This is a genomic window from Agrobacterium sp. Ap1, assembly GCF_017313375.1.
Taxonomy (GTDB): Bacteria; Pseudomonadota; Alphaproteobacteria; order Rhizobiales; family Rhizobiaceae; genus Neorhizobium; species Neorhizobium cellulosilyticum.
The window spans coordinates 54,591-111,279 of sequence record NZ_JAFLMY010000015.1 but is presented as its reverse complement, the minus strand read 5'-3'; the positions used below and the strand labels follow the sequence as shown (position 1 = coordinate 111,279).

At 58.1% G+C, this 56,689-nt stretch carries 53 protein-coding genes and 6 pseudogenes (1 of these 59 running past the window's edge); 27 read left to right on the top strand and 32 right to left on the bottom strand.

Annotated features, from left to right (window positions below; all coding sequences use genetic code 11):
- The first annotated feature begins 30 nt into the window (after positions 1-30).
- Complete coding sequence (locus tag JZX87_RS23345) at positions 31-1,074, top strand: HWE histidine kinase domain-containing protein (protein WP_206828286.1); 1,044 nt, start codon at positions 31-33, stop codon at positions 1,072-1,074.
- 22 nt (positions 1,075-1,096) lie between these two features.
- Here JZX87_RS23345 and JZX87_RS31870 read toward each other — a convergent pair.
- A pseudogene (locus tag JZX87_RS31870) lies at positions 1,097-1,282 on the bottom strand (hypothetical protein); the annotation flags it as partial.
- 201 nt (positions 1,283-1,483) lie between these two features.
- Here JZX87_RS31870 and JZX87_RS31865 point away from each other — a divergent pair.
- Positions 1,484-1,672 (top strand): annotated as a pseudogene (locus JZX87_RS31865) (tryptophan-rich sensory protein); the annotation flags it as partial.
- A 50-nt stretch (positions 1,673-1,722) separates the two neighbouring features.
- Here the strand turns inward: JZX87_RS31865 and otnC are convergent.
- From otnC to JZX87_RS23305, 7 genes are all read right to left on the bottom strand, one after another.
- Positions 1,723-2,358: a 3-oxo-tetronate 4-phosphate decarboxylase gene (gene otnC / locus JZX87_RS23335; protein ID WP_148147190.1), complete on the bottom strand. Its 636-nt coding sequence runs from the start codon at positions 2,356-2,358 to the stop codon at positions 1,723-1,725.
- Entirely contained in the window at positions 2,345-3,631 is a 1,287-nt protein-coding gene (gene otnK / locus JZX87_RS23330; RefSeq protein WP_206828284.1) for a 3-oxo-tetronate kinase, read from the bottom strand. Before otnK ends, otnC begins: the two co-directional genes overlap by 14 nt.
- A gap of 3 nt (positions 3,632-3,634) precedes the next feature.
- Positions 3,635-4,309 carry an aspartate/glutamate racemase family protein gene (locus tag JZX87_RS23325; RefSeq protein ID WP_183688240.1) on the bottom strand — a complete coding sequence of 225 codons (675 nt, stop codon included), beginning with the start codon at positions 4,307-4,309 and terminating at the stop codon, positions 3,635-3,637.
- Between the two features lie 7 nt (positions 4,310-4,316).
- On the bottom strand, positions 4,317-5,738 hold the full coding sequence (locus JZX87_RS23320; RefSeq protein ID WP_206828282.1) for an NAD(P)H-dependent oxidoreductase: 1,422 nt from the start codon (positions 5,736-5,738) through the stop codon (positions 4,317-4,319).
- A 169-nt stretch (positions 5,739-5,907) separates the two neighbouring features.
- A complete protein-coding gene (locus JZX87_RS23315; protein WP_206828280.1) occupies positions 5,908-7,434 on the bottom strand; it encodes a tripartite tricarboxylate transporter permease in 1,527 nt (508 codons plus the stop codon).
- Positions 7,435-7,456: 22 nt separating this feature from the next.
- Positions 7,457-7,903, bottom strand: a complete 447-nt coding sequence (locus tag JZX87_RS23310) for a tripartite tricarboxylate transporter TctB family protein (RefSeq protein ID WP_206828277.1) — start codon at positions 7,901-7,903, stop codon at positions 7,457-7,459.
- A 92-nt stretch (positions 7,904-7,995) separates the two neighbouring features.
- Positions 7,996-8,955: a Bug family tripartite tricarboxylate transporter substrate binding protein gene (locus JZX87_RS23305; RefSeq protein WP_148147196.1), complete on the bottom strand. Its 960-nt coding sequence runs from the start codon at positions 8,953-8,955 to the stop codon at positions 7,996-7,998.
- Positions 8,956-9,134: 179 nt separating this feature from the next.
- On the opposite strand from JZX87_RS23305, the gene JZX87_RS23300 reads away from it, so the two are divergent.
- Entirely contained in the window at positions 9,135-10,073 is a 939-nt protein-coding gene (locus JZX87_RS23300; protein ID WP_206828275.1) for a LysR family transcriptional regulator, read from the top strand.
- Between the two features lie 203 nt (positions 10,074-10,276).
- Here JZX87_RS23300 and JZX87_RS23295 read toward each other — a convergent pair.
- Positions 10,277-11,195: pseudogene (locus JZX87_RS23295) on the bottom strand (ABC transporter ATP-binding protein); the annotation flags it as partial.
- Positions 11,196-11,297: 102 nt separating this feature from the next.
- Here JZX87_RS23295 and JZX87_RS23290 point away from each other — a divergent pair.
- A complete protein-coding gene (locus tag JZX87_RS23290; protein ID WP_206828273.1) occupies positions 11,298-12,122 on the top strand; it encodes a DUF1206 domain-containing protein in 825 nt (274 codons plus the stop codon).
- A 39-nt stretch (positions 12,123-12,161) separates the two neighbouring features.
- Positions 12,162-12,410, top strand: coding sequence for a hypothetical protein (locus JZX87_RS23285; protein ID WP_148147199.1), 249 nt, complete (start codon positions 12,162-12,164; stop codon positions 12,408-12,410).
- A 72-nt stretch (positions 12,411-12,482) separates the two neighbouring features.
- On the opposite strand, the gene JZX87_RS23280 is transcribed toward JZX87_RS23285, so the two are convergent.
- From JZX87_RS23280 to JZX87_RS23265, 4 genes are read right to left on the bottom strand one after another with little or no spacing between them, the layout of a single operon-like run.
- Positions 12,483-12,923, bottom strand: coding sequence for an MgtC/SapB family protein (locus tag JZX87_RS23280; protein ID WP_206828320.1), 441 nt, complete (start codon positions 12,921-12,923; stop codon positions 12,483-12,485).
- Positions 12,924-12,940: 17 nt separating this feature from the next.
- Positions 12,941-13,543, bottom strand: coding sequence for a DedA family protein (locus JZX87_RS23275; RefSeq protein ID WP_148147200.1), 603 nt, complete (start codon positions 13,541-13,543; stop codon positions 12,941-12,943).
- Between the two features lie 7 nt (positions 13,544-13,550).
- Complete coding sequence (locus JZX87_RS23270; protein WP_206828271.1) at positions 13,551-14,186, bottom strand: glutathione S-transferase; 636 nt, start codon at positions 14,184-14,186, stop codon at positions 13,551-13,553.
- Positions 14,187-14,200: 14 nt separating this feature from the next.
- Positions 14,201-14,683: a pyridoxamine 5'-phosphate oxidase family protein gene (locus JZX87_RS23265; protein ID WP_148147202.1), complete on the bottom strand. Its 483-nt coding sequence runs from the start codon at positions 14,681-14,683 to the stop codon at positions 14,201-14,203.
- A 199-nt stretch (positions 14,684-14,882) separates the two neighbouring features.
- On the opposite strand from JZX87_RS23265, the pseudogene istA reads away from it, so the two are divergent.
- Positions 14,883-15,830, top strand: a pseudogene (gene istA / locus JZX87_RS23260) (IS21 family transposase); the annotation flags it as partial.
- 148 nt (positions 15,831-15,978) lie between these two features.
- Here the strand turns inward: istA and JZX87_RS23255 are convergent.
- The 6 genes from JZX87_RS23255 to JZX87_RS23230 form a co-directional block, all read right to left on the bottom strand.
- Complete coding sequence (locus tag JZX87_RS23255; protein WP_206828269.1) at positions 15,979-16,194, bottom strand: hypothetical protein; 216 nt, start codon at positions 16,192-16,194, stop codon at positions 15,979-15,981.
- A 91-nt stretch (positions 16,195-16,285) separates the two neighbouring features.
- Positions 16,286-16,975 (bottom strand): TfuA-like protein, encoded by a 690-nt coding sequence (locus JZX87_RS23250; RefSeq protein ID WP_206828268.1) that lies wholly within the window; start codon positions 16,973-16,975, stop codon positions 16,286-16,288.
- Entirely contained in the window at positions 16,972-18,123 is a 1,152-nt protein-coding gene (locus tag JZX87_RS23245) for a YcaO-like family protein (RefSeq protein WP_353654244.1), read from the bottom strand. Before JZX87_RS23245 ends, JZX87_RS23250 begins: the two co-directional genes overlap by 4 nt.
- 8 nt (positions 18,124-18,131) lie before the next feature.
- Positions 18,132-18,350: a hypothetical protein gene (locus tag JZX87_RS23240; protein ID WP_148148606.1), complete on the bottom strand. Its 219-nt coding sequence runs from the start codon at positions 18,348-18,350 to the stop codon at positions 18,132-18,134.
- A gap of 31 nt (positions 18,351-18,381) precedes the next feature.
- Positions 18,382-19,863 (bottom strand): hypothetical protein, encoded by a 1,482-nt coding sequence (locus JZX87_RS23235; RefSeq protein WP_206828264.1) that lies wholly within the window; start codon positions 19,861-19,863, stop codon positions 18,382-18,384.
- 354 nt (positions 19,864-20,217) lie between these two features.
- Positions 20,218-20,646, bottom strand: coding sequence for a helix-turn-helix domain-containing protein (locus tag JZX87_RS23230; RefSeq protein WP_206828262.1), 429 nt, complete (start codon positions 20,644-20,646; stop codon positions 20,218-20,220).
- Positions 20,647-21,004: 358 nt separating this feature from the next.
- Here JZX87_RS23230 and JZX87_RS23225 point away from each other — a divergent pair, with 358 nt between their 5' ends.
- The 7 genes from JZX87_RS23225 (at position 21,005) to JZX87_RS23195 (ending at position 28,821) form a co-directional block, all read left to right on the top strand.
- Positions 21,005-21,205 (top strand): hypothetical protein, encoded by a 201-nt coding sequence (locus JZX87_RS23225; protein WP_206828260.1) that lies wholly within the window; start codon positions 21,005-21,007, stop codon positions 21,203-21,205.
- Between the two features lie 990 nt (positions 21,206-22,195).
- Positions 22,196-23,866 carry a putative bifunctional diguanylate cyclase/phosphodiesterase gene (locus JZX87_RS23220; RefSeq protein WP_148148373.1) on the top strand — a complete coding sequence of 557 codons (1,671 nt, stop codon included), beginning with the start codon at positions 22,196-22,198 and terminating at the stop codon, positions 23,864-23,866.
- 45 nt (positions 23,867-23,911) lie between these two features.
- On the top strand, positions 23,912-24,388 hold the full coding sequence (locus JZX87_RS23215) for a hypothetical protein (protein ID WP_206828259.1): 477 nt from the start codon (positions 23,912-23,914) through the stop codon (positions 24,386-24,388).
- Between the two features lie 68 nt (positions 24,389-24,456).
- Positions 24,457-25,557, top strand: a complete 1,101-nt coding sequence (locus tag JZX87_RS23210) for a class I SAM-dependent methyltransferase (protein ID WP_404946263.1) — start codon at positions 24,457-24,459, stop codon at positions 25,555-25,557.
- Positions 25,557-27,911 (top strand): SpoIIE family protein phosphatase, encoded by a 2,355-nt coding sequence (locus JZX87_RS23205; protein WP_206828255.1) that lies wholly within the window; start codon positions 25,557-25,559, stop codon positions 27,909-27,911. The genes JZX87_RS23210 and JZX87_RS23205 overlap by 1 nt, the downstream gene beginning before the upstream one ends.
- A 3-nt stretch (positions 27,912-27,914) precedes the next feature.
- Positions 27,915-28,475: a slr1658 superfamily regulator gene (locus tag JZX87_RS23200; RefSeq protein WP_206828254.1), complete on the top strand. Its 561-nt coding sequence runs from the start codon at positions 27,915-27,917 to the stop codon at positions 28,473-28,475.
- 7 nt (positions 28,476-28,482) lie between these two features.
- A complete protein-coding gene (locus JZX87_RS23195; protein WP_206828253.1) occupies positions 28,483-28,821 on the top strand; it encodes a slr1659 superfamily regulator in 339 nt (112 codons plus the stop codon).
- A 115-nt stretch (positions 28,822-28,936) separates the two neighbouring features.
- Here the strand turns inward: JZX87_RS23195 and JZX87_RS31475 are convergent.
- Both JZX87_RS31475 and JZX87_RS23185 read right to left on the bottom strand, forming a co-directional pair.
- Positions 28,937-29,463 (bottom strand): annotated as a pseudogene (locus JZX87_RS31475) (DNA polymerase ligase N-terminal domain-containing protein); the annotation flags it as partial.
- A gap of 6 nt (positions 29,464-29,469) precedes the next feature.
- The gene (locus JZX87_RS23185; RefSeq protein WP_206828252.1) at positions 29,470-29,751 is read right to left on the bottom strand and encodes a hypothetical protein; all 282 of its coding nucleotides are present in this window, start codon (positions 29,749-29,751) and stop codon (positions 29,470-29,472) included.
- A gap of 249 nt (positions 29,752-30,000) precedes the next feature.
- Here JZX87_RS23185 and poxB point away from each other — a divergent pair, with 249 nt between their 5' ends.
- Positions 30,001-31,728 (top strand): ubiquinone-dependent pyruvate dehydrogenase, encoded by a 1,728-nt coding sequence (gene poxB / locus JZX87_RS23180; protein WP_148148366.1) that lies wholly within the window; start codon positions 30,001-30,003, stop codon positions 31,726-31,728.
- 60 nt (positions 31,729-31,788) lie between these two features.
- Positions 31,789-32,040, top strand: coding sequence for a YMGG-like glycine zipper-containing protein (locus tag JZX87_RS23175; protein ID WP_148148365.1), 252 nt, complete (start codon positions 31,789-31,791; stop codon positions 32,038-32,040).
- A 59-nt stretch (positions 32,041-32,099) separates the two neighbouring features.
- Here JZX87_RS23175 and JZX87_RS23170 read toward each other — a convergent pair whose 3' ends face one another.
- From JZX87_RS23170 to coxB, 5 genes are read right to left on the bottom strand one after another with little or no spacing between them, the layout of a single operon-like run.
- Positions 32,100-33,167: a c-type cytochrome gene (locus JZX87_RS23170; RefSeq protein WP_206828251.1), complete on the bottom strand. Its 1,068-nt coding sequence runs from the start codon at positions 33,165-33,167 to the stop codon at positions 32,100-32,102.
- Positions 33,167-33,808, bottom strand: a complete 642-nt coding sequence (locus tag JZX87_RS23165; protein WP_210349100.1) for a cytochrome c oxidase assembly protein — start codon at positions 33,806-33,808, stop codon at positions 33,167-33,169. Before JZX87_RS23165 ends, JZX87_RS23170 begins: the two co-directional genes overlap by 1 nt.
- Positions 33,805-34,188 (bottom strand): hypothetical protein, encoded by a 384-nt coding sequence (locus tag JZX87_RS23160; protein ID WP_148148362.1) that lies wholly within the window; start codon positions 34,186-34,188, stop codon positions 33,805-33,807. Before JZX87_RS23160 ends, JZX87_RS23165 begins: the two co-directional genes overlap by 4 nt.
- On the bottom strand, positions 34,185-36,698 hold the full coding sequence (gene ctaD, locus JZX87_RS23155) for a cytochrome c oxidase subunit I (protein ID WP_148148361.1): 2,514 nt from the start codon (positions 36,696-36,698) through the stop codon (positions 34,185-34,187). Before ctaD ends, JZX87_RS23160 begins: the two co-directional genes overlap by 4 nt.
- Positions 36,698-37,675, bottom strand: a complete 978-nt coding sequence (gene coxB / locus JZX87_RS23150) for a cytochrome c oxidase subunit II (RefSeq protein WP_286195014.1) — start codon at positions 37,673-37,675, stop codon at positions 36,698-36,700. Before coxB ends, ctaD begins: the two co-directional genes overlap by 1 nt.
- A gap of 258 nt (positions 37,676-37,933) precedes the next feature.
- Between coxB and JZX87_RS23145 the strand changes: the two genes are divergently transcribed.
- The 4 genes from JZX87_RS23145 to JZX87_RS23130 all read left to right on the top strand — a co-directional run bounded on the left by JZX87_RS23145 (position 37,934) and on the right by JZX87_RS23130 (position 41,147).
- Positions 37,934-38,374 (top strand): DUF2231 domain-containing protein, encoded by a 441-nt coding sequence (locus JZX87_RS23145; RefSeq protein WP_148148359.1) that lies wholly within the window; start codon positions 37,934-37,936, stop codon positions 38,372-38,374.
- A gap of 1 nt (position 38,375) precedes the next feature.
- Positions 38,376-39,926, top strand: coding sequence for a PQQ-dependent sugar dehydrogenase (locus JZX87_RS23140; RefSeq protein ID WP_183687086.1), 1,551 nt, complete (start codon positions 38,376-38,378; stop codon positions 39,924-39,926).
- A 596-nt stretch (positions 39,927-40,522) separates the two neighbouring features.
- The gene (locus JZX87_RS31860; protein ID WP_353654248.1) at positions 40,523-40,723 is read left to right on the top strand and encodes a DUF2934 domain-containing protein; all 201 of its coding nucleotides are present in this window, start codon (positions 40,523-40,525) and stop codon (positions 40,721-40,723) included.
- 127 nt (positions 40,724-40,850) lie between these two features.
- Positions 40,851-41,147: a PRC-barrel domain-containing protein gene (locus JZX87_RS23130; protein WP_206828246.1), complete on the top strand. Its 297-nt coding sequence runs from the start codon at positions 40,851-40,853 to the stop codon at positions 41,145-41,147.
- Between the two features lie 42 nt (positions 41,148-41,189).
- On the opposite strand, the pseudogene JZX87_RS31470 reads toward JZX87_RS23130, so the two are convergent.
- Together JZX87_RS31470 and JZX87_RS23125 are read right to left on the bottom strand one after the other, a co-directional pair.
- Positions 41,190-41,677: pseudogene (locus JZX87_RS31470) on the bottom strand (MgtC/SapB family protein).
- Positions 41,678-41,975: 298 nt separating this feature from the next.
- The gene (locus JZX87_RS23125; RefSeq protein ID WP_206828319.1) at positions 41,976-42,977 is read right to left on the bottom strand and encodes a LacI family DNA-binding transcriptional regulator; all 1,002 of its coding nucleotides are present in this window, start codon (positions 42,975-42,977) and stop codon (positions 41,976-41,978) included.
- 195 nt (positions 42,978-43,172) lie between these two features.
- Here JZX87_RS23125 and JZX87_RS23120 point away from each other — a divergent pair, with 195 nt between their 5' ends.
- The 8 genes from JZX87_RS23120 to JZX87_RS23085 all read left to right on the top strand — a co-directional run bounded on the left by JZX87_RS23120 (position 43,173) and on the right by JZX87_RS23085 (position 52,657).
- Positions 43,173-44,198 carry an ABC transporter substrate-binding protein gene (locus JZX87_RS23120; protein ID WP_206828245.1) on the top strand — a complete coding sequence of 342 codons (1,026 nt, stop codon included), beginning with the start codon at positions 43,173-43,175 and terminating at the stop codon, positions 44,196-44,198.
- A gap of 79 nt (positions 44,199-44,277) precedes the next feature.
- Positions 44,278-46,509, top strand: a complete 2,232-nt coding sequence (locus JZX87_RS23115) for an ABC transporter permease (protein WP_206828243.1) — start codon at positions 44,278-44,280, stop codon at positions 46,507-46,509.
- Positions 46,506-47,564 carry an ABC transporter ATP-binding protein gene (locus JZX87_RS23110; protein WP_206828241.1) on the top strand — a complete coding sequence of 353 codons (1,059 nt, stop codon included), beginning with the start codon at positions 46,506-46,508 and terminating at the stop codon, positions 47,562-47,564. Before JZX87_RS23115 ends, JZX87_RS23110 begins: the two co-directional genes overlap by 4 nt.
- A 10-nt stretch (positions 47,565-47,574) precedes the next feature.
- Entirely contained in the window at positions 47,575-48,396 is an 822-nt protein-coding gene (locus JZX87_RS23105; RefSeq protein ID WP_206828239.1) for an inositol monophosphatase family protein, read from the top strand.
- Positions 48,397-48,501: 105 nt separating this feature from the next.
- Positions 48,502-49,806, top strand: a complete 1,305-nt coding sequence (gene ugpB / locus JZX87_RS23100; RefSeq protein ID WP_183687070.1) for a sn-glycerol-3-phosphate ABC transporter substrate-binding protein UgpB — start codon at positions 48,502-48,504, stop codon at positions 49,804-49,806.
- Positions 49,807-49,874: 68 nt separating this feature from the next.
- On the top strand, positions 49,875-50,756 hold the full coding sequence (gene ugpA / locus JZX87_RS23095) for a sn-glycerol-3-phosphate ABC transporter permease UgpA (protein ID WP_148142978.1): 882 nt from the start codon (positions 49,875-49,877) through the stop codon (positions 50,754-50,756).
- Between the two features lie 9 nt (positions 50,757-50,765).
- Positions 50,766-51,614, top strand: a complete 849-nt coding sequence (ugpE, locus tag JZX87_RS23090) for a sn-glycerol-3-phosphate ABC transporter permease UgpE (protein ID WP_206828237.1) — start codon at positions 50,766-50,768, stop codon at positions 51,612-51,614.
- Positions 51,614-52,657 (top strand): sn-glycerol-3-phosphate import ATP-binding protein UgpC, encoded by a 1,044-nt coding sequence (locus JZX87_RS23085; RefSeq protein WP_148142976.1) that lies wholly within the window; start codon positions 51,614-51,616, stop codon positions 52,655-52,657. Before ugpE ends, JZX87_RS23085 begins: the two co-directional genes overlap by 1 nt.
- 25 nt (positions 52,658-52,682) lie before the next feature.
- Here the strand turns inward: JZX87_RS23085 and JZX87_RS23080 are convergent, their stop codons facing one another.
- The 4 genes in view from JZX87_RS23080 to iolD are tightly spaced (at most 24 nt apart) and all read right to left on the bottom strand, a layout consistent with a single transcriptional unit that may run on beyond the window.
- Complete coding sequence (locus JZX87_RS23080) at positions 52,683-53,474, bottom strand: TIM barrel protein (protein ID WP_206828234.1); 792 nt, start codon at positions 53,472-53,474, stop codon at positions 52,683-52,685.
- A 24-nt stretch (positions 53,475-53,498) separates the two neighbouring features.
- Complete coding sequence (iolB, locus tag JZX87_RS23075) at positions 53,499-54,296, bottom strand: 5-deoxy-glucuronate isomerase (RefSeq protein ID WP_183687062.1); 798 nt, start codon at positions 54,294-54,296, stop codon at positions 53,499-53,501.
- A gap of 23 nt (positions 54,297-54,319) precedes the next feature.
- The gene (iolE, locus tag JZX87_RS23070) at positions 54,320-55,216 is read right to left on the bottom strand and encodes a myo-inosose-2 dehydratase (protein ID WP_183687060.1); all 897 of its coding nucleotides are present in this window, start codon (positions 55,214-55,216) and stop codon (positions 54,320-54,322) included.
- Between the two features lie 10 nt (positions 55,217-55,226).
- Positions 55,227-56,689: the 3' portion of a 3D-(3,5/4)-trihydroxycyclohexane-1,2-dione acylhydrolase (decyclizing) gene (gene iolD, locus JZX87_RS23065; protein ID WP_206828232.1), read on the bottom strand. 370 nt of this gene lie beyond the right edge of the window; 1,463 of the gene's 1,833 nt are visible here — the last part of the coding sequence; the start codon falls outside the window, past its right edge — the gene reads right to left on this strand; the stop codon is at positions 55,227-55,229.

Below are 56,689 nucleotides of genomic sequence, written 5' to 3'. Positions count from 1 at the left end.
GCAGTAGTAGTCTCGCAGACGTAGGATAGAATGAGCACGATACGACGCCAGTTATTCGGTCTTAGCGATCGTGTTCGAGCCTCTCCCCTGAAAGCGTGGAGCTTGGCTATTTGCGCGTTCATTGTCTCTCTTTATGTCAGGTTCCTCTCAGACCACCTGCTCCCGCCAGGCTTCCCCTATCTGACTTTTTTCCCCGCAGTCATCCTCACCACGTTCATGGCTGGCCTATGGCCCGGGGCCGTATGTGCTTTGGCCTGCGGCTTTGCTGCATGGTATTGGTTTATTCCCCCATCAGGAAACTTCGAGCTGAATGCGTCCGTCCTGGTCGCACTTGCATTTTATGCCGGCGTCGTCATCGTCGATATCCTTCTCATACAGGTGATGCACAAGGCGCTCGACAGTCTCCAGGATGAGCGTCGAAAAAGCGATGCACTTCTTGTTGAGCAAAAGCGTCTGCTCGGCGAACAGAGAGATAGAGAGCGGCAGCAACGTATCTTACAGCGCGAACTCTCTCATCGCATGAAAAATACGCTCGCGATGGTCCAGGCTGTCGTTTCGCAAAGCCTGCGCAATGCGACTGACACGAAGCTTGCAGCAGAGCAGGCATCCGCACGTATCCAGGCATTGGCCCTGGCGCAGGACGCGCTGACTGCGACCGACTGGGAAGCGGGTGACGTGGAAACTGTCGTCCGTACGGCGATTGCCCCTCATAATGACGGTCACAATCGGTTTGACATTTCCGGCCCATCAGTGGCAATCGCCGCACAACCTGCGCTCGGATTGGCGCTCGCTATCCATGAACTCGCCACCAATGCCACGAAATACGGAGCGCTGTCGGTACCGGATGGCAAGATCATTGTCCGCTGGCAGACGCCGGGTGACAACCAATTCCAGTTCAGTTGGACCGAAGCCAATGGGCCAGTCATTATGGAGCCAAAGCGCTCGGGATTTGGATCACGGCTCACCGAGCGGATTGTGCCTACCTACTTCAAGGGAAAAGCTCAGGCTACTTACCACGCGGGAGGCTACGAATACCACCTTCGCGGCACCCTCGGCTCAGAAGACGAAACATGACCGGACCGAACATTTTGCACTGTTAAGCCCAGGAACGTTCGCTGTGCTGCATCGTTGAAGACGTCAACTGTTGGAAGATCGAGCTGTATCCACCGTCGTCGCATTTGGTTAGCCCTCTGCGAATTTGAGACGGGGTGACGCCGAAGTCCTTTCCGCCGACCGGCTCTTCGCCGTTCATCAGCATGCCGGTCTTGCGGCGGACGTCGCGATAAAATTACTCCATCGTCAACGCCTTGCGATTTTCGGCCCTGGCCGGGAACTCTTCATGAGACACGAGGCGTTCCAGCACGTTGCTCCATCACGGCGATGGTTGAGGATATCCACGGCGAGATCACGTTCGTGCAAAATTGCTTCCCTGAGACTGGCCACCGCTTGAGGATCTGTATCCGGCCCTTCACCGAATTGGCTCTTCACGCCGGCCTGGACACTGGCTTACATCTTGATCGCTGTCGCAGGGTGGCTATCCACAGTTCTCGAAGGCTTCAATTCGACGGCCCGGCTTTGGAGGTCGCAGAAGCTTTTGAACTGGACTTGGACGCCAACATTCGTCGGTTCCGATTGCATCGCTCAGCGCTCCAGCGCCGAGTGCTGCGGCTAACAGCAAGATCCACTTTTCCAGGACTGACCCTTACCACGCTTGTTCCGGCATCAATTCGGGAAAGCTTCATTCAGATCGGTGATCGCCTCGCAGGTCAGACGAGAAACCGGTCGGTCACCGACAAGGAAGAACAGCTTCACTGTTTCTTCAAGTTCCTCATAAGCATGAACCGCATCTTGCAGAGACTTACCCGAAACGATTGGCCCATGATTGGCAAGCAGCATTGCCTTGTGTCCACCGGCAAATTGACGAACCGCATCAGCAAGCTTTCCATCTCCGGGCCGATAATAGGGCACAAGCGGCAATCGGCCGATCCGCATCATTTGGTACGCGGTGAGCGGCGGAAGCACATCAGACGTGTCCTCATGGCAGAGGCATGACAGAGCAACTGCATGGGTGGAATGAAGGTGGACGATCGCGCTTGCTGCCGGCCGTTCCTGATAGACCGCCAGATGGAAGAAGGCCTCCTTCGACGGAGGGTCGCCGGCTACATGGGCACCCTCGGCCGAGACCTTCGATATCAGCGCGGGAGACAGAAAGCCCAGTGACGAATTTGTCGGCGTGACGAGGATCGTGCCGTCGTCCAGCTTTACCGAAAGGTTTCCGGCGCTTCCATGCGCAAGTCCGCGCCCGTAAAGAAGCGCGCCGAACCTCACGATATCTGCGCGTAGTTCATCCTCTGTCACCGCTTGCCCCCCGTTTCAGATTTTCCAATGCCTTGGCAAAGAAATCCGGCGCACCGAAATTGCCGGATTTGAGCGCTAGCGCAATCCTGCCTTTGCCGCCGATCAGGATCGGTACGCCCGGGTCGATTTCCGGCCCGATCGAAAGCGCTTCGAGATCGAGCGCCTGGGCGACCGCGCCGGATGTCTCGCCGCCTGCCACGACCAATCTGTTCACGCCACTTTCTACCAGCGAACGGGCTGCTTCGGCGAACAATCCGTCGAGCGTCGCGGCCACCTTTTCCCGGCCATAGCGCTTCTGCAGGCGCTCGACCTCCAATGGATCATCCGACGAAAAAATGAGAGGTGCATTGCCACGATGAACTGACGCGAACTCGATAATTCGGCCTATGTCCAACCTTCCCGCCATAGCAGCTTCGACATCGAGCGCCATGGTCGGATGGCCTGCGGCATGGATGGCGATCTGCCGGCGGGTCGCATCCGAGCAGCTGCCGGCCAGGATCACCTCGGGTCCGTCTACGCCGGAAAAGGCGCTGACCGCTCCCTTCGCCTTGCCGCTGCGCAGGAAGTTTGCCGGAAGGCCGATCGCGATGCCCGAACCGCCGGTCACAAGCCGCTGCCCTGCCGCCGCTCTGCCGAGCGTGACGAGGTCTTCGTCCAGCGAGGAATCGCAGATGACCATCGTCGTCCCGTCGGCGGCCGCGGCATCCAGCGCCGCCCTCACCGCTTCGCTTCCAGAGCGCACGGTCGCCGTGTTCACCAGCCCGACCGGATCGCGCGTCTGCTGTGCCAGCCAGCGCCGGATGTCGGAATCCGTCATCGGCGTCAGTGGATGGTGTCGCATGCTGGATTCGCTGAGCAGCCGATCCTGGACGAAGAGATGGCCCTGATGCACGGTGCGCCCGACCGTCGGGAAGGCAGGGCAGGCAATCACACCTTTCACACCGAGAGCAGCCGCGAGCGCCTCCGCTACAGGCCCGATATTGCCTTCCGGCGTAGAATCGAATGTCGAGCAATATTTGAAGACAAATTGCTCGCAGCCTTGGTTGCGCAGCCATTCGAGCGCCGCAAGCGATTGTTCGACCGCATCCTCTACCGATGAGGAGCGGGTCTTGAGCGAGATGACCCCCGCTTCGACCGATCGGTCGGCCTTCACCTTGGGAACGCCGAGATATTGCGTGACCGCAAGTCCACCCTGCCCCGGCAAGCCCTTTGCAAGCGTGTTGGCTACGTCTCCGGCCCCGGTAAAATCGTCGGCGATAACTCCGAGCAGCATTGTCTAGTGCTCCTGCCTGTCCATCAACTGTTTCATTCGTGTCACCGCGCTGCCCGGCGCGGTCAGCACGGCGCAATCCACCGCTTCTCTGACCGGACCGGCCGCCCGCGCCGTTGAAAAATGGGCGAGCATGATGGCATCGCAGTCGCCAAGGCCATGCGCTGCATGGGCAACCCGTGCATCATGGTCGGCCGCATCGCCCTGCCGGAGCTTCTCGATCGCGCCATGCGCTATGACGGTGCGAAGTCGCGCCGAGCTTCCCGTCTCTGCCGCAAACTCGCGAAACTCGTCTTCCATCGTTGCGACTGCGGGGGCAAATGTCGCCACCATGCCGATGTCCGAGCCGGCCATGATCGCGGCGCGAAACATCGCCTCGTTGGGCATGAGGACCGGTATCCCTATCTCCGACGAAAGTCTGCGAATGGCCGGGCCGAAAGCGGAGCAGGTGATCAGGATACCATCTGCAGCGCCGGAAACGGCCTGCCGGCCGAGAGCGACGAAACGCTCGCTGAGGCCCGACGACAGTGGCCCAACCTCCCGCGCCCGGTCCAGTGACAGGCTCTCGTCGAGAATGTTGACGGCCTCGGCCTCCGGCCAGAGTTGCCGCATGGCATCGGTCACAGGCGCCATGGCAACCGGCGTGGCATAGAAGAGGAATATGCGCGGCTTGAACGTCATGGCGATCTCACTGCGCGGCCAGGAATGTACGGTCCTGCAGCCGGCGCATTTCCCAAAGCAACGAAGCCTGCGGCTCCTCCACCATGTCATAGGTGATGAGCGTACCCGCCGGGATATCCACCTTGGCGCAATTGCCGGTGAGAAGATGGGCGCAGGCGGGGTTTTCAAGCGCGACAGGTACCGCCGGGACGATGCGGGCCTTCAACATCGGGCTATGGTCATTGCCGAAGACTTCGCCCGCCTTGATGTCGCGCGCCGCGACCTTGACGAGATCGTAGCGGGGCCGATAATCATCCGATCCGGTATCGATGCCGAGCAGGCCCGCCATCAGCAGCGAGGTCGAGGTCTCGACGCCGCAAAGGTGGTAAGGGCGGTAGATGACCGCGGTCGTCTCGTCATAGTTCGGGATCTGGCCCTTGGTCACAAGGACATGGTTGGAATAAGCATTGTCGCACCGGACGACGAGAAAGACGCCGCCGCCGAGCCCTGATTCATCCGGGCGCCTGAGGCAGGTGGCGAGGTCGATCGTATCGACCTGTCCGAAAAGGCCGCCATTGGCGATTTCCGCATAGGCAACCGGAATTTCGGTGATGCGAAGGGCCGCATGGACGAGCGTATCGACGGCAGGCTTCATGCCGGTATAATTGGCCGCGACCGTGATCTCGCAGAGATCATAGGCGCCGGGCTGCGGCAGGCGCGCGAGAATGTCCTTACGCCTCGCGACATATTCGGCAGCCTGTCCCTCGGGGATCATTGCGAGCCATTTGCGATCCTCATCGGAGACGACAACCGTTTCGACATAGGGCTCATGGATCTTCTTGTCGGTCTTGATCGAGACCGTGCCGGCCGCCTCGTCATAGACGAATTCGCCATCGGTTGCCTTGCCACCGGAAATCACCGTCAGGCCGACCGATTTTGCCCATTCGTAGAACTGGATCAGCAGCCCGTGCTGATCTCCGTCGACGGGGGTGTAAATCACGCCCGCTTCCTTTGCCAGACGCTTCAGCATCGGGCCGACCGCGACGTCGCAATCCTTCGTTACCATCGCCACATGCTTGCCGGCCTCGATAGCCTGCATGGCATATCGCACGCTTGCCTCCGGCACGCCGCTGCACTCGCAGACGATATCGACGGCACCAATCGCGCCGATGAGTTCCGGCTTATCGGTAAAGATGGAATTGCCGCGCGCAAGCTCGCATTTTACCTGCTCTGCCGTTCCGGCATAGGCGACCTTGGCCATGTCGAAGCCCGCCTTCTCATAGGCACCGCGTGCGGCATCGATCGAAATGTCGGCAACAGCGACCACATTCAGCCGCGGCGTGACCGGAGCCTGGGTGACGATGGCAGTGCCGTAATTGCCGGCGCCGATAATGCCGACCTGAACTGCAGAAGCCTTGGCGAAGCTCGCGTAAAGATGGTGGTAAACCATTGTTTAAGATATCCTTTTCATGCGCGTCCGGTGACGCTCTGGAGGATGCTGGACCTGCGGCAAGGCCGCATTGGATAGCGACGCGCAGCGATTGCCTGCATCTGGAATGAACATGCGATGTGGTCAGGCAGACCGGGCGATCCGCGAGACAGGATCGCCCCTTGCCGCCTCAGCCGATTTTCTTGGCCTGCGGCTCGTCCATCTGGTGTTCCTTGCCCGCGCGGTTTTTGAACAGCCACGGTGAGACCAGCAGCACGACGGTGATCAGGATAATCACCAACGCGATCGGGCTCTGGAAGAAGACGGCGACATTTCCGTCCGAGGCGACCAGGGTGCGGCGAATGCCACGCTCCAAGATGGGGCCAAGGATCATGCCGAGAACCAACGGTACCGGCGGGTAATCCAACTTCATCATCAGGTAACCCAGCACGCCAAAGCCGATCACCAGAGCCACCTCGAACATCGCATTGTTGATGCCGAAAATGCCAAAGACGATGATGGCGATGACCGCCGGGAACAGATAGCTCGGCCGCACGAAGGCACAGGTGGCGAGCACCGGCGTCAGGACGATGGTGATCGCGACCAGCGCGAGATTGCCGATGTAGAAGCTGCCGAAAATGGTCCAGACGAATTCCGACTGTGTCTGGAACAGCATCGGGCCGGGCTGCAGGCCGATCATCAGCAGGCCGCCCATCAGCACCGCCGTTGTACCGGAGCCTGGAATGCCGAGCGCGAACATCGGGATCATGTTGCCATAGGCGGCGCTGTTATTGGCCGCTTCGGGTGCTGCAACACCTTCCATCGCGCCATTGCCGAAGCGTTCGGGATGTTTCGAGGTGCGCTTGGCGAAGGCGTAGGAAATCATCGTGGCGGCGGTCGCGCCGGCGCCGGGCAGGATACCGATGAAGAAGCCGATCAGCGAGCCGGAGCCCAGTTCACGCCAGCATTGCAGCGTGCCGCGCACATCCGGCAGAAGTTCACGGAAGCGGAACCGGTTCTTCTCTTGCGGCTTTCCGATCGAAGGCGGTGTCGCATACATTTCCGCAAGGCCGAACAGACCGACCGCGATAATGGAGAATTCGATGCCGTCGAACAGCCGTACCTCGCCGAAATCGAAGCGCGGCAGGCCGACCATAGGGTCGAGCCCGATCGTGCCGATGAAGAGGCCGGCAAACAGCGACATCATCGCCTTGTTGAGATCGCGGCCGCCGAGCACGCTGACAAGCGACAGCGAGAAGATCATCAGCGCGGTCATCTCGATCGGCCCGAAGGCGATCGCGGCCTGGGCGATGGTGGTGGCAAAAGCGGTGAGCAGGATGAGGCCGATTAGTCCGCCGATGAAGGAGGCGGCAATACTCAATCCGAGTGCCGCGCCGGCCTTGCCGTTTCGGGCCAGCTTGTGGCCATCGATGACGGTCATGGTGGCAGAGGCATCGCCTGGAATGCCGAGCAGGATTGCGGTGACCGCGCCGCCATACTGGGCGCCGTAATAGACGGCCCCGAGTGCCGCGATCGCCGCCGTCCCATCAAAGCTGACGGCGACCGGCAGGAGGATTGCAACACCGGCGGTCGGTCCGAGGCCCGGCAAGGCTCCGATGAAAAGGCCGATGATGGCGCCAACCATGATGGCGGCGAGAACCGAGGGTTGCGATGCTGCGACCAATCCCTCGGCAAGCAAGTGCCATGATTCTAGCATGATATCTTCTCTTCTTCAGGGATCAGAGCAGCGGGATGGCGAGAACCACGCCAAACACGAGATAGAGTATGAATGCCATCCCAACGGCGATGGCGCTGACGGCCGCAATCGAGCGGGCGTCGCGCGCCCCGAATATGCAGCCGATGACGATCATCAGCGGCACGGAGGCGACCAGCATGCCGATGAATTGGGAGAGCAGGACGAAACCGACCAGTGCCAGACTGACCAGCCCGACCCGGACCACTTCCATCCGCTCGACGCTGCCGAGAAGATCCGACTGTTTGGCGACCTTGAGAAAATTTAGCGCGGAAAAGAGTGCCAGTCCTGCCCCGATCCAGACGGGGAAGAAGCCGGCCGATGGCACGGAACCCTCCTGGTAGCCGTAACCGCTTCCCTGCCAGATCATGTAGAGGCCGAGCAGGCCGAAGATCGCAGAAAGACCAAGATCGAATGAACGTAAGGGTATCATCTACCGCGCCTCCCAAGCGTAGAGCATTTAAATTCGTGTGGAACTATCGGCCCCCAAGCTGATCGGGGGCCGCCAATCTCACTTGATCAGCCTCACTTGATCAGGCCGAGCTCGCGCATCAGCGTCTCGTAACGCTGCGAGGTGGCGACGATCTCCTCGCCGAACTGCTTGCTATCGAGGAAGAGCGGTATTTCGTTGAACCGGTCGACATACTGGCTGCGCCATTCCGGGCTTTCCGCCACGGTTTTCATCACGCCTTCCCAATAGGACACCGCTTCCGCCGGAACGTCCTTGGGCATGATTATGCCGCGAAGCTGGGTATGGACGATGTCATGCCCCAATTCTTCGAAGCTTGGAACCTGCGGAAGAGATCCCATCCGTTCCGCCGAGGTGACGGCAAGGGCCCGCATCTTGCCGGCATTGACCTGTTCTAGGATCTCGTTCGGATTGCCGAAGAGAAGATCGAGATGCTTGCCGAGAACCGCCGCCATCACCTCGCCCTCGCCGTCATAGGGCACGACCTTGATCGAGCTGCCGAGCTGCTTGTTGAGGAGATGCGACAGAAGTGCCGGGTCGGAGACTGCACCGGCCGAACCGATCGTTAGCCCCTTGGCGCTCTTGAGGTCATCAATCGACTTGATCTTGGAATCTGCAAGCACAGCCAGAATGTAAGGCGAGCGTGCGATCGCCGCGAGCGGGGTAAAGTCCTTGTAGCTCAGCGGCATCTTGCCGAGCAGCGGCGTGGTGAAGAAGCTGACGCCAACGCCGCCGAGATAATAGGGATTGCCCTTGCGGGAACTGATATAGGAATAGCCGACAGCTCCCGACCCGCCCGGCCGGTTCTCCACCAGCATCTTGACCGGAATGAGCTTCTTTTCGTCGATCACCTTGGCCATGGTGCGTGCGACGATATCGCTGCCGCCACCTACGCCGAAAGCGACAATGTAATTGATGGTGTCGCTCGGATAGGCATTGGCCCGAGCCGTGCCGATTGCAAGCGACTGAGCTGCGACAAAGGCCGCGCTGCATCCGAGCAGCGTACGCCGTTTCATGCCCCTAGGGGTTTCGTGGGTGTCCAAGATATTTCCTCCCGATTTGAAACTCGGTCCTCGAGCCGATGCCGACAATCCCTTCCCGATTGCGGTTTGCCAACTTTGGACCCGTGAGCAGTGGCAAGGCAAGTATAATAATGATACCTATTGGTCTCTTGCAGTGACCAATAGGACGCTCGATGGATACGATCAACGATATCAATCTCCGACTGCTACAGACTTTCCTCGTCGTTGCGAACGAAGGAAGTTTTCGCCTCGCAGGTGAAAAGCTGAACCGGGCCCATTCAGCCGTCAGCATCCAGATCCGTCAGCTGGAGGAACAGCTTCAGGTGAAGCTCTTCGAGCGTACGACACGCAGCGTCAAACTGACGGAGGAAGGTGCCAAACTGCAGGGAAGTCTCAGGAAGGCGCATTTCGAGATACTGCATGGATTGCGGGAGATACGCGAAGCCGCAGATCTCAAGCGTGGACAGTTGTCACTCGCAAGCTCCTCTCATGTGGCCTCAGTTCATCTGCCTCCCATACTCACGCATTTCGTCAGCAAGTTTCCAGAAATCGCCGTCACGATACGTGAGTTGACTTCAGCCGATTTATATGAGGCCTTGCGCAAGCAAGAAGTCGATTTCGCGATCGGGCCGCATGGAACGGACAATGCCTTCGAATTCAGCCCGATACTGGTTGAACCGCTTCACGCGGTGGTCCATCCCCGCTTCGTCGGTCCTTCCAGAAAAACAATAACCTGGAAGGAAATTGCCCAATTCCCGATACTTCTGCCGGCCCCGCAGACTGCGATGCGCCGGATCGTCGATCAGGTGTTGCACGATAACGGTCTGGAAGAGACGAACCGCTACCAATTCATCCAGGCCGAGACGATAATTGCCATGGCGGAGGCGGGGCTCGGGATCGCTGTCCAGCCGAGTACGCGGCTTGCCAAGCATCCCCCTGTCACCGCGCGCGTGATGACCTTGACCGCCCCGCATATCCGAAGGGCCATGTCCCTAATCCGAATGAAGAAGCGGGATCTGTCTCCGGCGGCAAAACACCTGGCCGATACCATCATTCGTGAGGTGCGCCGGGTTACGGGCTATGTAGAAGGGGAGGATTTTTTCACGCATTGAAAGCTATAGGGGCGAATTTAGCTCTTGAACTGCTTCGTGCCTACGCCCCACACCTCCACTCGTTCAGCCATGGAGAAGCCGGTCCATTCGTGCAAGCGGGCGACCGCTTTATGACGTAGACTGCGAATCGACTTTACATTCCTGAATATAATTAAGGTATAGCCCACGGTGCGAATTGAAGCGAGTAGCGCCGTCTTCCGAATAAGGTGGATGGCGTCGATATCCGGCGCGAGACATTTATGATATCGCCAGGCGTACCGCTCATTCGCTCACGAAAGACGCCAATCACATTGGTATCTCCCAACCTCATAGTCACCTCGGTCTCAGACCCCACAGGCTAGATGAGCACGATTTCGCCAGAAACGCTTCCGCTACCTAAGTGTCAGTCAATCGAAAGTGTTCGGGATGAATCCCGTAAACGGCAGCCCGCCCCATAGCGGTGTCCATAGACCTAGGCAGGGGCATAACGACGCCCGATGTTTGGAAGCTCGCTTCCGTTATCGTGCCATTAAGAAAATTCATCGACGGCGATCCGATGAAGCCCGCAACGAACTGGTTTGCCCGGCGGTCGTAGGGATCGAGCGGCGCACCGATCTGCTCTATCCTGCAGCGTTTCATCACGACGATCCTGTCGGGGATGGTCATGGCCTCCACCTGATTGTGGGTGACCTAGAAGGTGGTCGTTTTCAGCTTATGATGCAGCGCCTTGATCTAGCCGCGCATAACGACGCGCAGCTTCGCGTCGACGTTCGACAGCGGCTCGCCGAATAGGAAAACCTGTGGATTACGGACGATCGCGCGGCCCATGGCGACGCGCTGTCGCTGGCCGCCGGAGAGCTGGCGCGGATAGCGACCTAGAAGATTGGTAAGACCCGGTATGCTGGCCGCCCAATTCACCCGCTCCGCGACTTCGGCTTTGGTGGCACCGCGGTGCTCCAGCGAAAAGCCCATATTCGTCGCCACCGTCATACTCGGATATAGCGCATCGGACTGGAAGACCATGGCGACGTGACGATCCTTCGGATCGAGATCATTGACCCTCCGGTCGAGGTCGACACCGTGAATGGTCTTTACGCCGCCATAACTCTTGCGGATGTCTGAGCCGCAGCATGACCCAAACAAACTAGAATAGCAAAAAAGAGGCCGTAAACAGGATAGTACCTTGCGCTTTGGCAACGACAGTCGCTTTCGTGCGTTGAAACAGCGAACAACCGGGAGGTGGATATGCGGGAAGTGATGCGTTTCGAGCTACTTGCAAAACTAGGCTATGCCGCCCGCGGCATTGTGTTTCTTCTCGTTGCTGTTCTGGCACTCTTCTCAGGTATGGCCGGTGGGCAGCCAGAAACGAAAACAGCGATCTCCACGCTGCTGCAACAGCCACTCGGCCGCGTCTGGGTTGGATTGATTGGTGTTGGTCTCCTCGGCTTTGTGGCCTGGCGGCTGGCCCAGTCGATCGCTGATGCCGATGGGCAGGGTAACGACGGCAAAGCTATGATAATACGGGCTGCGCTGCTTGGTAGCGCAGTTACTTACACTGGTCTCGCCGTATATGCCCTCGGTCACGCGGTCAGTGCGAGCGGCGATAGCGGTGGATCAGGAGAGAAAGGGCTCGCCCAATGGGTAATGTCGCAGCCCTTCGGCTCGTATGTGGCAATCGCGATTGGGCTCGGACTGATGGTGGGAGGCATTGTCACTGGAGCTAAAGGCGCTTTCCGAAAATTCGAGAAGTATGTCCAGTTCCCCGATCGTAGCGGAGTGCTTTCTTACATCTGCGTGTATGGTCTCATGGCACGAGGTGCGGTGTTCTCTATCACGGGGATATTGTTTGCGTACGCTGGCTTCAAGGTCGATCCAGATCAGGCGGGAGGTATCGCGGACGCGCTTGAGTGGCTCCGCGAACTACCTTTCGGCTCTGTCCTTTATGTCGTCATTGCAATCGGTCTAGCCGCATTCGGGGTGTATAACCTAATTGCTGCTAAATATCGCACCGTCAAAGGGCCAAGGCTCAATGATGTGAAGCGCGGGGCTCCCCTGAACCTACGACACTAAGGAAGCGGCTCGCGTTATGCTTGAAGGACAAAAACTCCCATGAACTCATCGTCGATCTTCAACGTAGACCAACTCAACACGATCAGAGACGCGCATCTGGAATGGTGTGCTGAAAATTCGGTCGACCCGAAAAGCCCGTTCGGAGAAGAAGCGGCCGCTTTTTTGATCAAAGCGTTCGACGTCGAGCACAACAGTGTCGATGGCCTGATCGCGGCGCTTGATCACTATGTGATGGAACGTGGGAGCCATGTGCGGGTCGGATCAACAAGCATACCCTCAACGGAATGATCGCAGCGGCATGTGCGGAAGCTCAATGCATACCGAATTTTCCGCTCCCAAAACGCGATTTCGCCTTCGCTATCATCCGCCATCATCCGATTCGTCCCTGACTGCTTTGAAGTTAGCCATTATCCGGAGCGTGGCAAACGTGACTATCGAAAGAACAATTGCGGTGTCATAGGCTCCAAGTCCGACCGCGGTACCGATCGCGCCCGTCGCCCATATGCTTGCGGCAGTCGCCGTCCCGCGTGTTCCAAGTTTCCCTACAAGGATGGCTCCGCCGCCAATAAAGCCGACGCCGTTGATAATACCTTCGACGATGCGAGCCGTCGCCTCGGCATTTCCAACAGTAACGGTTTCCGCAGCCTGAACGAACCCGCAGGCGGCGATAGCGACAAGAGGAAAGGTGCGCAAACCCGCGCTCCGTTCGTTTTTCTCACGATCCCAAGCGATCGGCAGCGCAAGGACATATGCGATAAGCAACGTGATCAGGTGTGGGAAGATATCGAGTTCCACACCCATAGAAGCCAACCACTCGCTCACGTTCGCTCCTTTTTGAAGGTGACAATGCGGTAAATGTAATAGCCGACCAAAATAATCAGGACGGCTGTCGAAACGGGATCCACAAAGTCTTGGATCACGCTGTATGCCTGTCCCAAGAAATAGCCTGCCAAAGCCAACGCCGCCGTCCATACAAGCGTGCCAATCGACGAAAAAAGAAGAAAAGTCCCCAATGGCATATTGGCAACGCCAGCGGGAACGGAGATGAGTGTCCGCACCGTGGGGATGAGCCTTCCCAGAAGGACCGAAGAATTTCCGTGCCGCTTGAAACGGTCAGAGGCTGCATCGACATCGGATGGCGACATGGTGAGCCAACGACCATGGCTATCCGCCAGACGACGAACGCCGTCGTGGCCGAGCCGACGCCCAACACAGTACCAGGGGAGTGTACCGAGCAGGGAACCTACCGTTCCGGAGGCGATCACGACAGAGATATTCATGTCTCCCCGCGTTGCCAGATAACCCGCAAGAGGCATGATCAACTCAGACGGTATTGGTGGGAAGACGTTCTCAAGGAACATGAGTAGGCCAATGCCGAATGGGCCAAGGCGCTGCATCATCATTTGCACGAAAGCTTCCATGATGCACCTAAGCAGCGAAGGCGTAGGGACCGCCCTTTTCGAGCGCATTGATATAGGCAGGCCGGGCATGGATGCGTTCCAGCCATGCTGTTATGGCCGGTCTATCCTCAGCCAGGGTTCCTCGCACATTAGCAGCCTCAAGCGGAAAACTCATCATCACGTCCGCTGCGCTGATCTGGTCGCCCGCAAACCAAGGCCTGGCAGCGAGGTGCCATTCAATGAAGTCCAGATGCGTATCCAGCATAGGCTGAATGCGCTTTGTCGCGACGCGGCCCAAGATCGGGATCTTGGAAACAACCAGCAGTGCGAAGAGGACTGGCATCACAGAACCCTCTGCATAATGAAGGAACTGACGATACAAGAGAGCGTCTATTGCCGCGTTGGGTCCGAACCGACCATCCGCTCGCTCGACAAGATACTCGCAGATCGCTCCAGTCTCGATCAGAATACACCTCTGAACATTCTCACCCACATCCTCTAAAATGGGTGATTTGCCGAGGGGATGGATCGCGTTCAGATCCTTAGGTGCAGACATGTCGGAGCTGCGGCGATAACGCCGGATCTCGTAGCCAAGTCCGAGCTCTTCAAGCAACCAAAGGATGCGTTGCGATCGGCTGTTATTCAGATGGTGGACAATCAACATGCCTGGCCACGCCCCTACATCTGGACCTTGGCGTTATCCCCCATGTCCGGACGGGAATTGCTGACAGCCGCCGCCGCCATTTTGATATAGCTGATGATGGTGCCCGGGCTGTCCCAGTATTCTGCGAAGGACGGCGTCACCTTGAGAATGCGGATCGACGGATCGTCGGCGTTATCCCACCAAGCCTTCGCAGGCGTCGCCCATAGATCGCGGATTTTCTCACGGTCATTCTGGATTTCGGCCGTTCCGGAGACTGAAACGTACTTTTGGCCCCTCGAGTCAGCAAAGGCGAGGCACACATTTGGATATCGCGCGATCTCTTCATCCTTATGGCTCGCCACGTCGGTCAAAAAATAAAACGCGTTGTCGATGCGCTCGCTGTATGCAGACATTGGACGCGCTCGCAGATCGGAGCCGCTTTGCGTCGTCAGCATGCAGAACCCGATTTTTTCCGCCAGGTCCCAAACCGTTGAAATCTGATCTTCTTCGTGCGCCATAGTGGTCTCCTGTGTGACGCCAGAGAACGGGCGCTGCGAGTAAATGTTCCGCCGGGGCAATCATCTCTCTACCGAGTATCTCCGAAATGACACCAGTGCGCCCTGAATATCCTATAGCTGGACGTAGATCTTAACCTAAGCTCACGGGTTGGCACCGAAGTCGGGCACCGTCAATTGCGCCGCCGTCTCCCCGCGTGGACGCCGACGCCCTGATCCTTTGGAGCCGATATTCGAGGCAGAAGTCGTCCCGCTCCTGAAGGCCGCACCCGGCATCCGTGCTGTCGCCGTCTACAACGAGATGCTGCGCCGACATCCAGAACTGTCTGAAGGTATCCGTCGTACGCTTGAACGACGGATCCGGTCGTGGCGTGCTGTCCATGGCGAGGCGCAGGAAGTCATCTTCCGCCCGACGCACGAGCCAGGCCGGTTAGGCCTGTCGGATTTTACCGACGCCTGCCGCCTTGGTGTAACGATCGCCGGCCAGCCACTTGATCACCTGTTCTATCACTTCCGGCTTGTCTGGTCCGGCTTCGAACATGCCCACGTCATTCTCGGCGGAGAAAGCTTTGTCGCGCTGGCTGAAGGGCTTCAAAATGCTCTGTGGTCCGTGGGCGGTACGCCGCTCTATCATCGGAGCGACAGCCTCTCGGCGGCATTCCGCAACCTCGACGCCGATGCCAAGGTCGATCTTACACACCGATACGATCAGCTTTGCTCCCATTATCGAATGACGTCAACGCGCAACAACAAAGGCGTCGCGCATGAGAACGGCTCGATCGAAAGCTCCCATGGCCATCTCAAGAACGCCGTTCATGATGCCCTGCTGATGAGGGGGACCAAGGAATTCGACGACCTCGGCTCTTATCGCGCCTTTGTCGATGAGATCGTCAGCCGTCGCAATGCTGCCCATGGTAAGCGCATTGATGCAGAACGATCCCATCTGCAAGTGCTGCCCGCGCGGCGGACCACGGACTTCGAAGAGATTGTCGTCACGGTGTCCCGGACCGGTGGCTTCACCCTGCGCAAAGTCTTCTACACCGTGCCGTCCCGCCTGATCGGCCACAGGCTACGAGTTCGCTTGTTCGACGATCGGCTGGATGTCTTCGTCGGCGGTACGCACCTGATGACGTTGCGCCGCGGACGCGGCCATCGTGTCTAAACCAAAAACAATTGTGCTAAAGAGGGGAACGGCTCAGCAATAAAGCGGAACAATTCCCCTCTTCTGGGTGGCCAACTCTGTCAATGTATTCGCAATACCCCCGCGAGTGCGAATAGTGTCGGCTGGCACCCTGATATTATTGAATAGTTGAGCCTGTTGTCGCAATTTCGAGAGTGCCCGCAAGAACCGCATCAGGTGTCATACCAAGTTCTGATGTTATCGCATCGAGAGTTGCGGCCAGTTGTTCTTCGACCTGCGTCGCCTTTATCATCCCGGCACATCCCCTTGCGTAGATCACTAGTCTGGCGAGGGCAGCCAGTTCCTCTTGTCTTTCAGTCCTGTCGTCAATCACTGCGATCCTCCGGGTTTGTGCAGATCGTAATCCCGGAGGCGTAGTCCGCAGCGTGAATTGAGCGTGACACAACGCATGCAGGAGAACCGGGCTAGTTTCTCCAGAGAGAGGTCTTTTGAAAAATCCACGCCGGAACAACTCCTCGATCAGTATTAGCGACGAGCCGCATAAGGCGTATGGCGTCGAGACGTTTCTGATCGACATAGTGGTCATGGCAGATCCGGGAGCGCGCCTCCGCACCGACTCGACCAAATTTCGCGCATTGGCTGTAAAATGCCGACCAAGTGCGACGTTTGAAAAATAGGGTGGCGGCGATCTCTTCGATTTCCTGCGCCTCCTCAGCCGAGAAGATTTGCTGGTCGCGAAGCCGTTCCACCGTTGCGCGGATGTTGACGATCGGCACCGTCATGGCTCGAAAACCCAATTCCTTCGGCGCGTGAAGAAGTGCGACGGCGGCATCGTCAACCACGGCACCTGATGCGTAATCATCGAATATCCGGCCCACCCCGACCATGCCGAACGACTGGCATTCCGCCGCGCGCAACGCGCCCATACTTGCGGCGCCCGCTACCACCACACCCTTCGACAGGGCATACAGGATCTCCTTGTGCCATACGGGGGCAGTGTATTCGAAGCCCCCGTCGATGAGCCCAATCACGGTGGCTCCTTCGCGCACGGCATTCAGGATGTCGCTCTGAACGGCTGGAGGTCTTATCTCCACCGATGGTCCGGTGTATTCGGTCGCATCGGGTAGGCTTGGGCCGACAAAAACGACCTTCATGGCGAAAGCGCAGCGGCTATTGCCCTGGCACCATGCCTGAACTTTCTGTCCCCGGGCGGGTTCTCCAACTCGGGAGCAAGGATTTTGACGACAACGAACGGCAACCCAGGCTCCGACAGTCTGATGGAATAAAGCCGCGATAGCCCGCGTCGTTCTAATAACTGGACGATGGATTTCGATTGGCTGGCGTTCCGTTTCGGCGAAAGAGCGCCCGGCCGGATGGCCACAAGACGCTTAATATCTTCCGGCAACGGTCTCAGATAGGTCTCGGGATAGACGTCATCTCTCGCGCCGCTGATATAGGTCAGGCGGGATTGGGCGGCTTCGGTGATTGCGCGCAAGGCGGCTTTCGCGGCATCCACGTGGGTGCCGCAGCCGAATGTCACGTCGACATATCGCGGTGCCATCGCTTCCAAGACGCTCGCTTCGGCGATATAGGCCGCGATGGTGGGGATGCCAATATCGCTGGTAACATCAAAAAGCCGCAGCAGCATCCCCGCCCGCTCTACCTGTCTCGCGAGCTCCGTTACGCAGGAATTTTCGAATGCTTCCGGGGATACCGCAGAAGCGACTTGTCGCGGCTCCGACCGAAGCTGCCAGAGAGCCATTGCATCTCGCTCTATCCGCTCGAGCAGTGCGTGGAAAACGGCTTCTTCCTCCGTGTTTCCTGATGCCAGACCGTCCGAAGACTTCCAGTACCGAATATCCGGCACGGTCCGATCCAGGGACACGGCATCGTAAGGCACGAGTACGGTCTCGCCTGAGAAAAGGTCGGTGGCCTCGACGAGGACAATCTCGTCTTCCCAGGCGCCAACATCCTGACGAGAGGCCAGAAATTCGGGTAGAAGGTCGTATCTGCGTCCATCACGCTTTAGGGCGGTGCGGCTAGCCGTGACCACGCCGACCAGCGGATCACAGGCAACTGCCCGTTCCAAAGCCTCCATTACTGCGGAAGTCCTCGCGTCATCATCCGTGAGGCCCTTACCGTGGGCAACCACAATCGACTTCGCGTTCGGGATGTAGGCGCACCATACCGGAATGTTTAGGAAATCAAGTCCGGTATGGCGGCTTACCCGCGTAATGCCGTATTCCGCCAGGTGAGGAGACACTCGGCGGTAAGTCTCAGCAGTTGGATATGCTCGCTCCACGTCCCGCCTCAACCATCGAACACCCCTGAAAAAGCAGCCTCTGAGGCACCAATCGCAACGGCGAAATCGACGTCCTTCACGACGGATCCGCCTGCCTTTCGGATGTCATTTGCCGAAGCGAGCGTCCCATTTGCGGGTACCTCAAAAGCAACAACCGTCCCGGCGTCCAGATCCGCCAGATAAAGTCCCGTTTCACCCGGAAGCCCGATTACAACTATCTTTGACATCAACATACTCCATTTGCGTTCGTGGAACATCTTACTGAAAACCAGCCTTCATCAGGCCTTCCCGATAAAGATCTTTCTGCCATTGCTCCCTCACCGGAAGGATCGACAGCCATTTCTCAAGCTCGAAGAGAGGATTGAGTTCCTGCGCCTTTCGGCGATGCATCCGCGCTCTTTGCATGTCTCCCGCCATGGCATAGCTGGCGGCAAGCAACCTGCGTGCCGAAGAGCCGTCCTCCATGCTTTCAATATGCGAAATGGCGCCGGAAAAATCTCCGAGAAAGTAACTCGCTCCCGCGGCGATCCAACGATAGTCATCAGGCGGCATCGGATTGAGCGATATGGCCTTGATGATCTTTCTCAGCCCGTCATCCGGTCTCGATGCGTGAACCAATGCGTCGGCGTAGCCGCAAAGCGCATCGGCCAGATGCGGACTGAGTTGCTCTGCTTCGTGAAATGATCGAAGGCTGGCATCGACGTCTCCTCTGTATAGAAGAGATAGGCCAAGATCGCGATGCGCCGTCGCAAGATCCGGAGACGCGGCCACCGCCTGTCTTGCCAAAGCCTCTGCCTGCACCAACAGCTCATCGTCTCCCCTTGCCGTCAGCACCCATTCCCATGAAAACGTTCGCGAAAGCCCAGACAATGCAGGTGCAAAATCACTGCGAAGCTTCAAGGTTTCCTTGAATGCGCTGCGTGCCCGGCGCATTCCTGGCAGTGTATAGGTGTTGAGATGCTGAATGCTGAAAAGATACGAACGATAGACCTCGGGCTGCGTGCGAAATTCGTCAAGCTGACCTACACTTTTTCCAAGATGACCCGAAATAGCACTCACGATGAGACCGGCAACGTCCTTGCGCCGAGACACGAGAGAGCTTCCGCCAAGAGGAAAGCGCTCCGCCCATAGCACCGCGTCTGCAGGAAGGAAAACCATTTGCGCAAACAGTCCCTCCTCCGAAATCCTTGTGTCGACCACATATGAAATCGAATGGGTCTCGAGCTGAGCGAGCTTATCGGAATGTTCTCTGATTTTCGCGGCCGTATATGGGGCAACCACCGCTGCGCTTCGAAGCGCACAGAGCCCGATGGTGATATCCTCGATCAATGCCGAGGCAACCCCTGCATCGACATTGCCGTGAAGTGTGGGCGGAAGCAGTACCAGACGCGGAAGATCCGGCTGAGCCCTGAAGGGCGCGGCTGGAGCACCGAGCTGCTGTACCGTCTCATGACGGGGTTCAGCATGCAGGCGAACAGAACCGCTGTTTCCCGAAATCCGTTGATGCGCACTGAACAAGATTTCCGCAACAACTTCATCTGACGGATCGTTTTCGAGAAGCAATTTTCCTCCTTCGCGAACGACCAACCAGTCGGATTTCTCTGCGGCATGAGGCGCTGATCCGACAAGAATTTCCCGGAACTGCCACCAATAGTCCCGCCGCCGCCTTTCTATCCAGCCAGCGAGCGGCGCCGGAGCTCCGACGATATCCAGAAACGGTCTTTCGATCAGTGATTTCACGGCCCGCAACTTTTGCAGCGGTTCAAGATTTGCTGCAAAGGTGCTGAAATCGGTCTGGACACTGTCGGAAACCCGCATGGTTGACGGCGAGATCTCGAAAGGATTCAGCCACCCCTCTGTCTCGCATTGACGCACGCGCTCTATCATTTTTCTGAGATTTAGTCGCGCCGTGCTACCATCGCCCGGCCATAAGATAGCCGCAAGATGTTCCCGGGAGGGATCTATGTTCTGCTCAGTCGCGAGATATGCCGCACACAACAAGGCCTTGCGTGGCAAAGGCAGAGCACCTTTTCCGCGTTCGGTCAGCGTCACGGGGCCGAATGTAGTCAAATGCAGCACCAGATCGGCCTGTCGTTAAAGCTTCGGATCCTCCGCCGTGGGATCAGTCCCGACAGACGCGAGTGATTTAATGAGATGAACAACGCTCTGCCGGGTTCTTGGGTCACGCAAGCGAACGAAGGCTGCGTTTAATTCTACGCCTTCCCGGCTCGAGAGAAACCTCATCACCACGTCATCAGGCCGCGGATCGAATTGCGAATTTTCGTTCGAACCGACGGTATTCGTGAAGAAAAATCCCACCGGGACCTGCAGAATGGATGCCATCATCTGAAGCCGGCTTGCGCCGACACGATTGGTTCCCTTCTCATATTTTTGAACCTGCTGGAACGTAACTCCCAATCCTTCCGCAAGTTTTTCCTGCGACATGCGCAACACAAGTCTGCGAAGTTTAATCTTTCCACCGACATGCACGTCGATTGGATCCGGTCCCACTTTCTTAGTCATCGTCTTCCCCTCGACAATTCTGCCAGAATGATTGAAGCGGGTAATCGATGCAACCGGTCTTGGTTGTGCCAGATCAAAAATTTATTGGGTCTTTGTTTTTAGGTGCCTATCGGTAATGGAGGTGTTTTTCTGAACTGAGCTCGCGAAATTACGCAGCGGCGGCTTTGAAATCAGGCGAGCAGTTGACGTTCAGAATAGGAGGACGAGTTATCCTCATGTCTAGCGCCCAAAAGCATGTCACGCTTGTTTCACGCCACCACACCGTCAAATCGCGCTAGTCAGCTACGTAAGGGGCAGATGACCACGTCTATACCTCTCTCGAGCGACTATTTGAGAAACGACATTTAGGTGTTTTCATATGGAATATGAGCAGCGGCAGTCGAAAATGCGAAAGCTCGCCGCACTTAAGGTCCGCAAAGATAGCCAGAGAGATTTGCGGCTGGCGCTCAAACATCACTTTGCAGACACATCTGCACAAAGCGTTTGCGATGCACGTGATATTCGTGAACGCGAACTTGAGATAAAAGTCTTACCTCTCGACGGCCAAACGATGACCTGAAGTTCTCATCTATATTCTAGAGAACGGACTTGTTAGGTTGGAACCAATGGCTCGCTGACTGTAAAATCGGTAACATTTTCAGATAGTCTCGCCGAAAAGCTAAAGTGCGCCCTGCGTCCCGGCCATCAGGCATGGCATGGACCGAGGAGGGCAACACCAGATCCCCGGCAATCTTGAATATGTCGCGTCACGCCCATCAACCGGTGCACGATGGCCATGGCGGCGATGGGTACATCCGTTGCATTTGCCGCAATCGCGAATATGTAAAGGGGCCCATCGCGTCGCAGTTGTTTCATCGACAGACATGATGCGCTCAGCAAACTCCGGGTGAACTGGCTTATACATCTAAGCCTGGAAACAAGTGCCCTTCTCAATGTCACGCCTCTGTATGCTAAGTATCCCGCGCTCAAGCCCTAAAACTGCCACGGCGGAAAAATACAGATCTCGGGATCCCGGCGCGCCAATCAAGCGGTCACGTTCGGATCAGCTTTACCGTCGCCGACCTTACCAAGCTCAGAGACAACGTTTGTATCGAGCAAATATTTCAAGGGTCGTCCTGGCAATCGTAAAGCGAGCACCTCGAGTTGCCCGATCGGCATACGCGACTGGATTGGATAAATCGAAAATTAAAACTTACGTAGCCTTGCTGCGCGCCATCCGCGGCCTGCCGAATGATTTCGGCAAAGCGCATAGATTCAATCTCGAGGATGACCACCCGCTGGAAGCCAACAGAAAGCGTACTTTTTGTGTGGAAAGCGAACATAACACGGCTCAAAGACATTGAATTGATACAGCCCAACCGCGTCTCGCTCTAATGTCGCATCCGTCGTACTCGACGGCGAACTGGCGGCCGAGCTGAGGTCCGAGCCTTCAATATCCATTGCGATCAGCTTTATTGGTCGATTATTAAGTAGCTTACACTAATATAGATTTGGAGGTAGGCTGTGCGAAGGCACGTCCGTGAACGACGATGAGGGGGTACTCTCACAGATGAGCAATGCGCAATCCAGTTGGCAGCCTTCACCAGAAACCGTGAACAGTTGGACTGACAAGCTTGCGCTATTCAATCATCAATTCGAACTGATCGGCTTGACGAATGGAAGTCGGCCGACCCTTCGCGAAAGTGGCTCGTCGCTTTGGGATATCTATCCGGAACTGGATAGTGTCACCGTCTCGGCCCATCTCAAGACGAGGCCGGAGCAGCCGCTTCGCATCAGCCACGAGCTGGAAAACGGAGCAGTCCGCGAACTCACGTTTCACGCCATCGGGGAGTTTTATGGCGTTGTGCATACGTATCGGAGCGGGGACAGGGCGGAGCGCGCTGCCCTGCTGCATCAGGCAACTCATGATCCGCTGACCGGACTGCCGAACCGACGGCAGTTTGCGAGCGACCTTTTGGCGGCGTTGAAGGACCTGACCGCCGAAGGCAATACCGTCTGTCTAATGCAGTTAGATCTCGATGACTTCAAACCGGTGAATGACACCCTCGGGCATGCGGCGGGTGACAAGCTGCTCAAATTCGCTTCAAGCCGGATCAGGGACTGCCTTGCCGGCAGTGAGCGAGTTTACCGTTTGGCCGGCGACGAATTCGCGATCATATCCGTTGGCTCTGGTCATCGCCTTCGGAACAAAGAGGTTGGGGATGCGCTTGTTCAGGCCTTCAACCAATCCTTCACGATCGACGGTATTTCGGTGTTTGTTGGCCTGAGTGTCGGTATCTCGATTGCACCTGCGGATGGGGCCGATCCGGAAACCCTGATGAAAACCGCGGATGTAGCGCTTTACGCCGCCAAAAAGGCTGGACGCGGCCGCGCCAGCGTCTTCGACGCTTCTATGCTGCAGATCATCGAGCAGCGAGAACTGTTGCGCAGAAGCCTGCGGATTGCACTTGAGAAGGACCAGTTTATTCTGGAATACCAACCAATCGTGGAGCATGGTCGACTGTTCGGATTCGAGGCGCTGCTTCGATGGCAACATCCACTGCTCGGCTCAATCCCTCCCGCTGTTTTTATTCCGATGGCCGAGGCGGACGGTCTGATGAGTGATATCGGTCGATGGGTTCTGGAAAATGCTTGTCGCGAGGCATTGACGTGGCCTTCCGAGTGCATCGTCGCTGTCAATCTATCTCCCGCCGAATTCCTAGTCAGCGGCCTAACCGATCGGATTTCGCAGGTCTTGGATTCTGTCGGCCTGGCCTCCGATCGTCTTGAACTCGAGATTACCGAAAGCGTTCTGCTGGAGCAGACCGTCAACAACCTGGATACTCTTAACACGCTCAGCGTGCTCGGAATTAGGATAGCTCTCGACGATTTCGGTACGCAGTATTCCTCGTTGAGCTATCTGAAGAATTTTCCGTTCGACACACTGAAGATCGACAAATACTTCGTTTCAGATCTCGAAATCGACCCTAAGAGCCAAGCCATCGTCCGGTCCGTCGTAACTCTCGCACACGATCTGGGAATGGAGGTCGCCGCCGAAGGTGTCGAAACGTCCGAGCAGGCCGATTGGCTTCGCGGGCTGGGATGTGATCGTTTACAGGGGTATGCGGTCGGTAAGCCTTTGCCGGCCGCGTCGATAAAGGGCTTTATCCGGAGCTCGGAATCTCTGATTCAGGCACTCACCGGGCGCTCTGGTTCACCTGACCAGCAGGCACATCCATAGCCCTGATGAAATCGCATTCTTCCGGATCTATTTGTGGAGATGACCATGACAGGGCAATACGTTAGTCCGAAATCGGCAGAGTTTCAGGACATGGCGGCGTTGACATTGGATGCCGCTTTGTTCGCGTGCGAGTTTCGCCTCTGCGACACGATTGCGGAATATCTGGGGACTATAATCGGCCAATCGCACGAGGATCCCGCGCGCTATGCCAACTTCAGTTCCCTGCTTGCCAACGAGATTGTCGAACTAGCCTTTCGCTCAGTGGGCCCGAGAGGCCGGATCGATTTCAATCTGCTGAAAAGCGATGCATGTGTGCGTATGAAGGTCGGCTTTCCACTCGACAAGCATGGGCGCGATAGCTGGTCGGCTCCGGCCATTTCCTCTGGGTCTGAAGGGCAACAACCTGCCGGGAACCTCATAATGATGGGCCAGGCCCTCGGAGTGACACTGTCCTTCGATAGCAGCACCGATGATCGGGTGACGCTGATTGCAGAATTCATTCTGCAGGAGGGCATCCATTGAGCCGATCTCTCTTATCGTTCTCGGCAGAGTTCAACGACGTAAATCAGGAGATCCTGCTGAGCGGCAGAATGCGCCCTCAGACAGTTCAGGAAATGGCGAGTGCGGCAGAGGTCATCAGGCGCAATCTCGATGGCCACAGCAACACCGTCTATGTGAATACGCGTCGCCTCACCCACATCAACATGACCGCGTTCAATTGTATTGCGGAAATCCTGTCCAGTGCGTGCAAGGCAGACCGACAGCGCAAGATCGTCATCGTGACGTCGAGTGTCATTGCCTGGTCAGCGCCTCTCTTCAAGACTTTGGCATCCGATGAGCCCAACCTGCTGGTCGAAATCTATGATTCAGCCTTCTATCCGGGTCAGACGTTTGTGGAGGATGAAAGCTTCATTCCCATCCTTCGAACCCAGACAAAGATGACCTGGCGCCATGAGCGCGAGATTCTTGGCCGACATGGCCTTCGAGACGGCCTGGCCATCGCGGATATCTGTTGCGGGATCGGCGACTTCGCGACCCTGATCAAACGACATTTCAATCCGACGCGTCTCCTCGCATTAGACCACTCGAGGAAAAGCCTGGAATACGCAAGGCGGGTGGCGGCAGACTTCGGCCTGACATCCATCGAATACACCTACGGGGATGCCTCCCAGATGCTGCTGGCAGACAACCAGTTCGATTTCGTCACGTGCCGCCATTCCTTGCAGATTTTCGATCGGCCGGATGTTCTGCTGCGCGAGCTCTATCGGATATGCAAGCCGGGTGGCAGGGTCTACATCACCAACGAGAAGAACTCCCATTGCCTGGGTGAGCCGCATTCGGAATCGATCCGCTGGACCTATGATCAGGTCGCCAGGCTCTTCAGCCATTTCGATATGGACGTCGAGATGGGGCCGAAAAGCCGGCGCCTGCTCACCGATGCCGGCTTCGATGCCATTCAGGTAGAGACCTTCATGGTAACCAATCTTGACGGAGATCCGCGGGATTTCGCCAACATGATCGAAGCATGGGAAAACGTCTATGCCGGGCAGATGGCGGTACGGCGAGGTGACCCGCCGGATTTCATACGTAGGTTCAGGCAGGGGTTCAAGGATCACGTTCTCGCGGCTCTTCATCCCAAGGGCTACGCAGGATGGCCGATCTGGGCGGCGTCAGGGCGGAAACCATATTGATGGCGAATACACAGATCGGCAACCGACCGTGGGGATCTTTCCGGGCCAAGTTCATTCTTGTCGTCGGTGGCGCTGTTCTCTTCGATCTGCTTATCAGCGGCGGGCTCGCTCTATGGAATGTCCAGCGCCTGTCACGTGACGCTACCGAAGAGGTCGGCCACGGACTTGAACAGGCCAGCCTGGACTATATTCGCACCTACGCGAATTCTACTGCAGCCCAGGTCTCGCTGCTTCTCGGCCAGGTGAACAACGATGTCGGTGTTCTAGCAGGCGTTCTGCAGGAGCAGATCGACAATCCGAAAGGACAGGCGGAGATTGGATCTGCGATATCCGGCATTTCACCGGGGAGCGTCGGGCTTTCCTTCAATCCTGCCGGACAATGGGCCCAAAATGCGCCCGGCAGTCCGTCTGTTGTCAGCGCCTGGGGCTACCTGCTGGACAAGGATCATTCACCGCGGACCGACGTACAGACCGAAATTAGAGCGAGCGCCGTTCTCGACCTCATTGCGCCGAGCCTGCTGAAAAACGGCTCATCGAAACTCCAGATGTATTTCATTGGACCGAAAGATCGGCCGATCTTCCGCACGGCTCCCTATACGGAGCAGGCGCAAACCTTCGACCGGCTCTATCCCGGCCACAACGACGCCAATTTCTGGGACTTTTTCTTTCCGGGCCTTTACGAGGCCTGGCAAGGCTGGGCGGTTGGTCGCGGATCGCGACCCGTGCCCAATGAAATCACCCAGACCGCTCCGTACACCGACGCCATTACCGGCAAGCAGATCGTCAGCTTCTTTCATCCGCTTTGGAGCGCCGACAGGAAAAGCGTGGCCGGAACCGCCGGCGCCGACATCACCCTCGATCAGCTTGCCGGGATAGTCGAGAATGTAAAGGTCGCCGATAGTGGTTTCGGATTTCTGGCAATGTCCGACGGAAACGTCATCGCCATCAGCAAGGAGGGCGAAAGGACAATTGGCCTGCGGTCGGCAAGTGGCGGCAAGGGAACCGGCGTCACCGGCCTTGAGCGATCGCTCCGGGACAGTTCGCAGCCGGCAATCGCCCAACTGGCCGGCAATCATGATGACGGCATCAGGCATCTGCTCCTGGATCAGAACGGCGAGCCCGTGCCGTTCATGGTGATCATGAAGGAGCTTCCGCCGGTCAATCTCTGGGAACCGGGCAAGGTCAGGCAAGACGCGATGTCGCTTGGGATCGTCGTTCCTGAACGCGAGATCTATGCCTCCCTGTTTGCCGCGCAGACCAAGATCTTTGATGCGACAAACCGCATCGTTGTCTACCAGATTCTTGCGATCCTTCTGTCCCTGATGATCGTGACGATGGCGGTGCTGGCCGTGTCGAAGCGCATTACCGGCGGCATCAGCGCGCTTGCCGGCGCCGCACGACGCATCCAGGCGCAGGATTATTCGGTCCGTGTCCCGGTCTCCAGTCGCGACGAGGTCGGAGAAGCAAGCGAGGCCTTCAACCGGATGGCCGAGCAGATCAGCTACCACACCGACAATCTCGAACAGCTCGTGGAAGAGCGCACGGTCGAAATCGAAGGTGCGAAGGAAGAGATATCGGCGCTCAATGCGCTATTGGAGCGTGAAAACCGGCGGCTGGGCACGGAGTTGGCGGTCGCCGAGAGAATCCAGATGATGGTTTTGCCTCTCGCCTCGGAACTAGCCGCTTCAAAGGATTTGGAGATCGCGGCCTACATGAGTGCTGCCGACGAGGTGGGAGGCGACTACTACGACGTTCTCGAAGCAGACGGACGCTTCAAGATCGGCATCGGCGACGTGACCGGACACGGGCTCGAAAGCGGCGTTCTCATGCTGATGGTCCAGTCCGTCGCCAGAGCTCTGCAGGAGGCAGGTACAACCGATCCGGTCAAATTTCTGGTCGATCTCAATAGCGCCCTGTTCAAGAACATCGTGCGCACCAGGATCGACAAGCATCTAACCCTCGCCTTCCTTGATTATGACGGGAGCGATATGCTTATTTCGGGCCAGCACGAGGAGGTCATTGTTGTTCGCGCCAATGGTAATCTGGAACGAATAGCGACCATGGATCTCGGTCTTCCGATCGGGCTGGAATCCGACATCTCACCTTTCGTCGGCACCCGGAAGGTCCCGCTCGCGAAAGACGATATCATCATTCTCCACACCGACGGGGTGACGGAAGCCGAGAATGAAAAGGGCGAACTTTTTGGAATCGATCGCCTTTGCCAGGAAGCGGTGCGGCTGCACTTACAAAGTGCGGACCTCATAGTCGCCGGGATTATCGACAAGCTCATGGCCTATATAGGTCCCCACAAGATTCACGACGACATCACACTTCTCGTATTGCGGCACAGGTAGTCAATGTCAAAGACGATCTTGGGCATCTACGATCTTACCGAAGCGCGCTTCTTATCCGGGGCCAGCCTGACGCTCATCGACGGGCCGCTGGAGCTCGGATGGCGGCATTCGGGATTAACCTCGGACTTCATCGCCGATGCAATGGCTCTGCCGTTTTCCGCATCGAAAACGCTGCATGCCGATATCCATCACAGCATCGGATACCTGAGCAACGAACTGATCGAGAATGCGGTAAAATTTCGCCAGCCCGGCAAGATCATGATCGAGGCCTGTGTGATCGCGGGTGTTTTCATAATGAGGGTGAGCAACGACATTGATATCGAGACTTCGCAGCGGTTTCAGGATATCCTGACGAAAATCCTCGCTGCTGATCCAAGCGAGCTTCTCATCGGGCAGATCGAGGCGAATGCAGCTTCCGACGCCACCGGTTCGGGGCTAGGTCTGTTGACGCTTCTGGCAGACTACGATGCGCGCATGTCGTGGGAATTCGAGCCCCTTGGCGGAGACCGCATCAAGCTTACGACGACCGCCTCGCTTACATTACCACTGGCTTCAAACGGGTGAGTTTCAGATGGAAATCAGGTACGAGAATTTTCGAATCTGGACAGAAGACGAAACCGTTTTTTTCGACGGCGTTTTGCGCCTGGCCGGGCCGGAGGCTTACGCTCCGATCTACTCGCTGGCCTCGGCGGCGCTTCACGAAAATAATGAGCGCGTGATATTCGATCTCACCGGTCTCGAATTCCTGAACTCTTCGGGCATCAATCTGCTCGCAAAACTCACGATAGAAGCGCGCACGTTGGCCGTCGTGCGACTGGTCGTGAAAGGTACGGCGCGTTACCCTTGGCAATCCAAGTCGCTTCCGAACCTCAAGAAGCTGTATCCTCAACTTGATCTGCAACTCGCCTGAACAAGCACCGCGGATTTCTTGATTCTAAAACCGACAGATGATCAGCTCAAGCCGACCTCATCGTTAACTCGTGATGAAGATCGAACCTTTGACGCACCTATCTGACATCGCCAAAGACGCGCATTTGGATGCGGTAGTCTTTGGACTTGATCTCGTGCAGCCAGCCGGAGCCGGATGGAGCCCGATCCTGGGATTTGCAGAGCTGCGGCGGCAAGAAGGCAGGCTGTGGGGACATGCTGGAGCGCCTACCTTGCTTCGACACAGAGTGGTTCCCGCTGCAGGGCGGCCTCGGTCGGGAGACGCCTTTCGGCTCCCAGTAACCGCGATCCCGTAGCATAACGGTACCGCCGCCATATTCGCCCTTCGGGATCGTGCCTTTAAAGTCACCGTAGTCTAGGGGTTGATCTTCCACCTCGACGGCCGGCCGCTTGTCAGCAGGGTCGAGAGACGGGCCCGGGTCACCGCGCAGGATTTAAAAACACCATCAAGTTCCAGGCGCAGATCATGATGCAATCCAGTGGCATCATGCTTCTGGATAACGACCCGAAGGAAGTTGGGCGGCCTAACCTCGAGATCGCCGGATGGCTCCTGGGTCTTCTTAAAATCGCGTTTCGCTTGATAGGCAGGAACCTTGTTGGGCATCACGTGTCACCTGCCAGTGCCACTATTCTCGATCGACTTCATATCCGATCTAACGATAAACCGGTCGACGAGCACCCTTACCGTCTCTTCCTGTCCGAACTCATCGATTACAGGGATAGGATCGGATGCAATGGCTTCCAGAACCTCAGGTCCGGCACCAGCTTGGGACGCATCGAGAAGAGCTTCACGCGTCTCCCTCTCGGATTTGAGCCCGAGGTAGAGCGCGTGAATTATCTGATCTCGTACCTCGAGATCAGCTTTGCAGTGTTCGTTTTTGTTCGGTGACACGCTCATGTCTGGACAAGGCGCTGGCTGACGTGAGGTTCCAATCGATCACGAAAAAATTCATCGACTGCGCTGCTAAGCCAGTGTGTGCAACAGCTGCAACGGTGCTCATGGGCATCTCATAAGTACAAAACCTTCGAAATCAGTTTTACAACGACACTGACGCTTTGCGCGAGGGTTGGAATGGGCACCATAGGGACTACTTGGGATAGTGGAGCCGCCATGAACCCATTTTTTCGAAGGAGTATCCTCATGAAATCCAAAGCCGCCGACGTAATGACCGAGATCCTGTACTCTGCCGGCGTAAAAAGGATTTATGGTGTTGTCGGCGATAGCCTGAATGGGCTGACAGAATCCTTGCGCAAACGAGGTGATATCGAGTGGGTTCATACTCGCCACGAAGAGACTGCAGCCTTTGCCGCTGGCGCGGAAGCTCATATCACCGGCGAACTCGCTGTTTGCGCGGGTAGCTGCGGTCCGGGCAACCTGCATCTGATCAACGGGTTGTTTGACTGCCACCGGTCGGGTGTCCCCGTTCTGGCGATCGCAGCACAGATACCGTCGGGGGAAATCGGGAGAGGCTATTTCCAGGAAACGCATCCAGATCAGCTCTTTCGGGAGTGCAGCCATTATTGCGAGCTCGTCAGCCAACCCGAGCAGTTGCCTGGGGTCATGGAGGCTGCCATTCGGGCGGCAGTTGGCAAACGCGGCGTTTCGGTGATCGTTATCCCCGGCGATATCGCCCTTGCCGATTTTTCCACGAAAATCTCCTCTCCGGCAGCTCTGAAAGTGGCCTTGCCCAGCGTGGTCCCGGCCGGTGATCAGGTCAACGCCTTGATAGCGCTGCTTAGCGAAAGTTCAAAAATCACTCTCCTTTGCGGTCGTGGCTGCCAAGGCGCGCATGACGAGGTCGTAGCAATAGCCTCGCGCCTCAAGGCACCAATCGTCCATGCGCTTGGTGGCAAAGAGCATATAGAATGGGATAACCCGTATGACGTGGGCATGACCGGCCTGATCGGGTTTTCGTCCGGCTATAAGGCGATGCTTGAATGTGACACGCTGATCATGCTCGGGACCGACTTCCCTTACAGACAATTTTATCCGGCCGATGCGAAGGTCGTGCAAATCGACGTCCGGCCCGAAAACCTCGGCCGACGAACACCGCTCGACCTGGCGATCGTCGGTGACGTCAAGTCGACGCTTAGCGCAATACTTCCAAAGCTTAGAGAGCAGACGGACACAAAACACCTCGATCGCTGCCTTGCAGCCTACGAGAAAGCGCGTGAAGGTCTGGATGACCTCGCGACCGGCAAAGCCGGAGGGACAATTCATCCGCAACATGTTGCGAGGCTGCTGAGCGAACAGGCATCGGACGACGCGATCTTCACCTTTGACGTCGGAACGCCCACGGTCTGGGCCGCACGATATCTCAAAATGAACGGAAAGCGACGCCTGATTGGATCGCTTGTTCACGGCTCTATGGCTAACGCTTTACCGCAGGCGATTGGAGCGCAGGCTGCCGATAAAGACAGGCAGGTCATCAGCATGTCCGGCGACGGCGGCTTCACCATGCTGATGGGTGATTTTCTGACGCTGAAACAGGAAAATCTTCCCGTGAAGGTTATCGTCTTCAATAACTCGTCTCTGGGTTTCGTTGCCATGGAGATGAAGGCGGCAGGATATATCGAGACGGGAACCGATCTTGAAAACCCAGACTTTGCAGCGGTCGCGCGTGCCGCCGGCATTCATGCTGTCCGTGTCGAGGATCCCGCTGAACTGGAACGCGGCATTGAAGCTGTTCTACGCCATCCAGGCCCAGCGCTTCTGGATGTTGTCACAAATCCGCAAGAGCTATCCATTCCTCCGAAAATCAAGGCGGCACAGGTAATGGGCATGAGCCTTTGGGCGGCCAAGGCGGTGATGAGTGGTCGAGGAGACGAACTGATCGATGTTGCAAGATCCAACTTCTTCTCTCGCTAAAGATGGGCGGAACGCATCACACCTCGCGGCGTTTTGCTGTTTGTACACAAGGAGGCTTCAATGCATAAAATCATCATTCCGCTGTTGGCAGCGTTGGCTTTGACCGCATGCTCTTCGACAGAACGTGGCGCCGGCATCGGTGCTGCGAGTGGTGCCGTCATAGGTGGTGTTGCTACGGGCAATGTCAGAGGTGCAGCCGTTGGTGCGGCTGTCGGCGGCGTATCCGGCGCGTTGATCGGCAATGTCGCAGACCAGCCAGGGCGTTGCTACTATCGCGATCGAAACGGTAACAGGTATGTGGATCGCTGCTGATGCTTTGTGAGGGGTAGGATAGTCTCCTACCCCATCCACCGTTATCCATTCCAATTTTGCTACTTATCTCTCATAAATCTGGCGCTGAAGTAGGCTGCTACAGCTGAAATATCATCGGCCGTGAGTTCCTTGGCAAACCCGGTCATCAGATGGTGGTATTGAGAGCCACCGCGCCCACCGGATCGAAATAAGGCCAACTGATTTTGCAGATAGGCTGAGTTTTGACCGGACAATTTTGGGTAGGCCGGATTCGCATCTGCTTTATCATGGCAACTCAGGCACGCCGGGATCTTGTCGGCATAACGTCCCTGCTCCGCGAGTGCCCTACCCTTCTCGACCAAAATGGGATCATGAACAGCACCGGCACGAGCCGCTGGAGCCTCCTTGGCATAGTAGGCAGCCAGTTCTGGCAGGCTCTCAACGGACAATGTACCGACCGCCACCTGCATAATGCCACTTGGGCGCGTCTTTCCGGCATAAGCTTTGAGCGCGTTCAAAAGGTAGGCTTCCGACTGGCCGGCGAGCCGCGGAACGAGGCTGCCGTCATTGAGTTTGCTTTCCGCGTGGCAGCTTTCGCAAGTGATCGGCAAAGGCGAGACCTCGCCTGCATGACCTAACCCATGCAGGCCGGATGCCTGGAGATAGGCCTCCGCGTCCATATCCGGCAGTTTGCGAAGCAACGCCACAATCGACCAGACCTCGTCGTCTCGCGACTGGATGGGCCATGCCGGCATGCCAGTAAAACGGACACCGTGCTTGACGATCTCGAACAGTTCGGCATCTGTCCATCCAGGTACCACGGCCGTCAGGTCCGGCGGTGGGGGCAACATAGCGAGCACTGAATCCGGCCGCGGTTGAGCCGGCGAACCGTGACAAACGGCACATCCCGTCTCGTAATGGCCGGCGGCACCCGGGACAAGCCCAGGATCGTTGAGCGGCGGCACGTCGCCGGTTGTAACCGCTCTGGCCGAGACCGAATTGCGCATCACCCAATGCAGGAACCAGTCGGTGACGGCCCAATGGCCGCTTGAGGCGCGCACGCTCAACAGGCCGGACCAACCGACGGCGAGGCCGAGCAGGGGCGCGAGGATGGCGAGCACGATCAGGTGTTTCGAGCGAATGGTCATCAGCCTCTCCTGCGCGATGCTTGCGGACTGCCGGAATTGAGCATCGTGGCCAGAAGCGAGACGCCGCCAACGAGATAGATCGCTGCTCCGACCAGCAACATGATGACCCCGCCTGCCTGCTGATCGACGATCGGGGTGAGCGGGATACCGAAACAGCTCACATCGCCTGAGCCATAAAGTGCCCGCGGCGACAGCGCCAGCAATGCGCCGAGCAGCGTCATGTGCATGGAGGTGAATAGGAGGCCGATGGCTCCGGCCATGCGTCGACCGTCCCTGCCCGCTTCAAGCCCACCGAGACAGGATAGCCAAAGTGCCAGACCTGCCACGAGAAAAGTAATCTGCTCAAGTGCGGCGATGAATGGTGAGCTTTCCGAAACTGCCCGAAGGGCGGGGATATGCCAGACCCAGACAGCGGCGAGTTCCAATATTGAAGCAACGATCGGCGAAAACCACGGCCAGCGTGCTGGGAAATCGAAGCGCGTGCCCGAGAGGCTGATGGCGACCAGTGGGGCCACACCAGCAACCACGCCCATATGGGCGATCATGTGGATGGTGAACGAGGCTCGGTCGGCGAAGGGTAGCAACAACCCCCAAAGCGCTACGAGCAGGATCAAACCGGTATAGAGCGAAGCGCGTTTCATCGCTGGCACTCCGCGATGAAAATCAGAGGAATAGCGGCGTAGACGACGGCGACAAAGCTGAGGCCCGAAAGAAGCAGCGTCGCATAGCCCTGAAACAGGGTACGGCCTTTTTTCGTCGGTTCGTCATGTGGTGGATCATGCACGCCGAAGCCCCATTGCCGCCAGGCGAGCCAGGCGGAAAGCACAATGACTGCCAATGCGAGGATGGTGAGGCCTGCCAGAAGCAGCCTTACCGTCTCGAAGCCGAAATCGAGGGATGAGGCTTTGGCGCAATAGACGGCAACGGTCGTATAACAGCCAACGAAGTGCACTGCCCAGACGGTCGGAGCGGTAAACAGGGTCCAGAGGCTTTCCACCTCGCGCGGGATGACGCTCTTCATGCGCTCACCATCGGGAAAAGGCCGAGCACCGCGAAGGCGACGACGGCGGTAAAGGCCATGAAATGCCAGTAGAGCGTCACATTGCGGATATCCTGATCATAGACCGCAGTTACGCGGCCGGTAAGGCTGCCGACAAGGCAATAGGCCTGCATGATTACCCCGACCGCCCCATGGGCGACGGTCCAGATGGCGATGATCCAGACGGTGGCAGGATAGACGTTGGAGGTCGGATCCATGCCGTGAAAATAGGGACCGGCAAGCCCTGCGAGACAGGCTGCGATGGTGACGAGCATGCCGGCGGCGAGCGCGATGCGGCAGCCAGCAGGTCCCTTCTCGTTCAGCTGCCTTGCCGCGATGGTAAGGAGCCATGCGACGACGAAGAGGGCGAGCGCCGCCATAGGCCAAGATACGCCTGGGCCTACTGCACCGGAGGTAAAATCAACATGCACCGTCCAGTAGAAGAAATAGCCGAAGATCAGGCTGGCAAAGGCGGTGCCGTCGCCGACCATGGTGATGAACATCGCCCACCAGCCGACCGAAGCTGGTCCGGAGACATAGACCGGCAGTTTCAGTCCAAGGCCGACATCCACCTCTTCCGCTTCTGGGATCTGCGCCGTCCCCGTCCAGAGCCAGACCATGATCGCGATGAAGGTTATGATGGCGCAGATGATGGTTGGGATCCACCAGTGGAAGGTCAGCGCGATGAATACGCCGCCGAGTGCCAGGGCGGCCACCATCGGCACGTAGGAGAGGCCGCCGACGCGCAGGCATTGGATCGGCTCGGCATCAAGCACGGAAGTCACAAGCGTCTCGCGCTTGCCCGACTTCGCGTCCGGGAGATAGTAGCGTCCCGCTTCAATATCGGCCTGAAGGTTCGGCTGTTCCCATAGCGGATAGCGGCTGGTGATGATCGGCACCGAACGCATACCCCAACTTTCACTTGGATCATTGGTCCATTCCAACGTGCCGGCGTTCCAGGGGTTGAGATTGCGCTCCATGGTCTCGGGCTTCGGCCGAAAAATATCGATCACGAAGGTCATGACCCCAGCAGCAAAGACGAAAGCGCCAATCGTCGAGATCATGTTGAACAGGTCCCAGCCGACCTCTTCCGGATACGTGAAGACGCGGCGTGGCATGCCGCGTAACCCGGAAAAATGCATCGGGAAGAAGCCTACATTGAAGCCTACGAACATCAGCCAGAAGGCCGTCTTGCCCCAGGTAGCTGAAAGCTTCTTTCCGGTGACGAAGGGGAAATAATAGTAGATGCCAGCGACGATCGGGAAGAACATCCCGCCAATGATCACGTAATGCAGGTGCGCAACAATGAAATAGGTGTCATGTGCCTGCCAATCGAAGGGTACGAGCGCCACCATAACGCCGGTCAGGCCGCCGATGGTAAAGATCGCCAGACCGCCTGCCCCGAACAGCATCGGCACGGAAAAGATCACGCGGCCCGCCAGCATGGTGGCGATGAAGACGAAAATCTGCACCCCGGTCGGGATCGCCACGGCCTCGGATGCAGCAGAAAAGAAGGCGAGCGATATCTGCGGCAGGCCGGTGGTGAACATGTGATGCACCCATAGGCCGAAGCTTAGGAAACCTGTGCCGACCGCCGCAAGCACGATCCACGAATAGCCGACGATCGGCCGTTGCGAGAAGGTCGGCACGATCATCGCCATCAGCGCAATGGCCGGCAGAAAGATGATGTAGACCTCCGGGTGACCAAAGATCCAGAACAGGTGCTGCCATAAGAGTGGATCGCCCCCGCGCGCGACATCGAAGAACGGCCAGTCGAACATCCGCTCCATTTCGAACAGAATGTCCCCGGCAATCAGCGGCGGGAAGGCAAAGAGGATCATGCCGGCGACGATCAGGAGATACCAGGCGAACATCGGCATCATGTTGATGCGCATGCCCGGAGCACGGCATTTCATGATGCCGACGATGATCTCGACGGCGGCAGCAATCGAGGCCACTTCAATGAAGGACAGGCCGAGCAGCCAGATATCGGCGCCGATGCCGGCATATTCCTTGTCGGTAGCGAGCGGCGGGTACATGAACCAGCCGGCATTGGGTGCCGCATTGAAGAAGATCGATCCGCAGACAAAAATGCCGCCGAGCAGAAAGCTCCAGTAGCCGAAGGCGGAAAGACGCGGGAACGGCAGTTCGCGTGCGCCCAGCATGGATGGCAGTAGGAAGATCGCGATCGCCTCGAAGATCGGCACCGCGAAGAGGAACATCATCACCGTGCCGTGCAGGGTAAAGGCCTGGTTGAACAGCTCGGAGGAGATCAGATCGTTGTTCGGCACTGCGAGCTGAGCGCGCATCAACAGGCCCAGCAGTCCGGCAAACAACATGAAGGCGAAGGCGGTGACGCCGTACCAGAGGCCGATCTCGCTATTGTTGACCGAGGTCCAATAACGCCAGCCGCCCGGCGTCTTCCACACCTTGCGCAACCGCTCCTCCTGCGCCGCCCTCTCCTCGGGCGAAAAATTGCCGAGCTCCACCATCACTTGAGCTCCTTCAAGAAGACCGCGATTGTCTTGATGTCGTCTTCGGGAAGCATGCCGAAATGCGGCATCTTCACACCCGGCTTGATCACGCCTGGATAAGCGACGAAGCGGGCGATGTCCTCGACAGTATGGGGCAGTGTTCCGGCTGCAAGCGTCGATCGTTCTCCGAATGCGGTGAGATCTGGACCGATACGACCATTCGCGGCCGTGCCGGAAATAGCGTGACAGGCCCCGCAGCCATTGTTGAGGAAGACCGCAAGCCCTTCGGTATCCTGGGGGCTGGAGGCCCTTCGCTCGGCAAGCCAGGCTTCATGCTCATCGGGTGCCACCGCACGCACGGTGAAAGCCATCAGCGCATGGGACTCGCCGCAGAATTCTGCACAGACGCCGCGGTAAGTGCCTTCGCGGTCGGCCGTCAGCGTCAGCGGATTGGTGCGACCGGGGATCATGTCCATCTTTCCGCCGAGCGACGGCACCCAGAAGGAATGGATCACGTCCGCCGCCTTTAGCGAGAAATGCGCCGGTTGGCCAACGGGGATACGCACCTCATTGGCCGTCTCGAACATCGTTTTGCCCGCCTCGTCGAAATAGCGCACCCGCCACCAGAACTGTTCGCCGGTGACTTCGATGCGCCGCACCTGATGATCGTCAGGCACCCATGGCCGGATCGCCGGCATGAGCCACATGCCGTAAGAGAGGAGCGCGCAGAGGATGATTGTCGGGATGACTGCCCCGCCCCAAAGGATTACCCGACCGGCGCTTTCTTCACTGTGCTCCCGCTTTTTCCGAGAGGCGTAGATGATGGAAGCGACAAGCCCTAGCCAGATGACTACGGCGCCGACCAGCATGAGGAAGAAAAGCTGCGCGATGTTTGCAGCCTCCGGGCCGGCGGGGTCGAGTGCGGAGTGATTCCCGGAGCAGGATGGGAGCGGGAGGACGAGCAGTGCGACGAGGCCGGGACAGAGCCGCGACAAATGCCTTTGCGACGGTATCGGTTGGAATAGGCCTGTCACCCCGCCATCTGGCATTCAGAACCGCCCCTCTGTATCTGAACATTCGATGCGAAACGGTGGCGGAACCTCATTGTTCCAAGTAACTGTCATTTTCCTGCTCGTCTGTCCTTGGCGACATCAGTCGTGAGCCGATGGAGTTCGGGACCGTACCTATACGGGAACAATTCACGCCGTGATGCGGTTGATTGACACAAGCTCACCTGTGCCACGGAGTGACAGATGGCCGTCCTTTCCTCGCCAAACCGCGATTCCGCGGCATACCCTTTGCAGTCGCTCTTTGTCCCTTTCCCCCTCGTCTGCTTCACGCTCACGCTAGGAGCAGACATCGCCTACTGGCAAAGCGGTGGTAACCTGATCTGGTTGACTTTCGCCTCATGGCTTCTGTTTGCCGGACTTTTTTTTGGGGCAATCGGCCTTCTGGCGGGCGTAGTCGACATTCTCCGGCGGCGCACAAGGCCCCTTCGCCCCGGCTTCATGGCCATTCTGCTTTACATTGCGATCCTGTTGCTCGCCTTCGTCAACAGCTTCGTTCATGCCCGTGACGGCTGGACGGCCGTCATTCCGTTTGGCTTTGCGATCTCGACGGCAACATTCGTGCTCACCGTTTTCGCTGCCGTCACGTCAGCAAGAAAATACGCAAGACTGGCCTGGAGGGTCTGAGATGAAATCGTTCTTTCCTGGCGTGTCCGTCCTTGCTTTAACCGCCTGCCTCGCAGGCATTGCAATGGCGCAAACTGCGGCAGTCGATGCGTCCCAGCAGATCGGGCCTGACCCGGTCCTGCCGGAACCGCAGCAGGAATTGCTGCCGGACCTCAAGGTGGCCAAGGTCATCGGCTGGAAGGATGGCGAAACGCCGTTAGTTCCGGAAGGCCTCAAGGTGACAGCCTACGCCAAAGACCTCGCCAACCCACGCACGGTTCACACGCTGCCGAATGGCGATGTGCTGGTTGTGCAGTCTAAGGCGCCGGAGGGAAAGCCGCTCAGTCGTCCAAAGGATTTCATCCGCGGCTGGATCATGGCGATGGCTTCCGGCGGTGGCGGCGAGCAGAAGGAAACCAACCTCATCACCCTGCTGCGCGATAGCAATCGCGATGGAGCGGTAGACGAACGTCATGATCTTCTGACCGGCGTCGATTCTCCCTTTGGCCTCGCATGGGCCGACAACACGCTCTATGTGGCGTCCGCCAGCGCCGTTCTCGTCTATCCTTATGAACTCGGCCAGAACCAGATCAGCGAAGCGCCGAAAACTCTGACCCCACTTCCCGGTGGTCCGTTGAACCATCACTGGACCAAGGATATGGCGCTGAGCCCGGATGGTCGCATGCTCTATGTCTCCGTCGGTTCGAATTCGAATGTCGCCGAAAACGGGCTTGAGGCAGAAAAGGGCCGGGCCGCAATCTGGCAGGTCGACCGACAGACGGGTGCCGCACGCGTCTTCGCCTCCGGCCTGCGCAATCCGAACGGGCTGACATTCCATCCGCAAACCGGCGAACTCTGGACAGTGGTCAACGAGCGGGACGAGCTCGGCCCCAACCTTGTGCCGGACTATATGACATCGGTTAAGGATGGCGGCTTTTATGGCTGGCCATGGAGCTACTATGGCGATCACGTGGATCCGCGCGTTTATCCCCCACGTCCCGACATGGTCGAAAAAGCAATCAAGCCTGACTATGCGCTGTCGAGCCATGTGGCCGCGCTCGGCATGGCCTTCACCGAAGGCTCGGCCATGCCGCAAGCCTATGCAAACGGAGCGTTTGTCGGCAACCGTGGCAGCTGGAACCGCGACAACTTCAACGGCTATAAAGTCGTCTACATTCCGTTTGAGAACGGCAAGCCATCGGGCAAGACGCAGGATGTCGTCACAGGTTTCATCAATGGCGAGCAGGCTCGCGGTCGTCCCGTCGGCCTGGGTGTCGATGGCACCGGCGCGCTGCTCGTGGCCGATGACGCAGGTAATACCGTCTGGCGTGTCGCGTCTTCGGACGGAACCGTCATTCCGCAAACGAGAGGGACTGACGTTGTCCCTACGAACGTTCAAGGCTCCACAAAATTGAGGACCGATCGCATTACTGATACGGCTTCGGCGATCGAAACTAATACAGGTACGCCGCAGACATCGCAGGAGCGACTGACGGGACAGGAGGCGATGTCCGGCGCACCTGAAAAACTGCGCCCCGCCCAGATGCAGATCGCGCCTGCGACAGGGCCATAGCGGCCGGTCAGATGTGGAGCTCATTGCTGCTCATACTTCAGAGCTCACGGGTAGCACACGCGGATTTTCGTTCTGGCGGTGGGTCGGTATTGTCGAATCGTTGAAGCCCCATCGCAGCCCATGATCGTAGCCCGGCGCGCACTACTCCATCCGCGCCGCCCCGCAGACCAGAGCGGAACACTTTCCAGTCTACTAGGTTTACTCCTCCTCAATGGGAGGAAATGAAATGACGGATCGGAAGGTCGTTGAAAATGCGACGGATGCGCGTCAGGGGCGGACAGGAAAACCTGTGTTGATCGTGCTATGTGTTGGCCTTTGCCTCGCAGCGGTCGCTTGGGTTGGTGCTGAGTTTTGGGGGGAAGCAACCGATGCTCCCACCGAGCAGACTGCTACACCGCCCGCCGGTGACACCACTCCAAAATCCGCGGCAAGCCCGAGCGAGACCTCGACGCCCACCTTGGTCGATCGGACGCCGCATGCCGAAAGCGGCACTGGCGGATCTTCACAAAGCAACGCGCCCTCCGGAAATACCACTAAACCATAAAGGACAAGCGTCGGCTCGAGGCGGCTAGGGAGGGTACCGGACATTGATCGGAATGATTCAATCGCACAAGTTTAATCCTATCGATGACCTAGCGGATATCTATGGCGGAAAGACAGGGTGGATCGCCAGACGGGCATATGAGATTTGGGAGCAAGCTGGTCGTCCGGACGGACAGGACAAAAAGCATTGGCAGCACGCCAGCGCGACATCATGCCCGCTTTGCGTGAAGCCGCGTCCCGGCAACGTGGACTAGACGAATTGCGGCATGACCCGATTTGATTCAAAAGGATTTTTTTGTAATGACCATCGCAAATAGCCCAGGAACAAACCAGCGAATTCGTGGTTCTTTCCCCGCAAACAAAACGCACGGAGGAAACGACATGGACCACACCAATCACGTTCGCCTGAACCCAGCGGAACTGACACCAGCTGTTCTCGAAGGTGCAACCATATATGGCGCGGACGACCATAAGGTCGGAAAGGTCGACCATATCCATGGGACAGGTCCCGGCAGTTCTGCAGTCATTGATGTCGGCGGTTTCCTTGGGATCGGCGCAAAACCTGTCGCTGTTCCGCTGACGGATCTTCAGTTCATGCGCGATCAGGATGGCGACGTCCATGCCGTGACTGCATGGACGAAGGATCAGCTCAAAGAAATGCCTGAGCATCATCACTGACTGACATCCACATGCAGGCCCGGCTCCAAAGCCGGGCTTTTTCTACATTCTTTCCCAAGTGCAAAATTTCGCTCGGTCGGTCCTGCCGCCTTCGCTTTCGGAAGACTTGAAATTAGCCCTAATTATCAAAGTGGCAAATGTCGTGACCGATAGAACAATAGCAGTATCGAAGGCACCGAGCCCGACAGGGGCGCCAATTGCGCCGGTAGCCCGTAAACTCGCAACAGCCGCTGTCCCTCGGGTTCGCTTTTCCGATCAGGATCGCGCCACCGGCGATAAACCCGACACCTTTGACAAGTCCCTCGACTATGCGCGCAGTTGCCTCAGCGTTACCGGCCGTCACCGTCTCAGCCACTTGAATGAAGCCACAGGCCGCGATCGCCACCAGTGGAATGTTCACAAACCTGCACTTCGTTCCTCACGCGTTCGATCCCAACCGATAGGCAGAGCGAGCGGATGAGCAAAAACCAGTGCCGCAGATGAGGCATAGAATCGAGTTCTAGCCTGTGGCCCTGAACCGAAACGATCATTGCAATCCATCTCTGTAACAAAGCGACCGACTCCGCGGGTCGCAGATGTTGTAAGCGTACGATCAATCAGAAATGTTCATAAAAGTGGCTCGACTATAGTGAGGAGCCCCCGCATGGCTATCGAGAAGTTTGGGCCGGAGGATTGAAGGACAGCAATGGGCATGTCGACACAAAGCGAAGCTATTCGGAAAGGATAACGCATTCGAGACGAACTAATATCGTTGATCTTCACGCAGTTTGCTTGATTTTGGTTTTTAGGTATGCGGATAATTTAGCTGTGCGGTTGAAGGACAATTCTCTAACCACCGCGCACAGACCCGCGCCAGACCAGTTCCGGGGAAATCTGGGAAGCAATGCTATCCGTTTTGGCTGGATGCGTAAGCCACGAGACCGCCTCCTTCGCTATTTGGTCGACGGGTTGTGCGAATGTCGTCAGATCATAAGACGACCATGAGCACTGCTCGATGTAATCGAAACCAATTACACAAATGTCGTCAGGCACAGTGAGTTTAAACTGGTGACGGGCGGTATCCATAACACCGCAGGCAAGAAGATCGTTGGCGCAGAAGATCGCATCCGGGCGCGCTTCTCGCGTGAGAAGGCGTTGCGCCAGAATAACGCCGCTCTGATAACGGGTCGGACCGAAACGCTCTACGATGACCTCAACGCCGGCTTCGATCGCGGCAGCAACAAACCCTTCCTCACGAGCCATTAGACTTGGTGTTCCGACATCAGAATTCGCGAAGGCAACACGGCGACACCCGGCGCGCTGAAACGCGATAAATGCGCGGTGTGCGGCCTCCCGGTCATTTAGATTGATCATCAGCGCCCCTTCGCGCTCCTCGTCGCGATTGATAAGCACAAGCCGCTGACCGCTTTTCACACAAAGGTCGGTGATCGATTTGTCCGGCATTCCGGAGAGAATGATGGACGCATCGGCGCGATAGCTGATCGCCAGCCTGAGCGCATCATCGACGCTTTTATCGGAACGATCCGTGTTGATCAGCATGGCGATCTTGGAGACGGCTTGCAATTGATGGGAAATCGCCCGAATGAGGCTTGATCGATAAGGCGTGTCCATCTCAGAGACGATGAGACAGACAAGGCCACTTTCGTTGCGCATCAGCCCTCGAGCGAGGTGATTGACGTGATAGCCCAAGGCCTCCGCAGCCTCAATCACACGTCGCCGCGTTTCCTCCGAAACACTCGCTCCAGGCGTGAACGTGCGCGAGACGGCCGAACGCGACACGCCGGCACGATCCGCCACTTCCTTGGCGCTCACGAAGATCTTCTGGTTCACGTCTGCTTTCTCCCGCAAATTTTTCTGCCTCTTTTTGCAATCGCGTGCAACAATTTCGTGACGCATGGCGCGTATTAAAGCGCATTTTATGCAGTATTTCTTATTGACAATCCACAGATATGCGTGGAACCATTGCACACGCTTGCAAGAGCGGGATGATGTGGAGGCGTCATCCAGAAATCTGGGAGGATTATTATGCGTCTTGCTTTGATGGCATCGGTCGCGGCTGCCTGCCTTTTGATGAATGCACCGGCATCGAAGGCTGCCGGAGACCTCAATCTCATATGTTCCGCCGATGTGGTGATCTGCGAAATGATGCAGCAGATGTTCGAAAAGGACACCGGCATCAAGGTCAACATGGTGCGCCTGTCGTCTGGCGAAACCTATGCGAAGGTCCGCGCCGAGGCCCGCAACCCGAAAACCGACATCTGGTGGGCCGGCACCGGCGACCCGCATCTTCAGGCCGCGTCGGAAGGACTGTCGCAGGAATACAAGTCGCCGCATCTCGATGAACTGCAGGACTGGGCAAAGAAGCAGGCGGAAAGCTCCGGCTACAAGACCGTCGGCGTTTATGCCGGTGCGCTCGGCTGGGGTTACAACACCGATCTCTTCAAGCAGAAGAACTACAAGGAGCCCAAATGCTGGGCCGACCTTCTCGACCCTTCGCTGAAGGGCGAGATCCAGATGGCCAACCCGAATTCCTCCGGCACGGCCTACACGGCGCTCGCATCGCTCGTGCAGATTATGGGCGAGGACAAGGCGTTCGATTACCTGAAACAGCTCAATGCCAATGTCTCGCAATACACGAAATCCGGCTCTGCACCGGTGAAGGCGGCAGCCCGCGGAGAAACCGGTCTCGGCATCGTATTCATGCATGATGCAGTGGCCCAGACGGTCGAGGGCTTTCCGGTCAAGTCGATTGCGCCCTGCGAGGGGACCGGCTACGAGATCGGTTCCATGTCGATCATCAAGGGTGCACGCAATCTGGACAATGCCAAAAAGTGGTATGACTGGGCGCTGACGGCGCAGGTGCAATCTCACATGAAGGACGCAAAATCCTTCCAGCTTCCGTCCAACAAGACGGCCGAGGTCCCGAAGGAATCGCCGCGCTTCGAAGACATCAAGCTGATCGATTACGACTTCAAGACCTATGGCGATCCGACCGAGCGCAAAAAGCTGCTCGAACGCTGGGACAAGGAAATCGGCGCCAACGCCAACTGATCCCATTTGTCTCTGCCGCGCTTCGGCTGAAAGGGGCGCGGCATGATCGACTTGTCCTTTGATGAGGTCGCATCGAACCATGAACAATCGCAATCGCAGACTGGATATCGTGCTGGCGCTTGGCGCTGCCGCGATGCTGCTCCTTCCCTGGTATCGAATCGAACAGGGGTTTTATGCGTTTACCTGGCTTTCCGATTTCCCCGGAGAGCCTGCGGCAGCACCCGGTTTCCTGCAGATTTTTCTGCATGGCCGTGTCTGGTTGATCGCGGTCCTTCCAGCTTACGGATTGGCGCTTGCAGCGCGGTTCATTGTCGATCCAATGCGGCGTGGCAAAATGCTTGCCCTTGCCGGTGGTTTCGGCGTCGCCTTGCTTGCCCTGCAGGGTCTGGCGATCGGGGCCACCGGTTTCACCTGGACAATTAGCGAAACGGTCTTTGGTCCGCTTGCCGACGGCCAACCGTCGATGGGAGCGGGTGCAGTTCTTTCCGCCATCTGCTTCGTGCTGATGTTTGCCTTCGGCCTTGCCGAACGGGGCGTCATGCGCGGTGATGCCTTCGTGGTCGCCACCATTTCCATGCTGGTCTTCCTCGTCGCCGTCTTCGTGTTTTATCCGATCGGTTCGATGTTCATCGGTGCCTTTCAGGATTTCGACGGCTCGGTGAGTTTCGACGGTTTTTCCCGCAACATTGTCGATCCATCGATCTGGAGCCTCGATTGCGTCCTTGGCGGCGCGCGTTGCGGCGTGGCATGGCGCACGCTGTTTCTGGCCATCATGACGGCGGCGGGTTCGACAGCACTTGGCCTTGCCTTCGCGCTTGTCGCCACCCGCACGCGCTTTCCCTTTAAGAAGGGCCTTCGGCTTCTGACCATTCTGCCGATCATCACGCCGCCCTTCGTCATCGGCCTTGCCCTCACCCTCCTCTTCGGCCGTGCCGGCATCGTCACGCAGGGTCTGTCTTCGACATTCGGCATCGAACCGAGCCGCTGGCTTTATGGCCTGACCGGCATCTGGATCGCACAGGTTCTGTCATTCACGCCGATTTCGTTTCTGGTGCTGATCGGCGTGGTCGAGGGCGTCAGCCCGTCGATGGAGGAGGCTTCGCAAACATTGCGGGCCGATCGCTGGCGCACCTTCTGGCGAGTGTCCTTGCCGCTGATGAAACCCGGTCTCGCCAACGCATTCCTGATTGGCTTCATCGAAAGCATGGCTGATTTCGGCAATCCGCTCGTGCTTGGCGGCAGCCACGGCGTGTTGTCGACTGAAATCTTCTTTGCCGTCGTCGGATCGCAGAACGATCCGGCCCGTGCGGCCGTGCTCGCCATGATCCTGCTCGGTTTCACGCTGTCGGCCTTCCTCGCCCAACGCATCTGGCTGTCGGGCAAGAATTTTGCCACCGTAACCGGCAAGGGCGATAGCGGCGCCCATATCGCCCTGCCCCGGCTCCTGTCGATCGGCGTACATGCCGTGGTTATTCTGTGGATGATCTTCACGCTCGTCGTTTACGGCATGATCCTGTTCGGCGGTTTCGTCAAAACCTGGGGTCTCGACAACAGCCTGACGCTCGCGCATTACGCCAAGGCCTTTTCCATCACCTTTCGCGATCGCTCGCTGGTCTGGACCGGCGTCGCCTGGAACTCGTTCTGGACGACGATGGAAATAGCGTTGATCGCCGCCCCGCTGACAGCGATCGTCGGCCTTGCCACGGCTTACGTGATCATACGGCAGAAATTCGCCGGGCGCGAACTGTTCGAATTTGCGCTAATGATGAGTTTTGCCATTCCCGGCACGGTCATCGGCATCAGCTACATCATGGCCTTCAACCTCCCGCCGCTGGAAATGACCGGGACGGCAGTGATCCTAATCGCCTGCTTCGTGTTCCGTAACATGCCGGTCGGCGTGCGCGGCGGCATCGCAGCGATGAGCCAACTCGACAAGAGCCTCGACGAAGCCTCGATGACCCTGCGCGCCACCAGTTTCCGCACCGCCCGCAAGGTCATCCTGCCGCTTTTGCGTCCCGCCATCACGGCCGCACTGGTCTATTCCTTCGTGCGCGCCATCACCTCGATCAGCGCCGTCGTGTTCCTCGTCAGCGCCCAGTACAACATGGCGACATCCTATATCGTCGGGCTGGTGGAAAACGGCGAATACGGCGTCGCCATCGCCTATTCCTCCATGCTGATCGTGGTGATGATCACCGTCATCACAGGGTTCCAGCTTCTGGTCGGCGAGCGGCGATTGCGACGCGAGAACCGCATTTCGGCGTCCCGCGTCCGCCTTCCGACTGCTCAGGCCAAGGAGAAAACCGCATGAGCAAAAATGCCGGTTCGGTCACGTTCCAGAATGTTCGCAAATCCTTCGGTTCCTTCACGGCCATCCATGACCTGTCGCTGACGGTTCAGCCCGGTACGCTGGTGACGCTGCTCGGCCCTTCCGGCTGCGGCAAGACGACGACGCTGCGCATGCTCGCAGGTCTGGAACACCCGACCTCGGGCCGCATCCTGATCGGCGGCAAGGATGTGACCATGCTGCCGGCCAACGAGCGCGACGTCTCGATGGTGTTCCAGTCATATGCACTGTTTCCGCATATGAACTCGCTAGACAATGTCGCGTATGGCCTGGAATCCACCGGTCTTTCGAAAAAGGATGCGCGACAGAAGGCGGAACACGGGCTCGAACTCGTCGGCCTTGCCGGCATGGGCGGCCGGCTTCCGGCAGAATTGTCCGGGGGCCAGCAGCAACGCGTGGCGGTTGCCCGCGCGCTGGTTCTCGAACCGCAGGTCCTGCTTCTCGACGAGCCGCTTTCCAATCTCGACGCCCGCCTTCGCCGCCGGGTACGCACGGAAATCCGCGAGCTTCAACAACGCCTGCAATTCACAGCCGTCTACGTCACCCACGACCAGGACGAGGCATTGGCCGTATCGGACCGGATCATCGTCATGAAGGACGGCGAGATCGCCCAGCAGGGATCACCCCGCGAGCTTTATGAAGCCCCGGCCTCGCCTTTCATTGCCGATTTTATTGGCGAAGCGAACGTTGTACCCTGCGAGATCATCGATATCAGCGGCAACGAGGCAACGATCAGCATTGGAGGCCTCCAACATGTCGTGCCGGCGCGCGGAGGAAGAACCGGCAAGAGCCAGCTTGCCGTGCGCCCCAGTGCCATCACGCTGGAACCGGCGGAAACGGCTGCCTTTCCGGGGCGGATCAGCCATGCGGCCTATCTCGGCGATCATATCGAATACGAGGCGGAAACGAGCGGCGGGACCCTGTTTATCGTGGACCCGTCGGTCGACCGCCCGCTTGCCCCTGGAACGCGCGTCGCCATCGGCTTGAAAAACCGTGGCATCGCCATTATCGCGCAGTGAGGAACGCCCCATGACATCGGAACAGGACGAGATCGTCAAACGCCACAAGCTGGCGGAAACCATCGCCGTCGAAGCCGGCAAGCTGGCGCTCGGTTATTATCAGCGGCGCGATACGCTGGTCATAGAGATCAAGGGCGACCCGCAGGATGTGGTGTCGATCGCTGATCGCAACGTCGAGAACCTGATCCGGGAAAGAACGGGGGAGGCCTTTCCCGCCGATGGTTTTCTCGGCGAGGAATACGGGCTGACCGTTGGCGATAGCGGTTATACCTGGGTGGTCGATCCAATCGACGGCACCAGTCCTTTCGTACACGGGATGCCCAACTGGTGCGTCTCGATCGCCGTTCTCTATAATGGCGAGCCCGTGATCGGCGTCATCCATGTCCCCTGCCATGACGAGCTTTATTCGGGCGCTTCCGGCATGGGCGCGACGTTGAACGGTAGGCAGCTGGAGCTCGAGAGCACCAAAACGATCCGTAACGCCGTGACCGGCATCGGCGCCAACCATCATGTGACGCCGGCATCGGTCGGGAAGATCGTCGAGGATCTGCTGGCAGGCGGCGGCAATTTCGTGCGGCTCGGCTCGGGCGCGTTAATGATTGCGTATGTCGCGGCCGGTCGTCTCGTGGGCTACTACGAGCCCTATATGCATGCTTGGGATTGTCTCGGCGGCTACTGCCTCGTGCGCGAAGCCGGCGGCTGGTTCCTGCCATTTCCAAGCGAAGGCGAAAGGCTGACGAAAGGCGCGCCGGTTCTGGCAGCCGGTCCAGGCGCGATTGAGGACCTATGTCGGATCGCCGGCATCGGCTCGGATGGCGTTGCCGCCGCCTGATCGCGCACCATGTGAATATACGCTGCAAATGACGGGACCGGGGAGGGTTCCGGAAATACCGCCGGACGTCGGCAGGCCAATTCATGGAAAGGGAGGAAATCGACCATGAAAACCGCTTTCGTATCAGTTCTTTCAACCGCAGCCTTGGCTCTGATGGCATCGAGTGCGCTCGCCGCCACCGAGATCTCGTGGTGGCACGCCATGACCGGCGCCAATAACGAAGTCGTCGACCAGTTGGCCAAGGAGTTCAATGAAAGCCAGTCCGACTACAAGATCTTGCCGGTCTTCAAGGGCACCTATCCGGAAACGCTGAATGCCGGCATCGCCGCCTTCCGTGCCAAACAGCCACCGGCCATTATCCAGGTCTTCGATGTGGGAACCGGCGTGATGATGGGCGCGCAGGGCGCCGTAGTCCCGGTGGCGGAAGTGCTGGAAAAGGGCGGCTTCAAGTTCGACAAGGCCCAATACCTGCCCGGCATCGTCTCCTATTATTCGAAACCGGACGGCACGATGCTGTCCTTCCCATACAACTCATCCTCGCCGATCCTCTATTACAACAAGGATGTGTTCGAGAAGGCAGGGCTGAATGCCGATACGCCACCAAAGACATGGCCGGAAGTCTTTGAGGCGGCAAAGAAGATCAAGTCGAGCGGCGCCGCCAATTGCGGCTTCACCTCGACATGGCTGACCTGGATCCAGACCGAGAACTTTGCTGCATGGAACAATCTCTCCTATGCGAGTGACGAGAACGGTCTCGGTGGCACCAACGTGAAACTCGCCTTCAACTCCGAGCCCTTCGTTAAGCATTTCCAGTCAATCGCAGATCTCGCTAAGGACGGCACCTTCCGCTATGGCGGCCGCACGTCGGAAGCCAAGCAGCTGTTCACTTCCGGTGAATGCGGCATCCTGACGGAATCCTCCGGTGGTCTTGGCGACATCATCAAGTCCAGTATGAAATACGGTATCGGCCAGCTGCCCTATTACGAGGGCGAAGGACGGCCGCAGAACACCATTCCGGGCGGCGCAAGCCTGTGGGTATTCGGTGGCAAGAGCGATGCGGAATACAAGGGTGTCGCCACCTTCTTCAATTTCCTGTCGCAGACAAAGATACAGGCCCGTCTGCATCAGGTCTCCGGCTATATGCCGGTCACGATGGCGGCTTATGAAGAGACCAAGAAATCCGGTTTCTACGACAAGAATCCGGGCCGCGAGACCCCGCTTCTGCAGATGATGGGCAAGGCGCCGACCGAAAACTCCAAGGGCGTTCGCCTCGTCAACCTGCCGCAGGTGCGCGACATCATGAACGAGGAGTTTGAGGCGATGCTCGCTGGCAAGCAGGACGCCAAGGCCGCTCTCGACAAGTCCGTCGAACGCGGTAATGCGGCGATCCAGCAGGCGCTTGGGAACTGACATCGGTCTTTGCCGTCCGCATGAGACAAACATGCGGGCGGCTTTCCTGATCCTCAAGGAGCCTGCCCGTGCAAAGCACCGTCTTTCCGAACAAGATCCTTCCCTATTTTCTGGTCGCCCCGCAGATCGTGCTGACCATCGTCTTCTTTTTCTGGCCGGCCAGCCAGGCGCTTTACCAGTCGGCTATGCGGGAAGACCCGTTTGGGCTGCAAAGCACGTTTGTAGGCCTTGCCAATTTCACGACGATCCTGTCGGACGCCAATTATCTCCATGCGCTGCGCGTCACCGTCGTCTTCAGTATCGCCACGGCCGTGCTTTCCATGGGCATCGCGCTGCTGCTCGCGACCGCCGCAGATCTCGTCGTGCGCGGCAAAGGCTTTTACCGCACGATGATGATCATCCCCTATGCGGTGGCGCCCGCGGTCGCCGGCATGTTGTGGCTGTTCATGTTCAACCCGGCCATGGGCACATTCGCCTATATCCTGCGCCGCAACGGCATTGCCTGGGATCCGCTCCTGAATGGCGATCAGGCCATGGCGCTGGTCGTGGTGGCCGCTGCGTGGAAACAGATCAGCTACAATTTTCTGTTCTTCGTCGCCGGCCTGCAGGCGATCCCGAAATCGCTGCTGGAAGCGGCGTCCATAGACGGAGCGCGCGGATCTCGTCGGTTCTGGACCATCGTCTTTCCGCTTCTGGCGCCCACCACCTTCTTCCTGCTGGTGGTCAACACCGTCTACGCCTTTTTCGACACCTTTGGTATCATTCATTCTGTCACCGGCGGAGGTCCGGCCAGAGCTACGGAAACGCTGGTCTACAAGGTCTATAACGACGGTTTCGTGAACCTCAATCTCGGCTCGTCGGCCGCCCAGTCTGTCATCCTGATGGTCATCGTCATTGCGCTGACCGCCTTCCAGTTCCGCTTCGTCGAGCGGCGCGTGCATTATGCGTGAGGTGAAAAGATGATCGAAAACAGACCGATTGCGAGCCTGATGGCGCATCTGATGCTGATCCTTGGCATCATCATCGTCGCCTTCCCGATCTATTACACCTTCATCGCCTCGACGGCGCCATCAGGCGCCATCCTCAGGCCGCCGCTGTCGCTTCTGCCGGGCGGTCACATGGTAGAGAATTATTCGGAGTCCATTTCCGGCGGCGTCGAGCGTGTCGTCGGCGTCAGTCTCGAACGACTGCTGTTCAACAGTTTTGTTGTCGCGGTCGCCATTGCCATTGGCAAGATCGTTATCTCTTTCCTGTCGGCTTTCGCGATCGTGTTTTTCCGCTTTCCCTTCCGCATGGGCTTTTTCTGGATGATCTTCATCACCCTCATGTTGCCGGTAGAAGTGCGCATCCTGCCGACCTACAAGGTGATCGTCGATCTCGGCCTGTTAAACACCTACGCGGGCCTCACCTTGCCGCTGATGGCATCGGCGACGGCCACCTTCCTGTTCCGGCAATTTTTCCTCACCATTCCCGGCGAGATGGTGGAGGCCGCGCGCATCGACAATGCCGGACCATTTCGCTTCATGAAGGATATCCTGCTGCCGCTGTCGATGACCAATATCGCGGCGCTGTTCGTAATCCTGTTCATCTACGGATGGACGCAATATCTCTGGCCGCTGCTTGTTACCGACAGGGCAGACATGAACACGATCATCATCGGCCTGCGCCGCATGGTGGATTTCGCAGATGCTTCGACACCGTGGAACTACGTGATGGTGACGGCGATCCTGGCAATCATTCCTCCCGTCATCGTCGTTGTGCTGATGCAGCGATGGTTCGTCAAGGGGTTGGTGGAGACCGAAAAGTAATGGCAACGATTGAACTGAACGACGTCCGCAAGACCTATGGCATCAATATCGAGGCGATCAAGGGCGTATCGCTCGATATCAAGGATGGCGAGATGATCGTGCTGGTCGGCCCATCGGGCTGCGGAAAATCCACGCTTCTGCGTATGGTGGCCGGGCTCGAAAGCATTACCGGCGGTGACGTGACGATTGCCGGACGGCGCGTCAACAATCTGGAACCATCGGAACGCGATATCGCCATGGTGTTCCAGAACTATGCGCTTTACCCGCATATGACCGTTCGCCAGAATCTCGCCTATGGACTGAAGAACCGCAACACGCCGAAGGACGAGATCGACCGGCGTATCACGGAAGCCGCCCGCGCCCTGGAAATCGAACCGTTCCTCGAACGCAAACCCCGCCAGCTCTCTGGCGGCCAGCGCCAGCGCGTTGCCATGGGGCGTGCCATCGTGCGCAAACCGGCGGCCTTCCTTTTTGACGAACCGCTCTCCAATCTCGATGCGAAACTGCGCGTGCAAATGCGGGTTGAGATCCGGAGGCTGCAGCGCTCGCTCGCCACGACCTCGATCTATGTGACCCATGACCAGATGGAGGCGATGACGCTGGCCGACCGGCTGGTGGTGCTGAATGCAGGACAGATCGAACAGGTCGGAACGCCAATCGAGCTCTACGAAAAACCGGCGACGACTTTTGTCGCGACCTTCATAGGTTCTCCATCGATGAACCTGATGAAGCTTGGCGATGGCTCAGCGTGGACAGGAGGAGATCGATCCGGGTTGCCTAATAACGCTGCCACTATCGGGATACGGCCCGAGGACCTCGTTATCGCTAAAGGATCCTCGCCTACCGGATTCAGCACCAGGGTGGAGGTCGTCGCAGTAGAACTCGTCGGAGCAGAAAGCTACGTCCATGGCGTGGCTGACGACGGCAGCGCGATCGTCTTTCGCGTGTCAGGCAGGTCGATAATCGCAATCGGAGAAACGCTAGATCTGATCGCCGACCGCGAGCGGTTTCACTTGTTCGACCAGCAGGGCAAGCGGATTTAGCAACGACATCCGTATCAGGCAGCATTCATGCTGTGTTCAAAGTGAAAGCTGTCCGAAATGCCCCAAGCGCTTTTTCGGCATCGCCTTTGGCATAGGCTTCCAGACCGACGGGCCCGCGATATCCCATGTCGTAAAGGTTCTGCGCGATCATGGAATAATTGATTTCTCCGGTTCCCGGCTCGCAACGCCCCGGCACGTCCGCCGCCTGCACCTCGCCGATCCATGGCAGGCACTTGCGGCAAGTCTCGATCAGGTTTCCCTCGCCGATCTGCACATGGTAGAGGTCGAGATTGAGCCTGAGGCGAGGGTGATTGACGCTAGATACCAGCGCCAGCGTCTCCTCGGCCCGGCCGAAGGGCGTGCCGGGGTGATCGACGGGTAGATTGAGGTTTTCGAGCGTGAACACCACGCCCTCTTTCTCGGCCATGTCGGCAATGCGCGCCAGCGTATCGCGCGCCTTCAGCCACATCCGCCCCGTCACCACCTCGCTGGGGCACACCGGAAGCCCGCCTTCGCCGAGCCCCGTGCCGTGCAGGTTGAGACGGGCGACTCCAAGCCGTTTGCCCACCTCAGCCGTCGCGCGCGCCGAGCGCAGCAGCTCGTCGGCGCCCTCGTCGTCGGCTAGCCGTCCGGTCAGATAGCCGTTCATGATCGAGAAGGTGGCGCCAGAGCGTTCGAGCGCGATCAGATCGTGCTCCGGCCAGTTCCACAAGCCCACTTCGAAGCCCATCTCCTTGAGCCGCGCGCAGCGCCATTCGATCGGCCGGTCGCGCCACAGCATCTCCGCGCAGGCGGCCAGTGTAAACGGTTGATCCATTGTGAATGTCCGTGTTTTGAGAGGTCAGCGCATCAGGTGTTCGACGGGCTGAGCCGCCACGAACCGCCATTTGCGCAAGGGGCCGGCCATGACGTTGAGGTAGTACATCTCGAACCCGTGCACCGCGCCGCAAGGGTGGTGTCCGCGGGGTACGCAGACCACGTCGCCGTCATGCACCGCCATCGTCTCGTTCAGTTGCAGGTCGTCGGTATAGACCCGCTGGATGCCAAACCCGTCGGCCGGGTTGAGGCGATGGTAGTAGGTCTCTTCCAGATAGGTGATGCGGGGAAAGTCGTCCTCGTCATGCCGATGACTCGGGTAACTCGACCAGTGGCCGGCCGGAGTGAACACCTCCGTCACAAGCAAGCTGTCGCAATAGTCCTCGTTTTCCATGGCGATATTGTTGATGTAGCGGGTGTTGGTGCCCTCGCCGCGCTGGGTAAGCGTGATGCCGTCAGGCCCGATGCGCCGCGCCTGGTGACCTTGCCTGCCCGGCGCCGTACACACCGCAATGATGCAATCGGTCTTGGCCGACGCCTTCCAGTCGCTGCCATCGGGCAGATAGAGGCAATGCGGCGGCGTCTTCTCGAATACGTTCATGCGTTCGCCGAGCACACCCCAATCACGGCCCGCTCCCTCGAATGTCGCCTTGCCTTCTACCATGACCAGAATGACTTCCCTGTCACCGGTCGCCTCCGCCGCCGTCTCCCCTGCTCTCAGGTGGTAGAGCGAGAAGCCGACATAACGCCAGCCGGCACTCGCGGGCGTAATCTCGTGAACCTTGCCATGACGGCCGAAGGGGCGATGGAGAAGATGAGGCATCGGAAACTCCTGGATTTATAAGGTCAGACGAGGCCGGTTCCGGCAGCAGCAGCCTTCAGCGTCTTCAGGCCGAGCGACTGATACTCGAAGGGGTTGCGTATATCTGGATCCTGCTCGGCCTCGATGACGATCCAGCCATCGTAGCCGGCATCTTTCAGGATCTGCAGCAGAGGCTCGAACTCGACCCCGCCTTCCTCGTCTCCCGGCACGGTAAACACGCCGGCCCGAACGCCATCCATGAAGGACAACCCCTCCTCGCGCACCTGCCGCATCACTGTCGGCCGCACGTTCTTGGCATGGAAATGACTGACCCGGTCGACGTAACGAGACAGGACCGGCGACGGATTGCGGCCGTTACCGCCAAAATAGCAATGACCGGCATCGAAGAGCAGCCGTGTTTCGGGACCTGTCACCGCCATGAAGGCGTCGATCTCTTCCGGTGTCTCGACCACGGTTCCCATATGATGGTGATAGACGAGCTTGATGCCCTGGCTTGCCGTGAACGCAGCAATCTCCTCGACCTTGCCGCCGAAGGCCTTCATCTCCTGATCCGAGAGCACCGGGCTCTGCGACAGCGGCGCCTGCAGGCCCTGCACACTGTTGGAGGTCTCGCAGACGATGCAGACCCTGCAGCCATTGTGCTTGAGCTTATCGAGATGCGGCTGAATCGCCTTCTTCTCTTCCTCGACGGATTGCACAAGAAGGTTCAGCGAGTACCAGCCCGAAACGAAGGCGAGGCCGTAAGAACCGAGCAGCTCCTTGAGCGCCTGCGGATCGTCCGGCCAGCGATGGCCGTTCTCGATACCGTCGAAGCCGATCTGGCTCGCCTCGCGAAGGATCTGTTCAGTCGGAATGTTGGCGCCGAGGCTCTGGTCGTCGTCGTTTGCCCAGGCGATGGGATTGGTGCCGAAGCGGATCATTTCTCTTCCCTCAATTCACGGTGTTCTGCTTGGCGGCGCTTGTCAGATAGCGCGCATAGGCCTGTTTGAGTTTTTCGGTGGTTCCAACTTCCGGCACGGCGACATCCCACCAGTGGCCGGCATCACCGAAGCCCGGACCGTCGGTCGGATCGGTGTCGATGACGATGACGGTCGGAATGTCGCGATCCCGGGCCGCGGCGATCTGGACCTCCAGATCGGCAATATCCTTTGCCTTCACGGCAAAGGCCCCCATGGAACCCGCATGGGCGACAAAATCGATCTCGGGCTGCTGCTCGATATTGCAGTCCTTGTAGAGATTGTTGAAAGCCTCGCCGCCAGTGCCGCGCTGCAGCCGGTTGATGCAGCCATATCCGCGGTTATCGGTCAAAACGATGGTGAACGGCACCTTGCGCATGACGGCAGTCGCCAGTTCCGAATTGGCCATCATATAGGATCCGTCGCCGACGAAGCAGATTACCTCGCGCTCCGGCCGCGCCAGCTTCAGCCCTATGGCGCCGGCAATCTCGTAGCCCATGCAGGAATAGCCATATTCCATGTGATAGCCACCCTGGCTCGGCTGCCACAGAAGCTTCAGCGCCCCCGGCATGGTGCCGGCTGCACACATGGCAATCGCCCTCTCATCCGTTGCCCGTTGTACCGCGCCGATGACCTGCGCATCGTTGGGCAAACCGGCCCCGGCGAGCACTGCGCAATGACCGTCGACGGCGGCAAGCCAGGCACTCCGCAAGGCGGCATCCGGTTCGGGCGCACGGTGGGTGCCGAGTTTTCCGGAAAGCGCCGCCAGCGCCACTTTCGCGTCGGCAACAAGGCCGATCGCGCCGTGCTTGTCGGCATCATAGGCCTGCACGTTGATGGAGACGAGCTTGCGGCCGTCCGCCTCGAACAGCGACCAGGAGCCGGTGGTAAAGTCCTGGAAGCGCGTACCGACACCGATGACCAGATCCGCCTTGCGGGCAAGCGCGTTGGCGGCAGCCGAACCATCGACACCGGCTGCGCCAAAGTTCATCGGATGGTTTTGGGCAAGCGCCGACTTGCCGGCCTGGGTCTCGATCACCGGAATGGCATGGCGCGTGGCAAAGTCGGCGAGATCCTCTTCCGCACCGCTATAGATCACCCCGCCTCCGGCGACAATCACCGGATTTTTTGCCGCGCGAATAAGCTCAGCTACGGCTTCGAGGTCATGGGCGTCGGCTTCCGGCCGGCGGATCCGCCAGACCTTCGGCTCAAAAAAGGCTTCTGGCCAGTCATAAGCTTCCGCCTGCACATCCTGGCAGAAGGAGAGCGTCACCGGCCCGCAATTGGCCGGATCGGTCATCACCCGCAGCGCCCGCGGCAGAGCGGTCAGTAGCTGTTCCGGCCGGGTTATGCGATCGAAATAGCGGCTGACCGGGCGGAAGCAGTCATTGGCCGATACCGTACCGTCGTCGAAATCCTCGACCTGCTGCAAAACCG

Excerpts from the sequence above, each read along its gene's own strand:
- JZX87_RS23105 (WP_206828239.1), top strand. The coding sequence starts at position 47,575 with ATGACATCGGAACAGGACGAGATCGTCAAACGCCACAAGCTGGCGGAA.
- ctaD (WP_148148361.1), bottom strand. The coding sequence starts at position 36,698 with ATGGTGGAGCTCGGCAATTTTTCGCCCGAGGAGAGGGCGGCGCAGGAG.
- iolB (WP_183687062.1), bottom strand. The coding sequence starts at position 54,296 with ATGCCTCATCTTCTCCATCGCCCCTTCGGCCGTCATGGCAAGGTTCAC.
- JZX87_RS23315 (WP_206828280.1), bottom strand. The coding sequence starts at position 7,434 with ATGCTAGAATCATGGCACTTGCTTGCCGAGGGATTGGTCGCAGCATCG.
- JZX87_RS23270 (WP_206828271.1), bottom strand. The coding sequence starts at position 14,186 with ATGTTGATTGTCCACCATCTGAATAACAGCCGATCGCAACGCATCCTT.
- JZX87_RS23275 (WP_148147200.1), bottom strand. The coding sequence starts at position 13,543 with ATGGAAGCTTTCGTGCAAATGATGATGCAGCGCCTTGGCCCATTCGGC.
- JZX87_RS31860 (WP_353654248.1), top strand. The coding sequence starts at position 40,523 with ATGATTCAATCGCACAAGTTTAATCCTATCGATGACCTAGCGGATATC.
- JZX87_RS23345 (WP_206828286.1), top strand. The coding sequence starts at position 31 with ATGAGCACGATACGACGCCAGTTATTCGGTCTTAGCGATCGTGTTCGA.
- iolE (WP_183687060.1), bottom strand. The coding sequence starts at position 55,216 with ATGATCCGCTTCGGCACCAATCCCATCGCCTGGGCAAACGACGACGAC.
- JZX87_RS23210 (WP_404946263.1), top strand. The coding sequence starts at position 24,457 with ATGCGCCCTCAGACAGTTCAGGAAATGGCGAGTGCGGCAGAGGTCATC.
- JZX87_RS23280 (WP_206828320.1), bottom strand. The coding sequence starts at position 12,923 with ATGGGTGTGGAACTCGATATCTTCCCACACCTGATCACGTTGCTTATC.
- JZX87_RS23250 (WP_206828268.1), bottom strand. The coding sequence starts at position 16,975 with ATGAAGGTCGTTTTTGTCGGCCCAAGCCTACCCGATGCGACCGAATAC.
- poxB (WP_148148366.1), top strand. The coding sequence starts at position 30,001 with ATGAAATCCAAAGCCGCCGACGTAATGACCGAGATCCTGTACTCTGCC.
- JZX87_RS23300 (WP_206828275.1), top strand. The coding sequence starts at position 9,135 with ATGGATACGATCAACGATATCAATCTCCGACTGCTACAGACTTTCCTC.
- JZX87_RS23285 (WP_148147199.1), top strand. The coding sequence starts at position 12,162 with ATGAACTCATCGTCGATCTTCAACGTAGACCAACTCAACACGATCAGA.
- JZX87_RS23170 (WP_206828251.1), bottom strand. The coding sequence starts at position 33,167 with ATGACCATTCGCTCGAAACACCTGATCGTGCTCGCCATCCTCGCGCCC.
- JZX87_RS23325 (WP_183688240.1), bottom strand. The coding sequence starts at position 4,309 with ATGACGTTCAAGCCGCGCATATTCCTCTTCTATGCCACGCCGGTTGCC.
- JZX87_RS23220 (WP_148148373.1), top strand. The coding sequence starts at position 22,196 with ATGAGCAATGCGCAATCCAGTTGGCAGCCTTCACCAGAAACCGTGAAC.
- JZX87_RS23195 (WP_206828253.1), top strand. The coding sequence starts at position 28,483 with ATGGAAATCAGGTACGAGAATTTTCGAATCTGGACAGAAGACGAAACC.
- ugpB (WP_183687070.1), top strand. The coding sequence starts at position 48,502 with ATGAAAACCGCTTTCGTATCAGTTCTTTCAACCGCAGCCTTGGCTCTG.
- JZX87_RS23305 (WP_148147196.1), bottom strand. The coding sequence starts at position 8,955 with ATGAAACGGCGTACGCTGCTCGGATGCAGCGCGGCCTTTGTCGCAGCT.
- JZX87_RS23110 (WP_206828241.1), top strand. The coding sequence starts at position 46,506 with ATGAGCAAAAATGCCGGTTCGGTCACGTTCCAGAATGTTCGCAAATCC.
- JZX87_RS23080 (WP_206828234.1), bottom strand. The coding sequence starts at position 53,474 with ATGGATCAACCGTTTACACTGGCCGCCTGCGCGGAGATGCTGTGGCGC.
- JZX87_RS23205 (WP_206828255.1), top strand. The coding sequence starts at position 25,557 with ATGGCGAATACACAGATCGGCAACCGACCGTGGGGATCTTTCCGGGCC.
- JZX87_RS23160 (WP_148148362.1), bottom strand. The coding sequence starts at position 34,188 with ATGAAGAGCGTCATCCCGCGCGAGGTGGAAAGCCTCTGGACCCTGTTT.
- JZX87_RS23130 (WP_206828246.1), top strand. The coding sequence starts at position 40,851 with ATGGACCACACCAATCACGTTCGCCTGAACCCAGCGGAACTGACACCA.
- JZX87_RS23290 (WP_206828273.1), top strand. The coding sequence starts at position 11,298 with ATGCGGGAAGTGATGCGTTTCGAGCTACTTGCAAAACTAGGCTATGCC.
- otnK (WP_206828284.1), bottom strand. The coding sequence starts at position 3,631 with ATGCTGCTCGGAGTTATCGCCGACGATTTTACCGGGGCCGGAGACGTA.
- JZX87_RS23140 (WP_183687086.1), top strand. The coding sequence starts at position 38,376 with ATGAAATCGTTCTTTCCTGGCGTGTCCGTCCTTGCTTTAACCGCCTGC.
- JZX87_RS23230 (WP_206828262.1), bottom strand. The coding sequence starts at position 20,646 with ATGACTAAGAAAGTGGGACCGGATCCAATCGACGTGCATGTCGGTGGA.
- ugpE (WP_206828237.1), top strand. The coding sequence starts at position 50,766 with ATGATCGAAAACAGACCGATTGCGAGCCTGATGGCGCATCTGATGCTG.
- JZX87_RS23225 (WP_206828260.1), top strand. The coding sequence starts at position 21,005 with ATGGAATATGAGCAGCGGCAGTCGAAAATGCGAAAGCTCGCCGCACTT.
- JZX87_RS23310 (WP_206828277.1), bottom strand. The coding sequence starts at position 7,903 with ATGATACCCTTACGTTCATTCGATCTTGGTCTTTCTGCGATCTTCGGC.
- JZX87_RS23320 (WP_206828282.1), bottom strand. The coding sequence starts at position 5,738 with ATGGTTTACCACCATCTTTACGCGAGCTTCGCCAAGGCTTCTGCAGTT.
- JZX87_RS23145 (WP_148148359.1), top strand. The coding sequence starts at position 37,934 with ATGGCCGTCCTTTCCTCGCCAAACCGCGATTCCGCGGCATACCCTTTG.
- JZX87_RS23200 (WP_206828254.1), top strand. The coding sequence starts at position 27,915 with ATGTCAAAGACGATCTTGGGCATCTACGATCTTACCGAAGCGCGCTTC.
- JZX87_RS23265 (WP_148147202.1), bottom strand. The coding sequence starts at position 14,683 with ATGGCGCACGAAGAAGATCAGATTTCAACGGTTTGGGACCTGGCGGAA.
- JZX87_RS23085 (WP_148142976.1), top strand. The coding sequence starts at position 51,614 with ATGGCAACGATTGAACTGAACGACGTCCGCAAGACCTATGGCATCAAT.
- JZX87_RS23175 (WP_148148365.1), top strand. The coding sequence starts at position 31,789 with ATGCATAAAATCATCATTCCGCTGTTGGCAGCGTTGGCTTTGACCGCA.
- JZX87_RS23115 (WP_206828243.1), top strand. The coding sequence starts at position 44,278 with ATGAACAATCGCAATCGCAGACTGGATATCGTGCTGGCGCTTGGCGCT.
- JZX87_RS23120 (WP_206828245.1), top strand. The coding sequence starts at position 43,173 with ATGCGTCTTGCTTTGATGGCATCGGTCGCGGCTGCCTGCCTTTTGATG.
- JZX87_RS23165 (WP_210349100.1), bottom strand. The coding sequence starts at position 33,808 with ATGAAACGCGCTTCGCTCTATACCGGTTTGATCCTGCTCGTAGCGCTT.
- JZX87_RS23240 (WP_148148606.1), bottom strand. The coding sequence starts at position 18,350 with ATGTCAAAGATAGTTGTAATCGGGCTTCCGGGTGAAACGGGACTTTAT.
- JZX87_RS23215 (WP_206828259.1), top strand. The coding sequence starts at position 23,912 with ATGACAGGGCAATACGTTAGTCCGAAATCGGCAGAGTTTCAGGACATG.